35 protein-coding genes and 2 tRNA genes are annotated in these 44,802 nt (G+C 32.4%); 24 read left to right on the top strand and 13 right to left on the bottom strand.

The genetic code is table 11. The features are described 5' to 3' along the window. Together R2808_RS09620 and R2808_RS09615 are read left to right on the top strand one after the other, a co-directional pair. The coding region (locus R2808_RS09620; protein ID WP_371270768.1) for a M16 family metallopeptidase at positions 1–1,185 on the top strand (1,185 nt) is incomplete at its 5' end. 6 nt (positions 1,186–1,191) lie between these two features. After that, positions 1,192–3,243, top strand: a complete 2,052-nt coding sequence (locus R2808_RS09615; RefSeq protein WP_371270766.1) for a M16 family metallopeptidase — start codon at positions 1,192–1,194, stop codon at positions 3,241–3,243. A 145-nt stretch (positions 3,244–3,388) separates the two neighbouring features. Here R2808_RS09615 and R2808_RS09610 read toward each other — a convergent pair. Further along, positions 3,389–3,461: transfer RNA gene (locus R2808_RS09610), tRNA-Phe, on the bottom strand. A gap of 125 nt (positions 3,462–3,586) precedes the next feature. On the opposite strand from R2808_RS09610, the gene R2808_RS09605 reads away from it, so the two are divergent. The 7 genes from R2808_RS09605 to R2808_RS09575 all read left to right on the top strand — a co-directional run bounded on the left by R2808_RS09605 (position 3,587) and on the right by R2808_RS09575 (position 11,275). Continuing rightward, on the top strand, positions 3,587–4,318 hold the full coding sequence (locus R2808_RS09605) for a type III pantothenate kinase (protein WP_371270765.1): 732 nt from the start codon (positions 3,587–3,589) through the stop codon (positions 4,316–4,318). Then, positions 4,318–5,589, top strand: a complete 1,272-nt coding sequence (locus R2808_RS09600; protein WP_371270764.1) for a hypothetical protein — start codon at positions 4,318–4,320, stop codon at positions 5,587–5,589. The genes R2808_RS09605 and R2808_RS09600 overlap by 1 nt, the downstream gene beginning before the upstream one ends. A 13-nt stretch (positions 5,590–5,602) precedes the next feature. Then, positions 5,603–6,979 carry a tetratricopeptide repeat protein gene (locus tag R2808_RS09595; RefSeq protein WP_371270762.1) on the top strand — a complete coding sequence of 459 codons (1,377 nt, stop codon included), beginning with the start codon at positions 5,603–5,605 and terminating at the stop codon, positions 6,977–6,979. Then, positions 6,979–7,542, top strand: a complete 564-nt coding sequence (gene lptC, locus R2808_RS09590; protein WP_371270761.1) for an LPS export ABC transporter periplasmic protein LptC — start codon at positions 6,979–6,981, stop codon at positions 7,540–7,542. Before R2808_RS09595 ends, lptC begins: the two co-directional genes overlap by 1 nt. An 81-nt stretch (positions 7,543–7,623) precedes the next feature. Further along, positions 7,624–7,812 (top strand): hypothetical protein, encoded by a 189-nt coding sequence (locus R2808_RS09585; RefSeq protein WP_371270760.1) that lies wholly within the window; start codon positions 7,624–7,626, stop codon positions 7,810–7,812. Next, entirely contained in the window at positions 7,813–9,084 is a 1,272-nt protein-coding gene (locus R2808_RS09580) for a hemolysin family protein (protein WP_371270759.1), read from the top strand. It abuts the gene before it with no gap. 94 nt (positions 9,085–9,178) lie between these two features. Continuing rightward, a complete protein-coding gene (locus tag R2808_RS09575; protein WP_371270757.1) occupies positions 9,179–11,275 on the top strand; it encodes a peptidylprolyl isomerase in 2,097 nt (698 codons plus the stop codon). A 78-nt stretch (positions 11,276–11,353) separates the two neighbouring features. Here the strand turns inward: R2808_RS09575 and R2808_RS09570 are convergent, their stop codons facing one another. The 3 genes from R2808_RS09570 to R2808_RS09560 are packed head-to-tail and all read right to left on the bottom strand — an operon-like array spanning position 11,354 to position 13,170. Beyond that, positions 11,354–12,019: a tRNA1(Val) (adenine(37)-N6)-methyltransferase gene (locus R2808_RS09570; RefSeq protein WP_371270756.1), complete on the bottom strand. Its 666-nt coding sequence runs from the start codon at positions 12,017–12,019 to the stop codon at positions 11,354–11,356. A gap of 48 nt (positions 12,020–12,067) precedes the next feature. Further along, positions 12,068–12,595, bottom strand: a complete 528-nt coding sequence (rimM, locus tag R2808_RS09565) for a ribosome maturation factor RimM (RefSeq protein WP_371270755.1) — start codon at positions 12,593–12,595, stop codon at positions 12,068–12,070. 14 nt (positions 12,596–12,609) lie between these two features. Then, positions 12,610–13,170: a 30S ribosomal protein S16 gene (locus R2808_RS09560; protein WP_371270754.1), complete on the bottom strand. Its 561-nt coding sequence runs from the start codon at positions 13,168–13,170 to the stop codon at positions 12,610–12,612. 170 nt (positions 13,171–13,340) lie between these two features. Here R2808_RS09560 and R2808_RS09555 point away from each other — a divergent pair, with 170 nt between their 5' ends. Next, a complete protein-coding gene (locus R2808_RS09555; RefSeq protein WP_371270753.1) occupies positions 13,341–14,045 on the top strand; it encodes a DUF6252 family protein in 705 nt (234 codons plus the stop codon). Positions 14,046–14,084: 39 nt separating this feature from the next. On the opposite strand, the gene R2808_RS09550 is transcribed toward R2808_RS09555, so the two are convergent. Further along, on the bottom strand, positions 14,085–15,032 hold the full coding sequence (locus R2808_RS09550; RefSeq protein WP_371270752.1) for a DUF3078 domain-containing protein: 948 nt from the start codon (positions 15,030–15,032) through the stop codon (positions 14,085–14,087). Between the two features lie 34 nt (positions 15,033–15,066). After that, the gene (locus R2808_RS09545; protein ID WP_371270751.1) at positions 15,067–16,836 is read right to left on the bottom strand and encodes a 1-deoxy-D-xylulose-5-phosphate synthase; all 1,770 of its coding nucleotides are present in this window, start codon (positions 16,834–16,836) and stop codon (positions 15,067–15,069) included. Positions 16,837–16,873: 37 nt separating this feature from the next. Here R2808_RS09545 and R2808_RS09540 point away from each other — a divergent pair, with 37 nt between their 5' ends. The 3 genes from R2808_RS09540 (at position 16,874) to pbpC (ending at position 25,275) form a co-directional block, all read left to right on the top strand. After that, the gene (locus R2808_RS09540) at positions 16,874–17,314 is read left to right on the top strand and encodes a nucleoside deaminase (protein WP_371270750.1); all 441 of its coding nucleotides are present in this window, start codon (positions 16,874–16,876) and stop codon (positions 17,312–17,314) included. Between the two features lie 102 nt (positions 17,315–17,416). Next, positions 17,417–22,918 carry an alpha-2-macroglobulin gene (locus tag R2808_RS09535; protein WP_371270749.1) on the top strand — a complete coding sequence of 1,834 codons (5,502 nt, stop codon included), beginning with the start codon at positions 17,417–17,419 and terminating at the stop codon, positions 22,916–22,918. Continuing rightward, a complete protein-coding gene (pbpC, locus tag R2808_RS09530) occupies positions 22,918–25,275 on the top strand; it encodes a penicillin-binding protein 1C (RefSeq protein ID WP_371270748.1) in 2,358 nt (785 codons plus the stop codon). The genes R2808_RS09535 and pbpC overlap by 1 nt, the downstream gene beginning before the upstream one ends. A 216-nt stretch (positions 25,276–25,491) precedes the next feature. Here the strand turns inward: pbpC and R2808_RS09525 are convergent, their stop codons facing one another. Both R2808_RS09525 and R2808_RS09520 read right to left on the bottom strand, forming a co-directional pair. Then, positions 25,492–27,036, bottom strand: a complete 1,545-nt coding sequence (locus R2808_RS09525) for an Rne/Rng family ribonuclease (RefSeq protein ID WP_371270747.1) — start codon at positions 27,034–27,036, stop codon at positions 25,492–25,494. 321 nt (positions 27,037–27,357) lie between these two features. After that, on the bottom strand, positions 27,358–27,651 hold the full coding sequence (locus tag R2808_RS09520) for an HU family DNA-binding protein (RefSeq protein WP_371270746.1): 294 nt from the start codon (positions 27,649–27,651) through the stop codon (positions 27,358–27,360). A 135-nt stretch (positions 27,652–27,786) separates the two neighbouring features. Here R2808_RS09520 and mutY point away from each other — a divergent pair, with 135 nt between their 5' ends. The 8 genes from mutY (at position 27,787) to R2808_RS09480 (ending at position 37,431) form a co-directional block, all read left to right on the top strand. Next, positions 27,787–28,812, top strand: coding sequence for an A/G-specific adenine glycosylase (gene mutY, locus R2808_RS09515; RefSeq protein ID WP_371270745.1), 1,026 nt, complete (start codon positions 27,787–27,789; stop codon positions 28,810–28,812). 46 nt (positions 28,813–28,858) lie between these two features. Beyond that, a complete protein-coding gene (locus R2808_RS09510; RefSeq protein ID WP_371270744.1) occupies positions 28,859–29,305 on the top strand; it encodes a single-stranded DNA-binding protein in 447 nt (148 codons plus the stop codon). Positions 29,306–29,327: 22 nt separating this feature from the next. Next, positions 29,328–30,623, top strand: coding sequence for a gliding motility-associated protein GldE (locus R2808_RS09505; RefSeq protein WP_371270743.1), 1,296 nt, complete (start codon positions 29,328–29,330; stop codon positions 30,621–30,623). Then, positions 30,623–31,174, top strand: coding sequence for a gliding motility lipoprotein GldD (gene gldD, locus R2808_RS09500; protein WP_371270742.1), 552 nt, complete (start codon positions 30,623–30,625; stop codon positions 31,172–31,174). The genes R2808_RS09505 and gldD overlap by 1 nt, the downstream gene beginning before the upstream one ends. Positions 31,175–31,320: 146 nt before the next feature. After that, the gene (dnaE, locus tag R2808_RS09495; RefSeq protein ID WP_371270769.1) at positions 31,321–35,832 is read left to right on the top strand and encodes a DNA polymerase III subunit alpha; all 4,512 of its coding nucleotides are present in this window, start codon (positions 31,321–31,323) and stop codon (positions 35,830–35,832) included. A 110-nt stretch (positions 35,833–35,942) separates the two neighbouring features. Further along, positions 35,943–36,260, top strand: coding sequence for a thioredoxin (gene trxA, locus R2808_RS09490; protein WP_371270741.1), 318 nt, complete (start codon positions 35,943–35,945; stop codon positions 36,258–36,260). A gap of 85 nt (positions 36,261–36,345) precedes the next feature. After that, a complete protein-coding gene (locus tag R2808_RS09485; RefSeq protein ID WP_371270740.1) occupies positions 36,346–37,272 on the top strand; it encodes a DUF58 domain-containing protein in 927 nt (308 codons plus the stop codon). 85 nt (positions 37,273–37,357) lie between these two features. After that, positions 37,358–37,431: transfer RNA gene (locus R2808_RS09480), tRNA-Asp, on the top strand. Between the two features lie 471 nt (positions 37,432–37,902). On the opposite strand, the gene R2808_RS09475 is transcribed toward R2808_RS09480, so the two are convergent. The 4 genes from R2808_RS09475 to mvaD form a co-directional block, all read right to left on the bottom strand. Further along, positions 37,903–38,769: a pseudouridine synthase gene (locus R2808_RS09475; RefSeq protein WP_371270739.1), complete on the bottom strand. Its 867-nt coding sequence runs from the start codon at positions 38,767–38,769 to the stop codon at positions 37,903–37,905. Positions 38,770–38,804: 35 nt separating this feature from the next. Then, positions 38,805–39,725 carry a geranylgeranylglycerol-phosphate geranylgeranyltransferase gene (locus R2808_RS09470; RefSeq protein WP_371270738.1) on the bottom strand — a complete coding sequence of 307 codons (921 nt, stop codon included), beginning with the start codon at positions 39,723–39,725 and terminating at the stop codon, positions 38,805–38,807. Between the two features lie 78 nt (positions 39,726–39,803). Then, entirely contained in the window at positions 39,804–40,742 is a 939-nt protein-coding gene (locus tag R2808_RS09465; protein WP_371270737.1) for a mevalonate kinase, read from the bottom strand. A gap of 62 nt (positions 40,743–40,804) precedes the next feature. Continuing rightward, positions 40,805–41,893, bottom strand: coding sequence for a diphosphomevalonate decarboxylase (gene mvaD, locus R2808_RS09460; RefSeq protein WP_371270736.1), 1,089 nt, complete (start codon positions 41,891–41,893; stop codon positions 40,805–40,807). A 61-nt stretch (positions 41,894–41,954) separates the two neighbouring features. Here mvaD and R2808_RS09455 point away from each other — a divergent pair, with 61 nt between their 5' ends. The 3 genes from R2808_RS09455 to R2808_RS09445 all read left to right on the top strand — a co-directional run bounded on the left by R2808_RS09455 (position 41,955) and on the right by R2808_RS09445 (position 43,991). Next, positions 41,955–42,440, top strand: a complete 486-nt coding sequence (locus R2808_RS09455) for a TspO/MBR family protein (RefSeq protein WP_371270735.1) — start codon at positions 41,955–41,957, stop codon at positions 42,438–42,440. 68 nt (positions 42,441–42,508) lie between these two features. Then, entirely contained in the window at positions 42,509–43,441 is a 933-nt protein-coding gene (locus tag R2808_RS09450; protein ID WP_371270734.1) for an OmpA family protein, read from the top strand. A 22-nt stretch (positions 43,442–43,463) separates the two neighbouring features. Continuing rightward, positions 43,464–43,991 carry a hypothetical protein gene (locus tag R2808_RS09445; protein WP_371270733.1) on the top strand — a complete coding sequence of 176 codons (528 nt, stop codon included), beginning with the start codon at positions 43,464–43,466 and terminating at the stop codon, positions 43,989–43,991. Positions 43,992–44,032: 41 nt separating this feature from the next. On the opposite strand, the gene R2808_RS09440 is transcribed toward R2808_RS09445, so the two are convergent. Then, positions 44,033–44,802: aminoacetone oxidase family FAD-binding enzyme (locus R2808_RS09440; RefSeq protein WP_371270732.1), on the bottom strand; the 770-nt coding region annotated here is incomplete at its 5' end.

Genomic DNA, 44,802 nt, shown 5'->3' with positions numbered 1-44,802 from the left:
ATAACATCGGTAATGTACCATGTAGGTGCAAAAGATGAACAACCCGATAGAACTGGATTTGCACACTTTTTTGAACACTTATTATTTGAAGGTACTCAGAACATAAAACGTGGTGAATGGTTTAAAATTGTAACAGCAAATGGTGGTAAAAACAACGCTAATACAACCGACGATCGCACCTATTATTACGAAGTTTTTCCATCAAACAATTTAGAATTAGCCTTATGGATGGAATCGGAACGATTAATGCACCCTGTAATTAATCAAATTGGCGTTGATACACAAAACGAGGTAGTAAAAGAAGAAAAACGCCTTCGTATCGACAATCAACCTTATGGAAATTTATTTAAAGCGGTAAAGCAAAATATGTTTAAAGTGCATCCGTATCGCTGGACAACCATTGGCGAAATGGAGCATTTAGACGCAGCAACTTTAGAAGAATTTCAAGCTTTTAACAAAAAATTCTATATTCCTAACAATGCTGTATTGGTCGTAGCTGGTCAATTCGATACGGCTCAAGCAAAAGAGTGGATAAACAACTATTTTAGCGCTATTCCTAAAGGTACGCCCGTTTCTAGAAAAACCTATGTAGAAGAGCCTATAAAAGAAGAATTTACCGCATCTTGGGAAGACCCAAACGTTCAAATTCCAATGTACATTACGTGCTACAGAACACCATCAATGAAAACTCGCGATGCACGTGTATTAGACATGATTTCTTCGTATTTATCAGACGGAAAAAGTTCTAAACTTTACAAACGCTTAGTTGACGAGAAAAAAATGACATTGCAAGTTGGCGCTTTCAATTATAGCCAAGAAGATTACGGAACTTATTTTATTTACTGTATGCCTATGGGCAACACTTCTAAAGAAGCTATTTTAGCAGAAGTTGACGATGAAATTAAAAAACTTCAAACCGATTTAATTTCTGAAAAAGATTATCAAAAACTTCAAAATTCTTTTGAAAGCAACTATGTAAACAGTAATTCTAATGTTGAAGGAATTGCAAACAACTTAGCAACATACTATTTATTATATGGCGATATCAATTTAATTAACACAGAAATAGATATTTATCGTTCTATTACTAGAGAAGAAATTAGAGAAGTTGCTAAAAAATACCTAAACAAAAACCAACGTTTATTGTTAGATTATTTACCAGCAAAAGAAAAAACCCAAAATTAATATCCAATGAAAAAAATTTTATATATAGCTGCAAGTTTATTTTTTATGGGAACTACTCAAGCACAAGAAAGACCAATGCCTGTGGCTGGTCCAGCACCTAAAATAAACATTAACAAACCACAAACTTTTACACTTAAAAATGGTTTAAAAGTTTTAATAGTAGAAAACCACAAGCTACCTCGCGTTTCTTTTACCTTAACATTAGACAATACACCTTATGCCGAAGGAAATAAAAAAGGCGAATCGAGTTTGGTTAGCGCCATGCTAGGCAATGGAACTGAAAGTATGAGCAAAGAAAAATTTAATGAAGAGGTAGATTTCTTGGGTGCTTCTATAAATTTTTGGTCTGAAGGCGCATCTGCTAGCGGACTTTCTCGTTATTCGGATAGAATTTTAGAATTAATGGCCGATGGCGCATTACACCCTGTTTTTTCTCAAGAAGATTTCGATAAAGAAAAAGCAAAAATGATTGAAGGCCTTAAAACACAAGAAAAAAGCGCTTCAACAATTGCAAGAAGAGTAGAAAATGTATTAACCTATGGCAAAGACCATTACAATGGCGAGTTTGTTTCAGAAGAAACATTAAACAATGTAACGTTAGCCGATGTAAAAGCAAACTACACACGCTATTTTGTACCTGGAGATGCTTATTTAGTTATAATTGGCGATATTAATGCTGGCGAAATTGAAAAAAAGGTAAAAAAATTATTTGGAAAATGGAGCAAAGGATCAGCTCCTAGCCTTTCGTACACAGACCCTAAAGATGTTGGTTTTAGCCAAATTAATTTTGTTGATGTTCCTAATGCAGTACAATCGGAAGTTTCAGTTGTTAATTTATCGCATTTAAAAATGACCGACAAAGATTATTTTGCTACAATATTAGCCAATCAAATTTTAGGTGGCGGTGGCGAAGGTCGCTTATTTTTAAATTTACGCGAAGCACACGGGTGGACTTATGGTTCTTATTCTTCTATAGGCGCCGATAAATACATAGGAAAATTCCGTTCAAGCGCATCGGTTAGAAATGCTGTTACAGACAGTGCAATTGTTGAAATTTTTAACGAATTAAAAAGAATTAGAACCGAATTAGTATCGGACGAAGATTTAAAAAATGCTAAAGCAAAATACATCGGAAACTTTGTAATGCAAATTGAAAAACCCGAAACAATTGCCCGCTACGCTTTAAACATAGAAACACAAAATCTTTCAGACAACTTCTACGAAAACTTTATGAAAAATATTAATGCGGTTACCGCAGAAGATATTCGAAATGCCGCACAAAAATATTTTTCTGTAGATAATGCACGAGTAGTTGTAATTGGAAAAGCAAGCGATGTTTTACCTGGTTTACAAAAACTAAGTCAAGACAAAAACCTTCCCATATTTTATTATGACAAATATGGCAACTTAACCGATAAACCCGAAATTAAAAAAGTAATTCCTGCTGGTGTTACTTCTACATCGGTTTTAGAAAATTACTTAACAGCAATTGGTGGAAAAGAAAAAGCAGCGCAAGTAAAAACAATTTATTCTACAGCTTCGGCTACAGTTCAAGGAACACCTTTAGAGTTAGTACAAAAATTTTCAAAAGAAAATATGCTTGTAGAAATGAAAGCAATGGGAATGACCATGATGAAACAAGTAGTTACTTCTAAAGGTGCTTATATTGAAAGCCAAGGACAAAAAAACAATATTGAAGGTAACGACTTAAAACAAATGCAAAATATGGCTACAACTTTTGTAGAACTAAATCTTTTAAACAACTCTAATGTTAAGTTACAAGGCATAGAAACCATTAACGATAAAGACGCTTATGTTTTAGTTTTAGATGAGACCAAGTATTATTATGATGCTACATCAGGATTAAAAGTTGCAGAAGCAATTACAACCGAACAAATGGGTCAAAAAATGACGCGCACTACATATTACGATGTTTATACCGATGTAAATGGTTTACAATTTCCATATAAAACAACCATTAATATGGGAATGGAAATTGAACTAACCACTACCGATGTAAAAATTAATGAAGGTGTAACCGATGCCGATTTCGAATAAACAACAAATATTCTAAACAAAAACCGTTTCGTTTTTTAATCGAAACGGTTTTTTTTATGTCTTAAAAATCTTGATAAAAGTTAATTTTTAAAAAGAAAAAACCCTTGTAAAGTATTGATTTTACAAGGGTTTTAATTTTTAAAAGTGGTACCTCCAGGAATCGAACCAGGGACACACGGATTTTCAGTCCGTTGCTCTACCAACTGAGCTAAGGTACCTTACCTACAATCTTAAACAGATTTGCTTGTTGATTGCGGGTGCAAATATAGAACCATTTTTATATTTTCCAAAACAATTTTCAAAAAAAATCTATTTGTATATTTGCCATTCATAAAACAACAAAATGCTTTTAGCAATAGACATAGGAAATTCTAGAATTAAAGTAGCTGTATTTGAAAAAGATACCGAAATTAGCAACTATTCATTCCTAAAAGAAGAAGCTTTTAAAAATTTTAAAAAAATTTTTAAAAACCATCCTAAAATAAACCATGCTGTTTCTTCTTCCGTTGGAAACTTAGATACTATTTGCCACAACTACATTAAAACAAAAGCCAACTTAACCGAAATAGACGCGAATACTACATTTCCATTTCAAAACCTATATTCAACTCCAAAAACACTTGGTGTCGATAGAATGGTAGTAACGGCTGGCGCATCTTTACTATATCCTAATCAAAATGTTTTAATAATAGACTGTGGCACGTGTATTACTTACGATTTGTTAACCAATAAAAACACCTATTTAGGTGGCGCTATTTCACCAGGCTTAACCATGCGCTACAAAAGTTTACATACTTATACTGCAAAATTACCGTTATTAGAAAAAAGTTATCCTGATAGTTTTATTGGAAATTCAACAAATCAATCCATACATTCGGGAATAATAAACGGCATTAGCAATGAAATTGAAGGTTGTATTTCACAATATTCTCTTAAATTTTCAGATTTAACAATAATTTTAACAGGTGGCGATGCCATTTTTTTGGCTAAAAGTTTAAAAAGCACCATATTTGTCCGTTCAAATTTTTTACTCGAAAGTTTAAACAAACTTTTTAATTATTTAGAAAAGAATTAATGAATAAAAATGTAATTATAGTAATAGGTGTTCTAGTGCTTGGGTTAAAAGGATTTTCCCAACAAAACACATCGTCTCCTTACTCATACTTTGGGTTAGGACAAGTCCTTTTTAATGGCACTCAAGACATTAAAGCAATGGGCGGTTTATCAATAAAAGCCGATAGTATTGCGCTAAATTTATCTAATCCTGCCTCTTATTCGGAGTTAAAACTAACTAATTTTAGCGTTGGTGGAACATCTGTTTTTAATAAAATGAAAACCGAAACCGCAAGCGACAATGCAAAACGCACCTATTTAGATTATTTAGCCGTAGGAATTCCTATGGGAAAATTTGGTGCTTCATTCGGATTAATGCCCTACAGCTCTACAGGATACCGTCTTGCCAGCAACGATACCTGGACAGACCCTCAAGATGGGCAGTCGTTTACTGTTTCTCAAAATTTTAATGGCGAAGGTTCTATTAATAGAGTTTTTGGAGGATTTGCCTATAAATTCACTAAAAACATATCGTTTGGTATTAATTTAGAGTACAATTTTGGTCGTATAACCAATGAAATATACGAGAAAATTAACGGCATTCAATTAGGAACACGTGAAATAAACGAATCACAAGTAAAAGGATTTTCTAGCAATTTTGGACTTATTTATAAAGAAGCATTACAAAACGGACACGAAATATATTCGGGTTTTACCTATGCGCCAAAAGCCAATTTAACCGCGGTTAACTCTCGAAATATTGCAACTTATGCGCAAGCTTCTAACGGAACTGTGATTACTAGTGATGTTGTTCAGTTTGATTTGGCCGATACAAAACTTGTAATTCCTACAAAATTTTCGCTTGGCGTTGGCTACGGTAAAAGAAACAAATGGATGATAGGTAGCGAAGTTACTTTTTCTCAAAATAAAAATATGACCAATAGATTTGTCGATATTGCTCAAAATTACGATTATGAAAATGGTCAAAAATACAGCATTGGCGGTTTCTATATTCCTAAATACGATTCGTTTTCCGGCATATTAAATCGTGCCGTTTACCGTGCTGGTTTCCGGTATTCAAAAACAGGTTTAGTACTCAATAATAAAAGCATAGAAGATTATGGCATAAATTTTGGAGTAGGATTACCAGTTGGAATTTCGAAAATAGATTTAGGTTTCGAATTCGGACAACGAGGAACAGTTTATAACGGATTAATACAAGAAAATTATTTTAACATTAGTATAGGTTTATCGTTAGCCGATAAATGGTTCCAAAAAACATATATTGACTAAAAATTGATTAAAAATGAAAACTAAATTAACATTATTATTCGCTATTACTTTTAGCTTCTTTGCTCAAGCACAACAAGAATGTCTTGAAAAATTAAGTTTAATGGGAACTTCTTATAAAGCCAACGATATAGAGTCGGCTTACCAATATTTACAAGAATTACGAAAAGACTGTCCTACTGTACATAAAGGTTTGTATTCGTATGGCGAACGCATCTTAATGAAAAAAATTATTGATGCTAACGGCAACGCAGAACAAGTTAAAGCCTTTGCACAAGATTTGAATAAACTTTACGATGAAAACGCAGCCAACTTTCCAGAAACTGGAAAAGCAGGTTTAGACATGAAAAAAGGTTTAACATTATTCAATTACAATGTAGGAACGCAAGAGGAAACTTTTAACTATTTCGATACTGCTTTTAAAAATGACTTGGCAAATTTCGACAGCACAAGAGCTTTATATGCGTATTTTGAAATGATTGTAAACAATCATAACGCAGGAAAAAGCGGTTTCGAACTACAAGATGTTTTCGATAAGTACGACGATATTTCGGAAAAATTAGACGAAGTAGGAAAAGCCGATGCAGAAGCACTAGATGCGCTAATTAGCAAAACAGAAGCTGGCCAAGAACTTACTGGCAACGAAGAAAAATACAAAGCTAAATACGAAAGAAACATTGAAGATATTGCAAATGTAAAAACAAGTATGGACGCTATCATTGTAGAACTTTCTACTTGCGAAAAATTAATCCCTTTTTACAGAAAATCGTTTGAGGCAAACAAGTCTAACGAATTATGGTTAAAACGTGCATCAGATCGTTTAAATGCTAAAGGTTGCGATAGCGACCCGTTGTTCTCTGAAATTTCAATGGCTTTGTTTAAACTAAATCCAAGTGCAGATGCTGCTTACAAATTAGGGGTGGTAGAATACCAACGCGGTAATACAAGCAAAGCATTAGAATACTTTAACCAAGCAGCAGGTTTATACCAAGACGGCGCTATGAAAGCCAAAGTATATTTAGGTATTGCTACTATGTACCAAAAAAGCAACAAAAGCCAAGCTCGTTCTTATGCTGAAAAGGCATTACAAGCAAGACCATCATACGGTAAAGCGCGCTTATTTCTTGCCGGATTATACGGTAGCAACATAAACGATGCAGGTGGCGATAACTTCCAACGAAGAGCTATGTATTGGTTAGCGGCTCAAGAAGCAGAAAAAGCATCTGCTATAGACCCTTCAGTTAGAGCAAAGGCAAACAGCCTAGCAAGCAAATATAGAGCTGCTGCACCATCAAAAACAGAAATTTTCAATCACCCTGATGGAAATATGTCGGGCAAACAAGTTTGTTTCGGTAGTTGGATTAGCAGATGTGTTACAGTTCCTAAATTATAATGCAAAAAAGAAACACAAATATATTTATAAACATAGTCGTAATTTTTGTTGCGGCTATGTTTTTTTCATGTGAAGGCGGCAGTTTAAAAGATGTTCAAAAAACCGCACAATCCACTTTTTTACCAACTGGCGAAGCCGATACCATTAACTTAAAATATACCGATTCGGGCAAAATAGTATCGAACTTAATAAGCCCAAAAATGCTCGACTACTCAAATGCCAGTAGTCCGTTTGTAGAGTTTCCCACAGGCATAAAAGTTGTAATGTACAATGAAGAAGGTGCAATAACTACAACCATTACTTCTAATTACGCCATTTCGTACAGCAAAACCGATATTATAGATTTACAAGGAAATGTAAAAATAGTATCTAGCGATGGTAAAAAAATGGAAACCGAACAATTGTATTACGACCAAAAAAACGAATGGTTTTTTACCGAAAAGTTTTTTAAATTTACCGATGCCAATGGGCGTTATCTTCAAGGCCCAGGTGTAGATTTTAATAAAGACTTCACCATTTTTAATATGCAAAAAAGTACTGGCGAATTAAACACACTAGAATAATCTTACAGCTTATTACTACTTTTACCCATTGCTTTTTTACTATTCCTAAAAATTGATTACTTTTGAACAAATAATCAAACTATGAACTATTTAAAAATTTCGCAATTTATCTATTTGCTATTTGCGCTTTTTTTTGCCTACCAAGCCTTTGCACAATATAGAAACGGAGAAGATTTTTGGCTTAGTGTAGTAATTGCACTTGTGGCTTTTGGCATGTTTCTTTTTAGAAGAAATATGTTTCGCAAACATCAAAATAGAAACAACAAATAAATGGAAATTACCATTATTGTTATTTGTTTGCTACTATCGGCTTTTTTTTCAGGAATGGAAATAGCTTATGTTTCTTCAAACAAAGTGTATCTTTCTATAGAAAAAAAGCAAAATAATTTTAATGCTAAATTTTTAAGCAAACTAACCGATAATCCATCACAATTTATTACCGCTATGCTTGTGGGAAACAACGTAGTACTGGTAATTTATGGTATTTATTCTGGTCAATTAATAATGAACTGGATAGAAAGTTTACACTATTCTTTTTCATCTTTTACAGCATTATTATTACAAACCATCATTTCTACCTTAATTATTTTATTTACTGCTGAGTTTTTACCTAAAGTATTTTTTCAAATTTATGCCAATTATTTTGTAAAAATATTTGCCTTTCCTGCTTATTTATTTTACCAACTATTTTATTGGATTTCGAAATTCATTATTTGGATATCCGATTTTATTTTAATAAAATTTTTTAAAACCGAAGGCGACCAAATTCAAGATTATTTTAGCAAAGTAGAACTCGGAAACTTTATTTCAGAACAAATGAATAACATTTCAGAAGAAGATGAAATTGATTCTGAAATTCAAATTTTTCAAAACGCTTTAGAATTTTCCGATTTAAAAGCACGCGATATTATGACGCCAAGAACCGAATTAGCATGTATCGATATATTCGATTCGGTTCAAAACCTACGCCAACTATTTATAGAAACCGGTTATTCAAAAATAGTGGTGTATCAAAATTCTATAGACGATGTACTAGGCTATATTCATTCTTTCGAACTTTTTAAAAAACCAAAAACCATAAAATCGGTAATGATTCCTATGGAATTTGTACCCGAAACTATTTACATTAAAGATTTGCTCGATATTTTAACCAAAAAACGCAAAAGTATGGCAGTTGTTTTAGACGAATACGGCGGAACGTCGGGCATCATAACCGTAGAAGATATTATTGAAGAACTTTTTGGCGAAATTGAAGACGAACACGATTCTGATGAAGAACTAGTTGATGAAGTTTTAGAAGAAAACAATGCGTATTTATTCTCTGCTCGTTTAGATGTTGCTTATCTTAACGAAAAATACAATTTAGAAATACCCGAATCTGATTCTTACACTACATTAGGCGGATTTATAGTAAATCATACAAAAGAAATTCCGCAAAATGAAGAAAAACTACAAATCGACAACTTCGAAATAATTATTCACGCAGCTTCTTCCAAGAAAATTGAGTTGGTTAAATTATCTATTACCGAAGAAAAGCAATAAAATCTTTAAAAAATAAACTATTTTTTTTAAAATACTATTTTTTAATTGAACAGATAATTGTATTTTCGCCCTCTAAAAAATAAATTGATATAAAATGGCAATTTTAGGTAAAATTAGACAAAAATCAGGTTTACTAATCTTTATGATTGCTTTAGCTTTGGTAATATTCATAGTTCAAGCAGCCTTAGAAAATGGTTTTTTTGGTTCAAATGCGCAAACAGCAGGTTCTATAAATGGTACCGACATTCAAGCACAAGAATTTATGCGTAAGGTAGCACAAATGGAGCAGCAAAACCAAAACATTTCGAACACTCAAGCAATGAATAGCGTTTGGGAGCAAGAAGTGCGCAACATTATTATAGGAGAAGAAACCGAAAAATTAGGTTTAGGTTTAGGAAACGAGCAAATAATAAATGAAATTAAGAAAAATCAATATTTTTCTCAAAACCCACAGTTTTTAAACGAAGCTGGTAGTTTCGATGAAGGAAAATTTAAAGAATGGGTAAAGTCTATTCAAAACGATCCTAATCAAGAACGTTGGACACAGTGGAAACAGTTTGAAAATGAAACAGTAAATTCTACTGTTCAGCAACTTTTTTTCAATATGGTAAAAGGTGGTGTTTATACTACAAAAGCAGAAGGACAATTTAAATACGCTGCCGAAAATAGAAAAGTAGATTTTAATTACGTTACTGTTCCATATTCAACAATTAACGATGACGAAGTTAAAGTTTCTGACGATGAAATTTTATCGTACATGAAAAAACATCCTAAAAAATACAAATCGGAATCTACGCGTAGTTTAGAATATGTATTTTTTGCCAATACGCCTTCTGAAAAAGACAGCAAAGACAGAGAAGTCGAAATGAATAAAGTATTAAATGGTTCTGTAGAATTTAATAGCACTACAAACACTAACGATACAATTCCTGGCTTTAAAAATATAGCTTCAAATAACATAGCAGAATTTATTAATAAAAATTCTGATATTAAATTTGATTCTACATATTTAGCAAAAAAAGATTTACCTAAAGATTTCCAAGAGCAGTTATTTAACTTATCTATTGGAGAAATTTATGGTCCATACGAATTTAACGGTCATCAATGTGTATCTAAAATGCTAGATAAAAAAGCAAATGGTAGTGTAAAAGCAGCACATATTTTAATTTCGTATGCAGGCGCACCAAGTAGCCAAGCTACTAGAACAAAAGAAGAAGCACAAACCAAAGCAAACGAATTGTTAGCACAAGCAAAAGCTAATCCTGCAAACTTTGCTGCTTTAGCAGCCGCTAATTCTGAAGACCCAGGTTCTAAAAACAATGGTGGCGAGTATGATAATATTGCTCCAGGACAAATGGTTCCAGAATTTAACGACTTTATTTTCAATAACCCTATTGGTGCAATTGGATTAGTAGAAACTACTTATGGTTTTCATATTATTAAAGTAAACGATAAGTACAGTGCAGTTTTATTAGGTACTGTTGCACAAAGTATAGAAGCCTCTGAAGAAACTATAGATGCTAACTATACAAAATCGAGTAAGTTTTTAACCGATGCAAACAGTAAAGATTTTGCTGAAGTAGCAAAAACATACGAAGCTACTGTAATGCCTGCTAACGGCATACAAGCAACAGATGAACAAGTAGCTAGTTTAGGTGCTCAAAGAGAAATTGTACAATGGGCATTTAATAAAGATACCGAAAAAGGCAATGTAGCACGTTTTGATACACCAAAAGGTTATGTCGTTGCAAAATTAACCGATATTAATGAAACTGGTTTATTAGCTATTGATATGGCACGTGACGTGGTAGGTGCTACTTTAAAGAACGAGAAAAAAGCAGCAAAAATTAGAGAGAGAATGAAAGGTGCTACTTTAGAAGAAGTTGCTAAAGCAACTGGTGGTTCTGTAATGACTGCAAACGATGCTACATTAGTAAATGCAACTATTCCAAACGTAGGTAGAGAACTAAAAGTAGTAGGTACTGCTTTTGCAACGCCAGCAAATAAAGTTTCAGGTTTAATTGATGGTACTACAGGTGTTTTTATGATAAAAACAGTAGCTGTAAAACCAGAAACTAAATTAACCAGTTATGCTACACAAATAAATGCTGAAAACCAACAACAACAAAATTCAGCACAATCGAGAGTATATCAAGCGTTAAAAGACAATTCTAAAATTGAAAGACAATAAAAACTAAAATTAGTTTTTCTAACACAATAAAAATGCCTTGATAAATCAAGGCATTTTTATTATGACTAATTTTTATTTTTACATTTTTAAATAAAAATCTTGCGTTAAATTAATGTATTCTTTTGTATAATTATTTCGGCTTGTTTCTATTATTAATTCATCTATATCACAAGTCGATTTTATTTTTGAAAAAGCCAATAAACTTCTTTTATATTCTTTTTCTGGACAACCTTTTACTCTAGTAATTTTAAACGGAAACAAATTGAAATTATGCGCTAAGCGAATAAATGTTTCTTCTTCGGTAAAAGGAATTACAACCGAAAAAACACCTTTTTCGCTAAGCAATACTACAACACCCGAAATTAATTCTGAAAAGGGTAAAGCATCTGTAAAACGTGCTAAATTTCTATTTTCACTTTCCGATTTATAATTCGTTTCATAAAATGGAGGATTTGACACAATTACATCATACCTTTCTTCTTCTTGCATTTCGGTAACAAACTCGCTAAAAGAAGCATGATAACAAAACAAGCGGTCACCCCAAATAGAATTTTCAAAATTCTCCACACATTGCTCGTAAGCATTGCCTTCTATTTCTACAGCATCTATTTGATTAGCCAAACTTCTTTGTGCTAGCATAAGTGCTAGTAATCCAGAACCTGCACCAATATCTAAAATAGAATATGGATTATTTAACAAAGGCGTCCAAGCACCTAATAGAACACCATCTGTACCTACTTTCATAGCACATTTATCTTGCTCTATTTCAAATTTTTTAAACCTAAATGTCAATTATTGTAAGTATAAATCCACCAAACCTTCTGGTGTATCAAGATGAAGTGTTTGCGATTTTCTATCAATTTTCACTATAAAAGCATCGATTACAGGGACTAATATGGTAGCATTTTGGTATTCAATTTCAAACAAAGGTTGCACATTATTGTCGTTTACAGCTTTTAATGTACCAATTGCTCCTAATCGGCTATCAATAACAGAAAATCCTTCTATTTCGTGATAATAAAATTTATTGCCCTCTAGTTTTGGCAACATATTAAGCGGAAGATACGCTTCGCAACCTATAATTTCATCGGCATCTTGTTCGTTTTCAATATCTTCAAATTTAATTCGAAGAAACTGATTGCGATGAAGTTGAGATTTTTCAATAAAAAAAGGAACCAGTGTTTTGTTTAATTCAACAAAAACTGATTCCAAATTTTCGTAAACTTCGGGTTCATCTGTGTCTAAATACAACAAAATTTCACCCTTAAAACTAAACTTTTTTGCGATTTTGCCTAAATAAAAACAATCTGCTTTTTGCATAATCGCACTTTTTATTAAGCTTCAGTTTCTTTGTTTTCTTCTTCGTTAGCTGGTGCTTCTTCTGTTGCAGCTTCTGCAGAAACTTCAGCAGCTTCTGGTGCTTCGGCAACTTCTTCTTCTACAACAACTTCTTCTTTAGCAGCTAAACGTTTTTCGTTCACTTCTTTTTCTGCTTTTAATGCTTTCGCTTTAGCATCTTCTTTCGCTTTAGCTAAACCATCTTTTTTAGCATCAACTTTACCTTCTTTAGCATCTAACCAAGCGGCAAATTTAGCATCTGCTTGCTCTTGAGTTAATGCTCCTTTTCTTACACCGCCATCTAAGTGATGCTTCAATAAAGCGCCTTTGTAAGATAAAATTGCTCTTGCTGTATCGGTTGGTTGTGCACCATTGTGCAACCATTGTACAGCACCATCAACATTTAAATCGATTGTTGCTGGGTTAGTGTTTGGATTGTAAGTTCCTAATTTTTCTAAGAATTTACCATCTCTTTTAGCACGCGAATCTGCGGCTACAATCCAGTAAAAAGGTTTTCCTTTTTTACCGTGTCTTTGTAATCTAATTTTTACAGGCATAATCTTTTTGATTAAATTTTGAGGTACCCGACCTCTGTTAATTAAGGCGGCAAATATACAAAACATTGTTTTACAATAAAAACAAAACGGAACAAATATTTTAGCGATTTAATTTTTAATTTACCTAAAAAAAATTATTTTTGTTAAACCTTAAATTTAAAACGGTTCGTATGAAAAAAATATTTAGTTTTTTAGTCGTAATTCTTTTAATAAGCTCTTGTACACAAGACATAAAAGACAACACTCCTGCATTTCAAGCTACAAAAGATAATGCGCTGTGGAAAGCTGGCGACGCTAGCGTACATATAGAAGAAGACGGAAGTGTAACCATTACAGCTTACAGAGACTACGAAACAATTGTTTTAAGTTTAAGCGATGCTGAAGTGGGAACGTATTATTTTGGCTCTCAAAATCAATCGAGCTATGCGGAGTATTCTTATAACGATGAAACTACTAGCTTATTACTAGATACCGATATTTATCCTGGTCCTGTTTATCAATTAAAACAAATAGTTAATGCTGGAACAAATTATTTAGACAGTAACAATTCTTTAACACAATTTGCTGTTAGTTCGCCAAGTAATGGTTCTGGTTTACGTTTGGCTATTGAAGCGAACCCAGAAGGTGCAGTTACTAGTGCTAGTATTATTTCTAGAGGAGATGGATATTATCCTGGAGATGTAGTAACTATTGTTGGCGGCGATAATAATGCTACCGTTTCCATATTAAATACACAGTTAAGCCACGGGCAAGTCGTTATTGAAAAAATAGAGAACGGCATGTTTACAGGCTCTTTTACTTTTAGTGCTACCGATGGCAATGGAAATGTGGCATCGTTTTCTGACGGTTATTTTTACCGACTTCCTATTCGATAAAATATAAGCAAAAAACCACTCCATTTTAGAGTGGTTCTTTTAAAAAGTATAGCTCATACCTACACCTAATAGTTGCTTTAATTGAATTTTTGGTCCTACGGTAACTTGTTTTCCGTCAATTTCTTCTTTAGCTTTTATATCGTCATCGTAAACAATATGCGTGCCTAAATTGGCTTTTACGTACTCGTTTACAGTCATTTCTAATTGCAATTGCCAATCTACGTCTATATTACCAAAATTGTTAAGATAATCGGTATAAAAATTAACTCGGTTTTCGAGTGTCATATTTTTGTAAACTTCTTTTTCCCATTGGGCACTTATTAATATACCCAATTCGGTTCTCGATTTTTTTCCGCGCTTTAGTAAATTTCCTGTATTTGCATCGTAAACAGCACCATCAACACCAAATGCTCCTTGATTAGCTAATTCTTGACTTAAAACGAACGTTGTTTTTTGTGTTAGTGGCGATAAATACATGTTAAAATTTATATCTTTTCGTTCGTATTGTGCTCCAATTCCCCAAAAATAATAAGCCGGCGCCATAAATCGAGAAATGGCATTATCAATATCTGGATAGTTGTAACCACTATAAAATTGTGTGCTAAATGTCATTTTACTGCTATAAAACCAGTTCGAAACAGTATCGGCTCTATAGCCAAAAGTAGAATTAATTTGCAATTGATCGTCTGTTTTCCTTAATTCTTGACCTTCTTGTTTATTTAAACCGTATTTTGCAATTAACTCGTTTTTCCAATTGATGTTTTTTCGCGAATATTCTCTAAGAAATTTACCTTTTAATAATCCCGAAATTGAATTGTTTCCTCCAGCATTCCAATTTAAAAAAGCAATTTGAGAAATATCAAAACCCACTCTGTTTGACTTTTTCCAATAAGAAACCGTATCGGGAAATTTAGTAACTATATTTTGAGAATATATTGTTAGCGAAAAAAATAATACTAGAATAAGAAAGGGAAATTTACAATTCATTTTATTGTGATTTGGCTTGCAAACATCTGAAAAATTAAAAAGTTTTAAAAATATTTAATAAACTTTTCACATCTAAAGAACACATTTCTTGTTGTTCATGCAAACTCGCTTGTTCTACAAAAATATCTGGAATTCCTAAAATTTCAATGGGTAAATTAATGTTGTTTTTTAAATAAAAAGTAGCAATAGCACTTCCGAAACCGCCAATTTTAACACCATCTTCAACAGTAATAATTCGCGAATGGTTTTTGGCGATTTCTAACAATATATTTTCATCTAAAGGCTTAATAAATGGAAAATGAAAATGTGAAAACTCGTTTGAATTAGTTAACAATTGCAATGCTTTGGTTACATTATTTCCGATAGTACCTGTTGAAATAATGGCTGTTTTATTTCCTTTTTGCAAACAAATTGCTTTTCCAATTTCTACTTTTTCAAATGGTTTTCTCCATTCAGATAAAACTCCTCTTCCACGTGGATAACGCATTGCAATAGGATTTTCAAGACCTAATTGCGCAGTAAACATTAAATTGCGTAACTCAATCTCGTTTAATGGCGCTGCTAAAATCATATTTGGAATACAACTTAAAAAAGTAATATCAAAAATTCCTTGATGCGTTGCACCATCTTCACCAACTAATCCCGCACGATCCAAGCAAAAAATAACAGGTAAATTTTGTAATGCCACATCATGAATAACTTGATCATAAGCCCGTTGTAAAAATGTTGAATAAATCGTGCAAAACACAGTCATTCCTTGTGTTGCCATTCCAGCAGCAAGTGTTACCGCGTGTTGTTCAGCAATGCCTACATCAAAAGCTCTTTTTGGATAAGCTTCCATCATAAATTTCATTGAACTACCTGTAGGCATAGCGGGTGTTATTCCGATTATTTTTTCATTTTGAGAGGCTAATTCTACCAAAGTTAAACCAAAAACATCTTGATATTTTGCTGGTAAATTAGATTCATCATTTGGTAAAATTTTCCCTGTTTTGGCTTCAAATTTACCAGGTGCATGATACTTAACTTGGTCTTCTTCTGCCAGTTGTAACCCTTTTCCTTTAGTAGTAATTATATGAAGAAATTTTGGCCCTTTTATTTTTTTTAATCGTTCTAATTCAGCAATTAATTTTGGTAAATCGTGTCCGTCAATTGGACCAGAATAATCAAAATTTAATGACTTTATCATATTATTTTGCTTCGGGTTTTTCCCTTCTTTAACTGCAGTTAAATAGTTTTTCAACGCGCCAACACTCGGGTCAATACCAATGGCGTTATCGTTTAAAATTACTAAAATATTCGCATCGGTAACTCCAGCGTGATTTAACCCTTCAAATGCCATGCCGCTGGCTATTGAGGCATCGCCAATTACAGCAATGTGATGTTTTTCTACTTCGCCTTTTAATTGTGATGCAATTGCCATTCCTAACACCGCTGATATTGAAGTTGATGAATGACCAACGCCAAATGCATCATATTCGCTTTCATTACGTTTTGGAAATCCAGAAATTCCATCTTTTTCCCTATTTTTATGAAATATTTCCTTTCTTCCCGTTAAAATTTTATGACCATAAGCTTGATGGCCTACATCCCAAACCAATAAATCATCAGGAGTATTAAAAGTATAATGAAGCGCAACAGTAAGTTCAACCACACCTAAACTTGCACCTAAATGACCTCCTTTTTGAGAGACAATTTCTATAATAAAATCACGAAGTTCATTGGCAACTTGCGGTAGTTGCGAAATATCCAATTTACGTAAATCGGATGGTAAATTAATTTTTGAAAGAATATTGTTTTGCATAAAACAAAAATACTAATTGAATTTGTAAATTTGTAGTATGGAAAATATTTTCACTGACGAATATTTTATGAGAAAAGCACTTTTGGAAGCCGAAGCTGCTTTTGAAAAAGGTGAAATACCTGTTGGTGCAGTTATTGTTGCTAACAATAATGTAATTGCAAGAAGTCATAATCTTACAGAATTACTTAATGATGTTACCGCACATGCCGAAATGCAAGCCATTACGAGTGCCGCCAACTATTTGGGTGGAAAATATTTAAAAGATTGTACGTTATATGTTACTTTAGAACCTTGCCAAATGTGTGCTGGAGCGCTATATTGGAGTCAAATTTCAAAAATTGTTTATGGTGCTTCAGATGACGCTAGAGGATTTTCAAAATTAGGCACACAATTGCATCCGAAAACGCAAGTAGTTGCAGGTGTTTTAGAAAAAGAATGCGCCTTATTAATTCGCGCTTTTTTTAGAACGAAAAGATAAATTTTAATCATTTTTTTATAAAATTTTTCTTACCTTTAATACAATATTTTTCTCTTTAGAGTTGTAAAAGTATTTTTCTATAATAAATTATTCTACTTCAAAATGAAAAAACAACAAATTTATGCGGCTGTAATTGCTTTGCTTTTATTTATTGGATGTTCCAAAAAAAATTCAGAAAATTTTGATTCCGACTTTTCTCTTTTTAAAGATTATATTCTGAATTATAGTCCAGGAATTATTTCTTGTTCAGATGATATCCGTGTTGTACTCGCATTTGAAAATCAAGATTGGACGAAAGACAAAGAACTTGACGATGATTTATTTGATATAACTCCATCGGTAAAAGGTAAAGTTGTAGCGTTATCTTCTAATACAATTGCTTTTATACCATCAGAAAAGTTAAAACAAAATACCGAATATCAGGTAAGTTTCAAATTGGAAGAACTAAAAAAAGTCGATAAAAAATTAGAAGAATTTAATTTTACAGTAAAAACTATAAAGCAAGATTTTATGGTTTCAATTATCGATTTACAATCGTATAGCAAAGATTATCAATATATAAATGGTATTTTAAACGCAAGCGACAATTTAGATATTGAAACAGCAAAAAAATTAATTCAAGTTTATCAAAAAGATAAAAAAATAGCAGTAAAATTTGATAAAGAATTAAGTGCTAATCGTGAATATAAATTTGTTATTGACAGTATTCAACGTTTTGTAGATGATAGTAAAATAACCATTTCATGGAACGGTAATGATTTTGATATTGATCAAAAAGGAGAAATGGAATTTGAGATTCCTGGAAAAAACAATTTTAAAATAATTTCGGCTGAAGTACAACAAGACAATAATCAAGTACTATTAATAAATTTTTCTGATCCTTTAAAAAAAGGTCAAGATTTTAATGGATTGGTTGCTGTAGAAAATACTTCAAACTTAAAGTTTGCAACTGCTGGAAATGTGTTAAAAGTATTTTTTAATGAAACATTAAAAGGCGAATTATCATTAGATATTTTTCAAGGAATTCAAAGTGAAGATGGCTACAAAATGAAACAAAATTTTTCACAAAAAATTTCATTTGAACAAATAAAGCCTCAAGTTCGTTTTATTAAAAGTGGTACTTTTTTGCCTAGCTCAAATAACTTAAAAATTAATTTTGAAGCAGTAAACTTAAATGCCGTTGATGTAAAAGTTTATAAAATTTTTAAAAATAATATTTTACAATTTTTACAAGATAACGATATAAACGGCAATAGAAATCTTCGAAAAGTTAGTGCGCCAATTGCAAAACAAACACTTTATTTAAAAAAGAATAATCTAGCCAATTATAGCAAATGGAATGCTTATGCTATCGATTTAGCAAAAATTATTCAACCTGAACCAGGCGCAATTTATAGAGTAGAATTAACAATTAAAAGAAAATATTCACTATTTAAATGTTCATCGGGCGATACAATTGATGATAAAAATGAATCTGATGAAAATGAATCTGATGAAAATGAATCTGACGAAGTGCGTTCAAATCAAAATTATTACGACGATTATTATGATTATGATTGGTATGATCGTGACGATCCTTGTACTTCATCTTATTATTACAACAATACCATTGGCACAAATGTTATTGCTTCCGATTTGGGTGCTATTGTTAAAAGAGGAGAAAATGGAAGTTATTTTATTGCCGTAAACAATATTGTTGACACAAATCCAGTTTCAGGTGCTACTATTGATCTTTATGATTATCAGCAACAAAAATTAGCAACCACTTCAACTGATTCCGATGGTTTCGCAAAAGTTGATGTAAACCGTTATGCCTATTTTGCAATTATTACAAAAGATAACAACACTACTTATGTAAAACTAGACGAAGGGCAATCGTTGTCAGTAAGCGATTTTGAAGTTGGCGGAATTACTTTAGAAAAAGGATTAAAAGGATATATTTATGGCGAACGTGGCGTTTGGCGACCTGGCGATACGTTGCATATTGCTTTTATGTTAAACGATAACGAAAGTAAACTCGAAAAAACACATCCAATTAAATTTAAACTTTCGGATCCAAGAGGAAAACTTTCCTATCAAGCCGTTCAAAAATATAACGAATCCAATCATTATAAATTTACTGTTGCCACAAAACCAACCGATATAACTGGGAATTGGGAAGCAAAAATAAGTGTTGGTGGTGCAAACTTTTATAAAAGTATTAAAATTGAAACCATAAAACCAAATCGTTTAAAAATTAAAAACAGCTTCGCAAATGCAACAATATCAGGAAGTAATCCAAATTACGGAGCTATAGAAGTCGCTTGGTTGCATGGTGCAGTTGCCAAAAACTTAAAAGTAGAAATGCAAGCTAAATTTATAAAAGATGTTACTACTTTTAAAAATTATAGCAATTATGATTTTGATGATGAAGTTAGAAATTTTTATACCGAAGAAGTCAACGTTTTTTCAGGCAAAGTAGATGAAACAGGAAAAACTTCCGTTACATTAAAGCCAACCGTTTCTAGTCAAGCGCCTGGTAAATTAAAAATTGTAATGCAAACCAAAGCCTTTGAAACTGGAGGCGATTTCAGTACCGATGTGGTTTCGGCATCATTTTCGCCTTACAAAACGTATGTCGGTTTAAAAAGCCCAACTCCTAATAAATATGGCTTTTTAGAAACTGATAAAATCAACAAATTTGAGGTAGTAACTTTAACTGAAAATGGAAAACCAAAAGCAGTAAACAATTTAGAAGTTCGAGTATATAAAGTAGATTGGCGTTGGTGGTGGAATTCATCTGAAAATGATTTATCAAAATATAATGCTGACAATGTAACAACTGCTTATAAAAACTTCACTATATCAACTAATTCAAGCGGTAAAGCCAGTTTTCAATTTATGGTTCCAGAAGGCGATTGGGGTAGATATCTTATTCGCGTAGTTGATCCTAACGACGGCCATGCTACAAGTACAACAGAAGTGATTGATTGGCCATATTGGTCGGGAAAAACCAAAAACGGAGAGGCTTCAGCAGCCAATATGCTAGTATTTACTTCTGATAAAGAAAAATATGCGGTAGGCGAAAAAGCAATTGTTTCTTTCCCCTCAAGTTTAGGAAATCGTGCCTTACTTTCGTTTGAAAATGGAACTAAAGTAGTTAAAACCCTTTGGGCTGATACGCAAAAAGGCGAAACCAAAGTTGAAATTCCTGTTACAGCTGACATGGCGCCAAATGTGTATATAAATATTACCTTATTAAAACCACATGCTTCAACAATAAATGATGCTCCAATTCGAATGTATGGTATTTTACCTATTGAAGTAGTCGATAAAAACACCATTTTAGAACCTGTTTTAAGCATGCCAGAGGTGCTTCGCCCTGAACAAAAAGCATCAATAAAAGTAAGTGAAAAAAATGGAAAATCGATGAGTTATACCATTGCCATTGTTGATGAAGGATTGTTAGATTTAACGCGTTTTAAAACTCCAAATGCTTGGGATAAGTTCTATTCTAAACAAGCATTAGGCGTTAAAACATGGGATATTTATGACGATGTCATAGGAGCTTATGGCGGAAAAATAAACCAAATTTTTAGTGTTGGTGGCGATGAAGATTTAGGTGGAGGTAGCAATAAAAAAGCAAACCGATTTAAACCTGTAGTCATTTATCTTGGACCATTTAAATTAGGTAAAGGCGAAACAAAAACGCATTCCATTGAAATGCCTAATTACATTGGCTCGGTTAGAACAATGATTGTAGCTGGAAATGATGAGGAAAATGCGTATGGAAGTACTGAAAAAACATCTCCAGTAAGAAATCCATTAATGGTTTTAGCTTCAGTTCCTAGAAAAATATCTCCAAATGAAAAAATTACAGTTCCTGTTACCGTTTTTGCTATGGAACCAAAAATTAAAAATGTTACGGTTCAAGTAAAAACAAACAACGGAATTCGAGTAGTTCAACCTTCACAATCGGTAAGTTTTAGTGCACCAGATGAAAAAATGTTGTATTTCGATTTGAATGTTGGCGAATTAACGGGCTTAGGAAAAATTGAAGTATTTGCAACTTCTGGAAGTGAAAAAGCTTCGTATCCTGTTGAAATTGATATTGTAAATCCAAATCCAGAAACTACTGATTTTGTTGATGTTATTTTGGAACCCAATAGCACCAAACAAGTCAATTGGACAACATTTGGCGTTTCAGGCTCAAATAAAGCATCATTAGAAGTATCATCATTTCCAACAATTGATTTCAATAGAAGGTTAAAATATTTAATTCAATATCCTCATGGTTGCGTCGAACAAACTACTTCAAGTGTGTTTCCTCAACTATATCTAAACGATATTGTATCGATTGATGATGGTAAAAAACAGCAAATTCAACGCAATATTAATATTGGCATTCAACGATTAGGAACTTTTCAATTAGCAGGTGGCGGGTTGTCCTATTGGCAAGGTAATGCTTATCCTGACGATTGGGGAACATCGTATGCAGGTCATTTTATGATGGAAGCTGAGAAAAAAGGCTATGTGTTACCTATCGGATTCAAACAAAAATGGATTTCGTACCAACAACGTATGGCAAAACAATGGCGTTATGAAGCCCAATACAAAAATGATTTTGCCCAAGCTTATCGCTTGTATACTTTAGCTTTAGCAGGTAGTGCTGAATTAGGTTCAATGAACCGACTTCGTGAAACGATTGGCATTTCTAACGAATCGAAATTCCGTTTAGCGGCAGCGTATGCTATTATTGGTCAGAAAAAAACAGCCTTAAATTTAATTAACGGATTAACTTTTGAAAACAATAATTATTACTATTACTATGGTTCTGAAGAACGAAATAGAGCTATGTTATTGGAAACCTATTTATTAGTTGGTGAAAAAGCAAAAGCCTTTGATGTAGCAACAAAATTAGGCAAAAACTTATCTTCAAGTAATTGGATGAGTACGCAAACTACGGCTTACAGTTTGTATGCAATGTCTAAATTTGCAATAGCTAATGGTGGCAAAGGAATTTCTGTTTCATTAACTCAAAAAGGGAAATCGCAACCTTTAACAACTTCAAAATCAATTTTAGATAAAACGTTAGATGTGAAAACTGGGAACAATACTATTTCATTTAAAAACAATGGAAACAATACATTGTATGTGCGGGTTTTAAATAGTGGTGTGCTTCCTGTTGGCGAAGAAAAAGAAGTGTATAATAATTTAAGTACAAACATTTCTTATAAAGCTAAAAACGGAAACCCTTTAAACCTTTCTACAGTTATACAAGGAACTGAAATTGCTGCGCAAGTTATTGTACGAAACACATCTGGTGAAAAAGTTGAAAATGTAGCATTAACCCAAATTGTTCCTTCAGGATTTGAAATTTTAAATTCAAGATTTACTGATTTTGGAAACGCAACCGAAAATAAAGCTGATTTCATTGACATTCGCGATGATAGAACCAATTTCTATTTTGATTTAAATGCAGGAGAAACCAAAATATTTACGATGTATTGGAATGCTTCTTATCTTGGAAATTATTATTTGCCTGGCATTCAATGTGAAGCTATGTATGATAATAATTATTTAGCAAGAAACAAAGGACAATGGATTACAATTGTTAAAGAATAATGTTTTTAAATCGCTTTTGGCATTACATAAAAAGCAATAAAATTAAAACTACCATAGGAATTATTCTTATGGTAGTTTATTATTTTTCGTTGCCAAAAGTTTTGTTTAAAAACGATTATGCCACTGTAATTGAAAGTAAAGAAGGTCAACTTTTAGGGGCAAAAATTGCAGATGATGGGCAATGGCGATTTCCAGAAAGCGATAGTATTCCGCATAAATTTAAAAAATGTATTGTCGCTTTTGAAGACCAGTATTTTTACAAGCATTTTGGCTTTAATCCCATTTCGATGTATCATGCTTTTTTACAAAACAGAAAAGCGAATAAAGTTGTTCGTGGTGGAAGTACATTAACGCAACAAGTCATCCGATTACATCGAGAAAACCAAACAAGAAGTTATTTTGAAAAATTTATCGAAATAATACTAGCAACTCGTTTAGAATTTCGATGTAGTAAAGATGAAATTTTGAGTTTGTATGCCTCTCATGCACCATTTGGAAGTAATGTAGTAGGCTTAGAAATGGCATCTTGGCGCTATTTCGGATTACAGCCACATCAACTATCATGGGCTGAAGCAGCTACTTTAGCAGTTTTACCTAATGCACCTAGTTTAATTTATCCAGGTAAAAACCAACTAAAATTGCTAGAAAAACGAAACCGATTATTAAAAAAACTATGGCTAAATAAAACCATCGATAAAGAAACGTATGAATTGGCTTTGTTAGAAAGTTTGCCTCAAAAACCATTTGATGTTCCACAAATTGCGCCGCATCTTTTACAAAAAACCGCTAAAGAGCATAAAGGTAAGAAAGTAAAAACGACACTATCAGTATATCATCAAGAACGTGTGAATGATATTGTAAAACAATATTATAATTTGTATAAACAAAATGAAGTATACAATATTGCAGTACTGGTTGTCGATGTAAAAACTCGAAATATTGTTTCCTATATAGGGAATAGCCCAACCGATAAAATTCATCAAAAAGATGTTGATATAATTGAAGCACCACGAAGTACGGGAAGTATTTTAAAACCTTTTTTATATGCTTCTATGCTTGATGATGGCGATATTTTACCCAAATCATTACTACCCGATATTCCCACGCAAATTTCGGGTTATTCACCTCAAAATTACAACCTAACTTATGATGGAGCTGTTCCTGCAAATAGAGCTTTAGCGCGTTCTTTGAATATTCCAGCAGTATTAATGTTACAAGACTATTCGGTAAATAAATTTTATGAGCAATTACAAAATTTAAAACTGCGTAATGTAAATCGTCCACCGTCAAATTATGGCTTGTCACTTATTTTGGGTGGAGCCGAAACCAATTTATGGGATTTGTGCCGAGCGTATGCTTTTATGTCGGGAAGTGTAACTCATTTTACTGCTACCCAAGATGAATATAGAACCAACGAATTAGCCAATTTAAATTATAATTTAAATAAAAAAGTAGATTTTGGTAAATCGGTTCCAAATAAAAATAATTGGAGCGCTGGTGCTATTTGGCAAACATTTGAAGCTATGAAAGAAGTTAACCGTCCAGAAGGCGACGAAGCTTGGCAATTTTACGATTCTTCCATTGAAATTGCTTGGAAAACAGGAACTAGTTTTGGCGGTCGCGATGCTTGGGCGGTTGGCGTTAACAAAGATTATGTAGTCGGCGTTTGGGTAGGTAACGCAACCGGCGAAGGAAGACCACTATTGACAGGTGTTGAAAGTGCTGCACCTATCCTATTTGATGTTTTTAGGATTTTCCCAAAAAGTAAATGGTTTGAAACACCATTTAACGATTTAGAACAAGTAAATGTATGCAATAAATCGGGGTTTTTAGCAACTCCAAATTGTCCTAATGAACAACAATGGGTGCCAAAAACAGCTAAAAAATCAAAAAACTGTCCGTATCACAAATTAATTCATTTAGATCAAACCAAACAATATCGAGTTAATAGTAGTTGTGAAGCCATTGAAAATATTATTACTGATTCTTGGTTTGTTTTACCGCCCGTAATGGAATGGTATTATAAGAAAAAAAACATAGATTATCAACCACTTCCTCCTTTTAAAGAAGGCTGTGAAAATAATGATGCAAGCAAAAAAATGGATTTTATTTATCCTACTAGCTTTACAAAAATTATTTTAACCAAAAATTTTGAAGGCAATACCCAACCAGCAATAATTAAGGCTGCCCATTCCAATCCAGAAGCCGAATTATTTTGGTATTTAAATGAAAAATACTTGGGTAGCACTAAAACATTTCATGAAATACCATTAATTGCTACTTCTGGTAGTTATATAATTACTGTAATTGATGAAGAAGGATATGAAATAAAAAGAAAAATTGAAATTGAACAATAAAAAAACCACCAATCAGTTACGAAAAGCGGTTTAATTTTAAACTGAAAAATCAGTTATAAAGTAATCTCATTTCCTTTTTCATCAAAGAAATGGTATTCAAGATACGTGTAAGCGTCACGAGATTTGAGATTAAGAGGAGGAAGTCCTGTGGACTTCAGGTATAAAAAAACCGCCAATCAATTACGAAAAGCGGTTTAATTTTAAACTGAAAATCAGTTATAATTTAATCTCATTTCCTTTTTCATCAAAGAAATGGTATTCAAGATACGTGTAAGCGTCACGAGGTATAATTTTCACCCATTTTTTATGTTCGATGAACCACTTCATACGAACTGATGGAAAACCTTTTTCAAGGTATGCTGCCACAAAAGGATGCGTGTTTAGCACCACTTTTTTATGGTCTTTTATAATGCGTTCAAGGTCAGCCGTTATTTTATCAACAATTAAAATTGGAGCTTCTATTTCTCCGTTTCCGTTAGGATTTTCTTCTCTTGTTTTGATATTTACTTCTGGTCTAACTCTTTGTCTAGTAATTTGAATTAATCCAAATTTGCTAGGAGGCAAGATTTTGTGTTTTGCCTTATCGTCACTCATTTCTTCTCTTAAAAAGTCGTACAATTGCTTTCTGTTTTCAGCATCTTGCATATCAATAAAATCGACCACAATAATTCCGCCCATATCGCGCAATCGTAGTTGTCTTGCAATTTCTGCTGCTGCAATCATATTTACTTCTAAAGCTGTTTCTTCTTGGCTTTGTGCTTTGTTAGAACGGTTACCGCTATTTACATCGATAACGTGTAAAGCTTCGGTGTGTTCAATAATTAAATAAGCACCTTTTTGCATAGAAACGGTTTTACCAAAAGACGTTTTTATTTGTCTTTCGATATGATATTTTTCAAAAAGAGGCAAATCTTTAGAGTGATAGTGTTTTACGATAGACACTTTATCTGGAGCTATTTCTTGCAAATAGTCCTTCGTTTGTAGATACAATTCTTCGTCATCTACATAAATACCCGTAAAGGTATCGTTAAATACATCTCTTAAAATAGAAGAAGCTTTGTTAAGTTCTCCTAATACTTTTGAGGGATGATGTGCTGTTTTTAATCGTTTACACATAGCCGACCAACGGTCAACTAAGTTTTGTAAATCTTTATCTAATTCAGCTACTTTTTTGCCTTCGGCTACTGTGCGAACAATAACCCCAAATCCTTTTGGTTTAATAGATTTTACCAATCTTTTTAAGCGGTCTTTTTCTTCTTTAGATTCTATTTTTTGCGAAACCGAAACTCTATCGGAAAAAGGAACAAGCACAACATATCGTCCGGCTAATGAAATTTCGGAACTAATACGTGGGCCTTTTGTTGAAATTGGTTCTTTTACTATTTGTACTAAAACTGATTGATTAGCACTTAGCACATCGGCTATAGCACCATCTTTATTAATTTCAGGTTCAAAAGGAAAGTTTTTGAGTGAATAATCTTTTGTTTTACCTGCGCTTACAAGTTTAATAAATTTTAATAAAGAAGGAAGATTGGGCCCTAAATCGTGATAGTGTAAAAAGGCGTCTTTTTCGTAGCCTACGTTTACAAATGCCGCATTTAAGCCTGGAACGGGTTTTCTAATTTTAGCAATAAAAATATCGCCAACTTGAAAATTTGATTTTTTTTCTTCTTCTTTATGTAATTCTATTAGTTTTCCATCTTTTAATAAGGCAAAATCTACAGCATCAGAATCGGATCTAATAATTAATTCTTTATTCATTCCGTAAATTTTTATCCTAACTATTAGTTTACAGTTTGCAGTTTACAGTTTACAGTTTAACAACTCGTAACTCATAACTCATAATTCATAACTGAATTGTAAGGATGGATTAAACATTTTTTACAGGTATTTTTACCCGATAATCAGTAGTTTACTGATTCATTTCAAAGAACATTAAAAAAAGAAAAGTAGTATTACACTACTTTTTCTTTTTGTGTCGGTTAGCTCTTGCTCTCTTTTTACGTTTGTGAGTTGCTACCTTATGTCTTTTTCTTTTTTTACCACTTGGCATAACTTGTTGGTTTAGATTAATAAATAATTTTATACTGTAACTTCAGTTTTTGTTTTTACACCTTCTACAAATACTTTTGCTGGTTTAAATGCAGGTATATTGTGTGCAGGTATTTTAATTGTAGTGTTTTTAGAAATGTTTCTACCTGTTTTTTCTGCTCTAGTTTTAACTATAAAACTACCAAAACCTCTTAAGTAAACATTATCTCCTGTTTCTAATGAAGTTTTTACTTCCTCCATGAAAGATTCTACAGTTGCTTGAACATCAGCTTTTTCAAGACCTAATTTGTCAGAAATTTTCGTTACGATATCTGCTTTCGTCATTTTCTTTTCGTATTACTATATTTTATACACTTTTTTTGAGTGTGCAAATATACAAATTAAAAAAACAATTTATCAACCTTAATTCACTAAATTTTAACGATTAAAAATTAATACTTTTGTATTTTCTTAAAAGAAATGACTTTTTCTACAACTTTAATTAATTGGTACAAACAAAATAAACGCGATTTGCCTTGGCGAAAAACTAAAAATCCGTATAACATTTGGTTATCGGAAATTATGTTGCAACAAACTCGGGTTGCACAAGGGTTGCCTTATTATTTAGCCTTTACAGAAACTTTTCCTACGGTTGCTAACTTAGCTAATGCTTCAGAAGAGCAAGTTTTAAAATTGTGGCAAGGTTTAGGTTATTATTCTCGTGCTCGAAATTTACACGCCACAGCAAAATATATTACTAACGAATTAAACGGAATTTTTCCTAAAAACTACAACGAATTATTAAAATTAAAAGGTGTAGGCGAATACACAGCTGCTGCAATTGCTTCTATAAGTTACAATGAAGATATTGCTGTTGTAGATGGAAATGTTTTTAGGGTATTGGCTCGTTATTTTGGCATTGCGTTAGATATTTCTGAAAATAAAACCAAAAAAGAGTTTCAAGATTTAGCAAATTCGCTTTTACCAAAAGGTAAAGCAGCCTTATTTAACCAAGCCTTAATGGAGTTTGGCGCTATACAATGCACTCCTAAAAACCCAAATTGTAACAATTGTGTTTTTAACACCAGCTGTTTTGCCTTGCAAAAAAATAAAATTAACGAATTACCCGTTAAGTTAAAACGTACAAAAATTACCAATCGCTACTTTAATTATGCTGTTGTTTGCGATAATCGTGGTTATTTTGTAATTGAAAAGCGAACTGCTAACGGAATTTGGAAAAACTTGTTTCAATTTCCATTGCTAGAAACATCAAAAAGTGAAACAAATTTGGTTCGGTTACAACTCATCGAAAAATATAGGACTAAAAAAATTTCAGTCATCAATAAAAAAGCAATAATACACAAATTATCACATCAGCATTTGCATATTCATTTTTTTGAAGTTAAACTTACCAATACAATTCCAAATGCTATTTCGCTAGAAGAACTTAAAACAAAACCTTTTCCTATTGTAATTTTTAATTTTATAAATGCTAATTATTTTTGATTTTCGTAAAAAGTAGTATATTTGATTAAACAAAAACATACACGCCATGAATGGAACAGTGAATAAAGTAGTTTTAATAGGACACTTAGGAGACGAAATAAAAATGCACTATTTTGATGGAGGAAACTGCATAGGTCGATTTCCACTTGCCACTAACGAGGTTTATATAAACAAATCTACGGGCGAAAAAATAACCTCAACCGAGTGGCACAACATAGTTGTACGCAACAAAGCTGCCGAAATTTGCGAAAAATACCTTTCTAAAGGTGATAAAATTTATATTGAAGGTCGCATAAAATCGCGTCAATGGCAAGCCGAAGATGGCACAACTAAATACACAACCGAAATTCAAGTAACCGAATTTACATTTTTAACCACAAAAAAAGATTCAGAAGCCAATAGCAAACAAAATGACAGTAATGCTATTTCAAATTCGGATAAAAAAACTAATTTTGACCACGAAAATTCGGGTAACGACGATTTGCCTTTTTAATGTTTAACTAATTTCTTTTAATTTGGATCCAGATCCTTCCAGTTTATTCTCTTCTGTCGATTTTTCATTACTGCTAAGTAGTGTTATAGTAGTTTTTTTGCTTATTTGTTCTGCTTTTATTTCGGGTTCCGAAGTAGCATTATTTTCTCTTTCGCAAAAAGATTTAGACGATTTACAAGAAACCGACTATAATAAAGGTTTAAAAATTAACCAACTTTTAAATCATCCTAAAAAATTGTTAGCCACCATTTTGGTTGCTAATAATTTTATAAATATTGCTATTGTTATCATTTTTTCTTCCTTTAGCGAAAAACTTTTTGGTGGCATTAGTATTTATTGGCTTCGGTTTGTGTTAGAAGTAGTAGTAGTAACCTTTTTAATTTTGCTTTTTGGCGAAGTTTTACCAAAAATTTATGCCAACAGAAACAATGTTTCTTTTGCAAAAACGGTAGTTATTCCGCTAGTAATTTTAGATTATATTTTTACACCACTAACGGTTCCTATGCGCAACATAACGCAATTTATTGAAAAGAAATTTAGTGTTCAAAAAACCAATTTTTCGGTCGATCAATTATCGCAAGCATTAGAACTTACCAATCAAGAAGAGACCTCACAAGAAGAACAAAAAATATTAGAAGGCATCGTAACATTTGGCAACACAGAAGTGCGCCAAATTATGAGCCCGCGTATCGATTTATTTGCACTTAATATCGAAGAATCGTTTAGCGAAGTTTTACCAAAAATTATTGAAAAAGGCTATTCGCGAATTCCCGTTTACAGCGAAAGTATCGACCAAATAGAAGGTGTATTGTTTATAAAGGATTTAATTCCGTATATTGATGAAGCTGCAAATTTTAATTGGCAACAATTACTACGCGAACCTTTTTTTGTTCCAGAAAACAAAAAACTAGATAATCTTTTAAAAGAATTTCAAGGCATGAAAAACCATTTAGCCATAGTGGTTGATGAATATGGTGGAACTTCAGGTTTAATATCATTAGAAGATATTTTAGAAGAAATTGTAGGCGATATTAGCGATGAATTTGATGATGAAGATTTAATTTATTCGCAATTAGACGATAAAAATTACGTTTTTGAAGGAAAGATTAGTTTAAAAGATTTTTACAGAATTATAGATATAGATGCCGAAATTTTTGAAAACGCCAAAGGCGAAGCCGAAACTTTAGCCGGATTTATATTGGAAATTTCGGGTAATTTTCCTAAAAAAAATCAAAAAATTTCATTTGAAAATTATCTGTTTACCATAGAAAGTTTAGACAAACGAAGAATAAAACAAATAAAAGTAACGCTTACCTAATGATTCGATTTTTTTATTACTTTATGGGTTTACTTCTACTTAGCGCTTGCCAAGACAACACCTTGCCAAAACCTAAAGCACAGTTGCAATTAGAATACCCCTACCCTGTTTACGGAAAATTTAATTCGAATTGTAATTTTTCGTTCGATTATAATAGCATCGCTAAAATAAAAGCTGAAAAAAAATGCGAATTTGAGCTTCACTACCCAAAAATGAAAGCTACAATTTATCTTACTTACAAACCCGTAACTAATAATATAGATAGTCTATTACGCGATGCTCAAAAATTAACATACGATCACGTTATAAAAGCCGATGAAATTAGCTCGCAACCTTTTATAAACAATACTAATAAAGTATATGGAATGTTCTCAGAAGTTGGCGGTAATGCAGCAACAAATGCACAATTCTATGTTACCGATAGCACTAAAAATTTTCTATACGGTAGCATGTATTTTTATGCTAAACCTAATTACGATTCTATTTTACCCGCTGCAAATTACATAAAAAACGATATTAGAAAAATTATGGAAACCGTTGCGTGGCAATAATTATAAAGGTTTTAAAAGTAAAAAAGCAACCACAAAATGGTTGCTTTTTTGTTTATGTTAATAACTAAAATTGAATATAAATTTTATTAAACGTAATTTTGAAAGTTCCGTTTTTTAATGGAATTAACTATTTAGATTTTGCAATTATGTATTTAATTTTCGACACCGAAACTACTGGATTACCTAAAAGCTGGGCAGCTCCAATTACGGACACCGATAACTGGCCACGTTGCGTTCAAATTGCTTGGCAATTGCACGATGAAATGGGTAATTTAATTGAACACCAAGATTATTTAATACAGCCAGAAGGTTTTAATATTCCGTATGATTCTGAACGTATTCATGGAATTTCGACCGAATTAGCACAAGAAAAAGGTATTTCACTTACAGAAGTTTTAGAAAAATTTAATATTGCGCTATCTAAAACCAAATATGTAGTCGGACAAAATGTAGGTTTCGATGTAAATATTATGGGTTGCGAATTTCATCGTTTGAATATTGCAACTAACTTAACTAAACTTCCCGTTCTTGATACTTGTACCGAAACTACTGCCGAACTACTAAAACTTCCTGGTGGGCGTGGCGGAAAATTTAAATTACCAACATTAACCGAATTACATCAATATTTATTTGGTGTTTCTTTTGCAGAAGCACATAATGCAACTGCCGATGTGGAAGCAACAACGCGTTGTTTTTTAGAATTAATTAAACGCGAAGTTTTTACAAAAGAAGAACTCGATGTAACACCCGATTATTTTATTCGATTTAGAGAAAACAATCCGAAAGAAATTCAATTAATTGGTTTAAAACACATCAATTTAAAAGCAGCTTCTGATGAAATAAGACGCCGTCTTCAAAAATTTGAACAAGAAAACCAACAAACTTCGGTTACTGAATCGGATAAAAAAGATTTACAGCATGCCAAGTTTGCGCATCTCCATAATCATTCTCAATTTTCGGTTCTACAATCTACCATTTCCATTCCAGATTTGGTTGCAGCAACAGCAAAACAAAAAATGCCAGCAGTAGCCTTAACCGACACAGAAAATATGATGGGTGCATTTCACTTTGTAAGTGCGGTAATGAATCATAATAAAGCGGCAAAAGCTAAAAACGAAGCCGCAATTGAAGCCGGTAAAGAACCAACCGAAGTTGAAATAAAGCCTATCGTTGGTTGTGAATTGTATGTTTGCGATAATCATTTAGATCGAACTAAAAAAGATAATGGTTATCAAATTGTGTTTTTAGCGAAAAATAAAAAAGGGTATCACAACTTAGCCAAAATGACTTCCATTGCTTATACTGATGGTTTTTATTACGTACCAAGAATAGACAGAGCAATTGTTGAGCAATACAAAGAAGATGTAATAGTTTTATCTGGGAATTTGTATGGAGAGGTTTCTAGTAAGATTTTAAATATTGGCGAAAATCAAGCCGAAGAAGCTTTGCTTTGGTGGAAAGAAAAGTTTGGAGAAGATTTCTATTTGGAAATCATGCGACACAACCAAGAAGATGAAAATCGTGTTAACCAAACATTAATTTCATTTTCGCAAAAACATAATATCAAATTAGTTGCAACGAACAATACATATTACTTAGATAAAGAAGATGCGAATGCGCACGATATCTTATTGTGTGTAAAAGATGGCGAAAAACAAGCTACGCCAATTGGTCGCGGACGAGGTTATCGGTACGGATTGCCCAACCAAGAATACTATTACAAGTCGGAAGAAGAAATGAAAAAACTTTTTTCCGATTTACCTGATGCTATTATCAATATTCAAGAAATTATTGATAAAGTTGAAACCTATTCGTTATATCGCGATGTTTTGCTTCCAAAATACGATATTCCTGTGGAATTTGTAAACCCTGAAGATGCTATTGATGGTGGAGTACGTGGCGAAAATGCTTATTTACGTCATTTAACTATAGAAGGAGCTAAGAAACGATACGGCGAAATTACGCCAGAAATTCAAGAACGATTAGATTTTGAATTATTAACGATTTCAAACTCTGGTTACCCAGGTTATTTCTTAATTGTACAAGATTTTATTGCCGAAGCACGTAAAATGGACGTTTCGGTTGGTCCTGGTCGTGGTTCTGCAGCGGGTTCTGCGGTTGCTTATTGTTTAGGAATTACCAATATTGACCCAATTAAATACGATTTGCTTTTCGAACGTTTCTTAAATCCAGATCGCGTATCGATGCCCGATATTGATATCGACTTTGATGATGAAGGTCGAAGCCGCGTAATGGATTATGTAATTAATAAATATGGAGCCAATCAAGTGGCACAAATTATTACCTACGGTAAAATGGCAACCAAGTCGGCTATTCGAGATACGGCACGTGTACTCGATTTACCTTTATTTGAAGCCGATAGAATTGCGAAACTTATTCCAGGAATGATGCCTTCAAAATGGAATTTAGCACGTTTTTTAAGAGAAGATGAAACGGAAGTAAAAAAAGCGCTTCGTTCGGAAGAATTTGATAGAGTAAAAGAATTAATTGAAATTGCTAATACGGAAGATCTAGCAGGAGAAACCATTCAGCAAGCTAAGGTTTTAGAGGGCTCGCTTCGCAATACTGGAATTCACGCTTGTGGTGTAATTATTACGCCTTCAGATATTACCAATTATGTACCGGTAAGAACAGCAAAAGATTCTGATTTGTATGTAACCCAATTCGACAACTCAGTTGCCGAAAGTGCGGGATTATTAAAAATGGACTTCTTGGGTTTAAAAACCTTAACCTTAATAAAAGATACCGTAAAATTGGTTAAGTATCGCACAGGAATTGAACTGAATCCTGATGAGTTTCCAATTGATGATGTAAAAACCTATGAATTGTTCCAAAGAGGAGAAACAGTTGGTATATTCCAATACGAGTCGCCCGGAATGCAAAAATATATGAAGGAATTGAAGCCCACAGTTTTTGGCGACTTAATTGCAATGAATGCACTCTATCGTCCTGGTCCGTTAGAATACATTCCTTCGTTTATTCGTAGAAAAAATGGTGAAGAAGAAATTACTTACGATTTAGATGCTTGTGAAGAATATTTAGCCGAAACCTATGGCATTACCGTATATCAAGAGCAGGTAATGTTGCTTTCTCAAAAATTAGCCGGATTTACAAAAGGTGAAGCTGATGTTTTACGTAAAGCAATGGGTAAGAAGCAAAAAGACGTTTTGGACAAAATGAAACCAAAATTCGTCGAGCAAGCTTCTGCTAAAGGACACGATGCAACAGTTTTAGAAAAGATTTGGAAAGATTGGGAAGCATTCGCAAGTTACGCTTTCAATAAATCGCACTCTACGTGTTATGCTTGGATTGCGTATCAAACGGCTTATTTAAAAGCACATTATCCCGCGGAATATATGGCAGCGGTTCTATCCAATAACATGAACGATATTAAACAAGTTTCATTCTTTATGGAAGAGTGCAAACGAATGGGATTAAAAGTTTTGGGTCCTGATGTTAACGAATCGTATTATAAATTTACGGTAAATGAAGATTACGCAGTTCGCTTTGGAATGGGCGCTATAAAAGGCGTTGGTCAAGGCGCTGTAGATACTATTGTTGCAAACAGAAAAAACGGAAAATACAAATCTATTTTTGACGTTGCTAAACGAATAGATTTACGTGCTGCTAACAAAAAAGCTTTCGAAAACCTTGCATTAGCAGGTGGTTTCGATTGTTTTAACGACACACACAGAGCACAATATTTTTACGCAGAAGACGACACAACAACCTTTCTTGAAAAAGCTATGAAATACGGCGCAAAATATCAAGAAAACGAAAATTCGGCGCAAGTAAGCCTATTTGGCGACGCTTCTGAAGTTCAAATTCCAGAACCAACTGTTCCTCCGTGCGAAGAATGGAACACTATGGAAAAGTTAGCTAAAGAAAAAGAAGTAGTGGGCATATATATATCGGGTCATCCGCTTGACGATTATAAATATGAAATGTACTATTTCTGCAACACTACACTAGAACAATTGGCAGATTTAAATAAACAAGTTGGTAAAAACATTTCCGTTGGTGGCATTATTACCAAGGTAGAGCATCGTGTTTCTAAAAACAATAAAGGTTGGGCAACTTTCACATTAGAAGGTTACGATGATAGTTACGAATTTCGAATTTTTGGCGAAGAATACTTAAAATTTCGACATTTTTTAATTCCTAATAATTTTACGTATTTCCGTTTTATGGTAAAAGACGGTTGGACGAATGCCGATGGCAGAAAAAGCGATCCCAAAATTCAATTTTTAGCCGTTCAATATTTACAAGATGTATTAGCTTCATTTGCTAAAAAAATTGTACTTCACTTTAGCATACACGATTTAAACAAAGATATGATTTTGCTTTTGCACGATATTTTTGAAAAACAAAAAGGGAACAACCAAGTCGTTATAGAAGTTGCCGAACTAGAAAAAATAAAGAAACAAGTTATAACAGAAGTGCTTTCTGAAGCCATTGAAAATGAAGATGTACATGAAGAAAGTATAGACGACGCTACAATTCCATCAATAACAGAAGTAGAAGAATTTAAGGTAATAACCAAATTAAGTATGCAAAGCCGAAAATTAAAAGTTACTATTTCTACTGAGTTATTGCAAGAACTTGAAAATCATCAAATTAATTTTAAACTCAATTAATATTTTGTATAAGTTTAAGTTATATTAGCATAATGAAAACTAATGTTATTAGACCAATATTATTAAAATAAATAACTAAATTTGTATTCAATAACATAAATTAAAACAATATGGCATTAGCAATTACAGATGCTACTTTTGACGAAGTAGTATTACAATCAAATAAACCAGTAGTAGTAGATTTTTGGGCAGCTTGGTGTGGTCCTTGTAGAATGGTTGGTCCAGTTATAGACGAAATAGCAACAGAATATGAAGGAAAAGCAATAGTAGGTAAAGTTGATGTAGATGCAAACCAAGAATTTGCAGCAAAATATGGCGTTCGTAACATTCCTACCGTTTTAGTTTTTCAAAATGGAGAAGTAGTAGGTCGCCAAGTAGGTGTTGCGCCTAAAAAAACTTACACTGATGCTATTGATGCGTTATTATAACAAAACACAATAACAGCTTAAAATTTGAAGAGCAAACTTTCGTTTGCTCTTTTTTATTTTTAAGAAATCATTATCTTTGATTGGTATGAAAATAGAATCGCAATTAGAAAAAATAGCTTCCGTTCAGCATTTAGAACTTTTAGCCAATCAAGTGGTAGAAGGTTTTATTTCGGGCATGCACAAATCGCCATTTCATGGTTTTTCGGCAGAATTTGCAGAACATAAAATTTACAATTCGGGCGAAAGTACAAAAAACATCGATTGGAAATTATTTGCAAAAACTGATAGATTATATACCAAAACTTTTGAAGAAGAAACCAATTTGCGTTGCCATCTTATTGTAGATAATTCTACGTCTATGCACTACCCAAAGCTGCAATTAAACCAAGAGTTTTATGAAAACAAAATAGGTTTTTCGGTGTTAGCTGCTGCAAGTTTAATGAACTTGCTTAAAAAGCAACGCGATGCCGTAGGATTAAGCTTATATGCCGACACCTATGAATATTATTCACCAGAAAAAGGAAGCGACCGCCACCATAGAATGTTGTTAAACAAACTCGAAGAAACATTAGCTACTAATAAAAACAGTAAAAAAACCAATACCGTTTCCTATTTACATCAAATTGCCGAAAAAATTCATAAACGATCAATGGTAATTTTGTTTACCGATATGTTTCAACAACAAAACGAAGATGCTATTTTTAAAGCATTACAGCATTTAAAACACAACAAACACAAAGTAATTGTTTTTCATGTATATGATAAAAAAACAGAATTTCAGTTTGATTTTGACAATTCGCCAAAAAAGTTTATCGACCTAGAAACAGGAGAAACTATAAATGTATTTGCCGAAAATATAAAAAACGATTACGAAAAAAGCATTAGCCATTATTTTACAAGAATAAAAGAAAGTTGTTTACAATATAAAATTCAGTATGTACCTGTTGAAGTAGGTAAAAATTTTGAAAAAACACTTGTTACCTATTTAATTGAAAAACAGAAGTTTGGCTAATTAATGAAAAAAAAATTAATTTTTATTTAAAAAATATTTGGAGATTTAAAATTGCGTTGTATATTTGCAACCGCATTACAGCAACGGTTTGGTAGTTCAGTTGGTTAGAATACATGCCTGTCACGCATGGGGTCGCGGGTTCGAGTCCCGTCCAGACCGCAAGGTTGCAAAATAAATAAGCATTCTGAGGAATCGGAATGCTTTTTTGCCCAAAAAAGTTACCTATTTGTCTAAAATATATTTAAAAGACAAATCAAAATAGTTGTGTTGTTTATATCTGGGTAAAACCAGATAGGTTTAGTAGTTAGACCAATGAAAAGCTGTTCCATTAATTTGGAAGGGCTTTTTTGTTTTTAAAGACTATTTTTATTCTATATATTACTTGTTGGGTGGAATTAAAATTAGGTAATTATTTCCGTTAGTTCGATTTTTGATAGAAAATCGTATCGAAACTAGGAAAAATTACTTTCAAATTGATTCTCAATATAAAATTCTAAAAGAATTTCACTCGAATTGACAATTTGGAGTAGTTATACCCAAAGGGTTAATAAATTCGTTTAAATTTTGGTTACGATACTAAAAAACGATTACTTTATTGTTTGCAAATAAAAAATATACAAAATACTAATGTTATATATTTCGCAAATTAATAATTTCTTGTTCGGTTAAAAAACGCCAATTTCCTCGTGGTAAATTCTTTTTGGTTAATCCTGCAAAAGTAACACGGTCTAGCTTTAAAACATTATAGTTTAAATGTTCAAAAATTCTACGAACAACTTTTACATTGGCTGTTTTCATTTTTACACCTATTTCGCTTTTGGGTTCATTTTCTATATACGAAATTTCTTCAACCATAATTTTATGGTCGTCAATAAACAAGCCTTTTTCTATTTTTTCAAAATCTTCAAACTTCAAGTTTTTATCTAAACTTATTTGATATAGTTTAGACGAACGCTGCTTGGGTTGCGAAAACTTCGTTAGCATATCGTTATCATTAGTAAACAACAACAAACCCGTAGTGGTTTTGTCCATTCTACCCACTGGTTTTATAGGTGCTTTGGTAGCATTTCTTACTAAATTTAATACGTTGGCTTGTCCGTCATCATCAGAAGTTGAAAAATTTTTAGGCTTATTTAATAATAGATACACTTTTTTTTCAGGAGTTAATCGTGTTCCATCAAACAAAACTTCATCGTTTGGTTTTACTTTATAACCCATTTCGGTTATTACTTCTCCGTTCACTTTTACGTTACCGCTTTGAATATAGATATCGGCTTCTCTTCGGCTACAAACACCCGAATTTGAAATGTATTTATTTAACCTAATACCATCGGTTTCAGGTTTTGTTTTAGTTTGAGTTGGCTTATTTTCACTTCTTGAAAAATTAGAAGTGTTGTTTTTTACAGGAGCATTTCCTCTAGAATAGCTCGATTTTTTGTAGCCGCCTTGTCTTCCAGAACCAGCATTTCGTTTATCGTTACCTTGATGACGTGACATAGTATTTAATTTTATGCAAAGATAGTGTATTATGATTATACTTGCGATAATAATGCTCTTCCGTGTTGTAAAACATTTAAATCGATTAGCATAATACTAAAAACGCCACTTACAATTACAAATTTTAAAAGAAAATGAAGCTTTATATAGTCCGATTTTTGTTCGGATTTCCAAAGTTTAATTAAGAAAAAAACTAGCATAATTAAACTTACATAAAAGTATATTTCCATATAACCCACATTGTAAACATCGGTTAAAAAATAAACAGGAAAAATGGTTAAACAGATTAAAAAAGTGATACTGATTTTTGCTATTTTTTCTCCAAAACGTACCGGAATGGTTTGGTAATTAGTTACTAAATCACCCTCAATATTTTCTAAATCTTTTACAAACTCGCGAATTAAAAGCAACAAAAACAAAAAGGTGGCGTGCGCAAAAATTACATGATAAAAATTTTTAAAATACATTAACACACCAAAAAAAGGAATAACGACCAATAATGCTGCCGTGAGGTTACCTATTATTGGAAATTTTTTAAGCTTGTGAGAATAAAACCAAAGTAAAAAAATATAGCTTGAAAAAAAGAAAGCTGCGCGCCACGAAATTAATAAAGCCAAAGCAACAACTACAAAATTTATGGTAAAATAAACTTTTAACTTAGTAGATTGTCTTACGAGTCTATCAATCATCACTTTTTTAGGGCGATTAATTAAATCTTTTTTAGCATCGTAAAAATTATTAATAATATAACCCGAAGCGATACTTAAAGAGGAACATAATACTATTATAAACAAACGCCAATCGGAAATAATAGTTAAAGCAGGTTCGTTAGGCGCTAAAATAAATATTGCGGAAAGATATTGTGCAAGTGCTACAACCCAAATATTGTAGCCTCTAATAACCGAAAAAAAGCTGAAAATTTTTAATACTAATAATTTAGACTTTCGTGTTAGCATATCTTTTTAGGCACATATTTAAGGGTAATAAGAAATGTAAATAGATTAACTAATCTATAGCCTTTTACCTTTTACCTCTTAAAAGTTATACACCACTTCCAGTTTATAGTCGTTTAGAACTTCTTTTGCTTTGTCTAAATCTTCTGTGAATCCTAAAATATAGCCACCTCCGCCAGAACCACAAAGTTTTAAATAATAGGCATTGGTATCAATTCCTTTTTGCCAAATTTGATGAAACTGTTCTGGAATCATCGGTTTGAAATTGTTTAAGACTACTTTAGAAAGCTTTTTGGTGTTAGCAAACAATGCCTTTACATCGCCTTTTAAAAAATTTTCTACACAAGCATCGGTATATTTTATAAACTGCGATTTTAACATCGTACGAAAACCTTTGTCTTTAAGGTTTTCCATAAAAATATTAACCATTGGCGCGGTTTCGCCAACAATTCCAGAGTCTAATAAAAAAACAGCTCCTTTTCCAGTGGTACTTTGACTAGGAATTCCTGCGGGTTCAATATTATCTTTAGAATTAATTAAAATGGGTAAACTTAAATAACTATTTAATGGATCTAAACCCGAACTTTTTCCGTGAAAAAACGATTCCATTTGACCAAAAACAGCTTTTAATTGTAGTAATTTATCACGTGTAAGGTTTTCTAAAACGGTAATTTTATTTAGCGCATACTTATCGTAAATTGCAGCAACCAAAGCACCGCTACTTCCTACTCCATAACCTTGTGGAATACTCGAGTCAAAATACATTCCTTCAGAAATATCTCGGTTCAATGTTTCGAAATCAAACGTTACTAAATTCGTTTGATTATCTTGTAATTGCTGTAAATATTGAGAAAAACGAAATAAACTATTGTTCGATTTTTGTGCTTCTTCCGAAAGGTTTTCACTCTTTTTAAGTGCTCCTTTATAAAAATTATAAGGTATAGACAATCCTTTTGAATCTTGGATAATTCCGTATTCGCCAAATAATAAAATTTTCGAATAAAAAAGTGGTCCTTTCATTTTATAGTTTTCGATTTACAGTATAAAGTTAATAATAAAATTAATTAAAAACTAATTATTAATTATACCTTATTAATTACAAATTGACTTCCGCTACCAATTTGGTCGCAAATATACTGCTTGTTTTGACAATAGCCAACTAATTCATTTTTAATAAATTGTAAAACTTCTACTCTTACATTTTCAGGATACAAAACGTGTACGTTTGCACCCGCATCGAGTGTAAAACAAACAGGTGTTTGCGTTTTGTTTCTAAACTTCCAAATTTTATTTATAATTTCGAGTGTGTTTGGCTTCATTAAAATAAAATAAGGCATCGAAGTCATCATCATAGCGTGTAATGTAAGTGCTTCGCTTTCTACTATTTTTATAAATTCGTTTCTATTTCCGTTTTGTAAAATAGCTTTCATTTTAGAAAGATTATCATGCGCTTGTTCAAAACGTTTTTTGGCAAACGGATGGTTGTTCATTAAATCGTGCCCAACAGTACTCGATACTTGTTTTTCGCCTTTATCGACTAATAAAATAGTGTCTTGATAATTGCTAAAGTTTTTATGAATAGGAGTAAACTCAACGCCATACAAATTAGAACTACTTTCTATTGCAGTATGATTGCCCCATACTACCACTTCACCCTTTATACTTCTACAAGCGCTTCCACTGCCTAATCGAGCTAAAAAAGAGGCTTTTTTATAAAAATAATCATCTGAAATTTCTGGTTTTAGCATTTTCTCTAAACTCATAACATTCATGGCTAAAGCTGCCATACCCGATGCTGATGAAGCAATTCCTGAACTGTGTGGAAATGTATTTTCGGTATAAATTTCTAAATGATATTTTTTTAAATACGGACAATAGTTTTCTATCCGTTCTAAAAATTTTTGAATTTTAGGTTTAAAATCGTCTTTTGGTTTTCCTTCAAAAAATAAATCAAATGAAAAATGAGCTGAATTTTCTTTTTGGCTTACTTGTAAAGTGGTAATGGTTTTGCAATTTTGTAACGTAAAACTTATTGAAGGATTTGCAGGAATTTGATTTTCTTTTTTTCCCCAATATTTAACTAACGCAATATTACTAGGGGAAGACCAAGTAAATTTTCCGTTTTCTATTAATTTATATTGTGTAATTACAAAATCTTTTTCAGAATACATAGTTGAAAATTTAGGCAAAAATACCAAATATTCGTTACTTTGCTTAACTAAATTAAAAACTATGAACAAACCCGCTAAAATAGCACTAATGGTTTTTTGCTGTTTAGTTGTTGGTTTTCTTTCCGGATTGCTTACAAAAACAGCAATAGATACTTGGTATGTAACTCTAGAAAAACCTTTTTTTACGCCACCAGGTTGGGTTTTTGCTCCTGTTTGGACGGTTCTATATTTATTAATGGGAACCGCTGCAGGAATAATTTGGGACGAAATAAACACAAATAAACAAGCCACTAAAAAAGCACTTCTTTTTTTCTTTGTGCAATTATTTTTTAACGTATTATGGGTTTATTTGTTTTTTTACTTAAATAATTTGCTTTTAGCTTCCATTGAAATTTTCTTACTTTTATTGTTAATTTACGAAACGTACTATCTGTTTAAAACGCAAAATAAAACAGCCGGAAAATTATTATTACCTTATCTTTTTTGGGTTGGTTTTGCAAGTATTCTTACCGTGTCTATCTACATTTTATCTTTAAAAAATCTTTAAGAATTCTGTAAATCATTAAAAATCAATATTTAATTAATATATTTGACTATAATTTTTAAATAAAATTTATGTCGAAAAAAACTATTTATCTAATAGGAATGCTTCTTGTTATTCTTGTAGGTATGTGGGCGCAATATTATTTTTGTTGTGCTACTTCATGCAAAGAAAAGTGCAACAGTAACGCAACAGTAAATAAAGCCGCTAATTCATTAAATAACGATTTGCATTTTTTGTCTGGTTTTAATTTTAGCAGCGATACCGATTCGTTTCGTTGCAAAGATAATTTTGCATTTTTAAATGCTGATTATAAATTAATTACTCCTATTTCAGACTCCATTAATTTAGGAATTGAAAAATTAAAAAACTATTTAAACAATTCCGACGCCAAATTTGCAATTGTAGGCAATTACAACCCTAAAGAAGAAAACAATTCTATTTTTCCCGATTTGGGTTTAGCAAGAGCAACAGCTGTTAAAAATTATTTAGTATCCAAAGGAATTGACGAAAACAAGCTGGTAGTTACAAGTGTACAAAATAAAAAGCTAAGTATTGCTGATACTATTTTTTCTTCAACTGAATTTGCCAATTGGATTGAAACTCCAGAAGAGGCAAGTACTGAAACGCCTGCATTAAATTGGAATACGATAAGAAACGAAATTAATGCTAATCCTATTCGGGTATATTTCGAAACAGGGCAATCTACTATTAGCTTAACACAAGACCAAAAAGTACAAATACAAAAAATAATAAATTATGTAACAAACGTTCCTAATTCTAAAATTGTAGTAGAAGGCCATACCGACGCTACAGCTGGTGTAAAAATGAGCAATTTAGAATATTCTAAAAATAGAGCCAATTTTTTAAAATCGTACTTAGTTTCAAACGGTTTACCTGAAAACAAAATAATTGCTGTTGGTAAAGGAGAAAGTATGCCAATTGCAGACAACACTACCGATGAAGGAAAATCCAAAAACAGACGTGCTGAAATAAAAATAGAATAACCCAACCTCAAAAATTATAGTTATGACTTTATGTATTTTAATACCATTATTAGTAGGAATTCTTTGTGGAATTCTTGGTTATTTGTTAGGAAAACTTTCTAAAAATGCAAACGCTAACAACGATAGTCTTAAAGCAGATTTAGATAACTGTAACCGAATGAATTCGCAATTGCGAAGCGATATAGAAAAACTTCGCAACTTAAAAGATGCTACAAACATACAATCATTTACATCGGCTGCCACTATTGCATTTAATGCTGCGGCTGCCAAAAGTGTTTTTGGTAAAAAAATAAATGAGAACGATTTAAAAATAGTGGAAGGAATTGGCCCTAAAATTGAAGAATTATTTAAAACATCTGGAATATTAAGTTGGAAACTACTTTCTGAAACTTCGGTAGATCGATGCCAAGAAATATTAAACAAAGCAGGCGAACGGTTTCAAATGCACAACCCTGGCACTTGGCCACGTCAAGCAAAATTAGCTTATGAAGGAAAATGGCAAGAACTAAAAGATTGGCAAGATGTTTTAGATGGCGGTAAAGAACGTTAAAACTAATTAAAAAAAATCGGTAATAAAATACCGATTTTTTTTTAGATATTTTGCGATACAATATAGGCTGTTGTCCAAGCATTTTGAAAATTAAAACCGCCTGTAATAGCGTCTATATTTAGCACTTCGCCTGCAAAATATAAATTAGGCAAATGTTTGCTTTGCATAGTTTTAAAATTTACTTCTTTTAAATCTACACCACCAGCAGTTACAAACTCTTCTTTAAACGTACTTTTTCCGTTTACTTGAAATTGCGAATTTGTGAGTATTTCAGCTAATTGAACACGTTGTTTTTTGGTTAACTCTGCCCATTTTACATCTGGTTTAATAGTTGCTTCTGCCAGTATGTTTTCCCATAATCGTTTAGGAAAATCAAAAGGCGAAAATTTTCCTATTTGTTTTTTAGCGTGTTCCATTTGTAAATTGTTTATAAATGCAGCGGCCTCTTCAAAATTTGTTTCGCCTAGCCAATTTACTTGTAATACAAACTGATATTTTTTATCGAATAAAACACGAGCACCCCAAGCCGATAATCTTAAAATAGCAGGACCGCTAAGTCCCCAATGAGTAATTAATAAAGCTCCGTTCGATTTTAATTTTGTACCCAGCACTTTTAAAGAAACATTTGTGCTTAATCCCATTAAATTTTGAATTAGGCTATTTTTTATATTAAAAGTAAAAAGCGATGGAACTGGCGGAATTATAGTGTGTTTTAAACCCGAAAGTAATTCCCAAATTTTAGGATTACTTCCTGTTGTAATAACTATTTTTTCGCATTTAAAGGTTTCGATATTCGTTTCTATTTTCCAAA

This window comes from Flavobacterium sp. (assembly GCF_041392005.1).
Taxonomy (GTDB): Bacteria; Bacteroidota; Bacteroidia; order Flavobacteriales; family Flavobacteriaceae; genus Flavobacterium.
The sequence above is the reverse complement of the archived record's forward strand: the minus strand, read 5'-3'. Positions and strand labels throughout refer to the sequence as shown.

Bases quoted from the DNA above. Each gene is read 5' to 3' on its own strand.
- R2808_RS09475 (WP_371270739.1), bottom strand. From the start codon at position 38,769: ATGTCACGTCATCAAGGTAACGATAAACGAAATGCTGGTTCTGGAAGA.
- R2808_RS09485 (WP_371270740.1), top strand. From the start codon at position 36,346: ATGAAAATAGAATCGCAATTAGAAAAAATAGCTTCCGTTCAGCATTTA.
- R2808_RS09595 (WP_371270762.1), top strand. From the start codon at position 5,603: ATGAAAACTAAATTAACATTATTATTCGCTATTACTTTTAGCTTCTTT.
- R2808_RS09445 (WP_371270733.1), top strand. From the start codon at position 43,464: ATGACTTTATGTATTTTAATACCATTATTAGTAGGAATTCTTTGTGGA.
- R2808_RS09600 (WP_371270764.1), top strand. From the start codon at position 4,318: ATGAATAAAAATGTAATTATAGTAATAGGTGTTCTAGTGCTTGGGTTA.
- pbpC (WP_371270748.1), top strand. From the start codon at position 22,918: ATGTTTTTAAATCGCTTTTGGCATTACATAAAAAGCAATAAAATTAAA.
- rimM (WP_371270755.1), bottom strand. From the start codon at position 12,595: ATGCAAAAAGCAGATTGTTTTTATTTAGGCAAAATCGCAAAAAAGTTT.
- R2808_RS09535 (WP_371270749.1), top strand. From the start codon at position 17,417: ATGAAAAAACAACAAATTTATGCGGCTGTAATTGCTTTGCTTTTATTT.
- R2808_RS09470 (WP_371270738.1), bottom strand. From the start codon at position 39,725: ATGCTAACACGAAAGTCTAAATTATTAGTATTAAAAATTTTCAGCTTT.
- R2808_RS09575 (WP_371270757.1), top strand. From the start codon at position 9,179: ATGGCAATTTTAGGTAAAATTAGACAAAAATCAGGTTTACTAATCTTT.
- R2808_RS09555 (WP_371270753.1), top strand. From the start codon at position 13,341: ATGAAAAAAATATTTAGTTTTTTAGTCGTAATTCTTTTAATAAGCTCT.
- trxA (WP_371270741.1), top strand. From the start codon at position 35,943: ATGGCATTAGCAATTACAGATGCTACTTTTGACGAAGTAGTATTACAA.
- mvaD (WP_371270736.1), bottom strand. From the start codon at position 41,893: ATGTATTCTGAAAAAGATTTTGTAATTACACAATATAAATTAATAGAA.
- R2808_RS09455 (WP_371270735.1), top strand. From the start codon at position 41,955: ATGAACAAACCCGCTAAAATAGCACTAATGGTTTTTTGCTGTTTAGTT.
- R2808_RS09550 (WP_371270752.1), bottom strand. From the start codon at position 15,032: ATGAATTGTAAATTTCCCTTTCTTATTCTAGTATTATTTTTTTCGCTA.
- R2808_RS09615 (WP_371270766.1), top strand. From the start codon at position 1,192: ATGAAAAAAATTTTATATATAGCTGCAAGTTTATTTTTTATGGGAACT.
- R2808_RS09570 (WP_371270756.1), bottom strand. From the start codon at position 12,019: ATGAAAGTAGGTACAGATGGTGTTCTATTAGGTGCTTGGACGCCTTTG.
- R2808_RS09560 (WP_371270754.1), bottom strand. From the start codon at position 13,170: ATGCCTGTAAAAATTAGATTACAAAGACACGGTAAAAAAGGAAAACCT.
- lptC (WP_371270761.1), top strand. From the start codon at position 6,979: ATGCAAAAAAGAAACACAAATATATTTATAAACATAGTCGTAATTTTT.
- R2808_RS09580 (WP_371270759.1), top strand. From the start codon at position 7,813: ATGGAAATTACCATTATTGTTATTTGTTTGCTACTATCGGCTTTTTTT.
- R2808_RS09525 (WP_371270747.1), bottom strand. From the start codon at position 27,036: ATGAATAAAGAATTAATTATTAGATCCGATTCTGATGCTGTAGATTTT.
- R2808_RS09540 (WP_371270750.1), top strand. From the start codon at position 16,874: ATGGAAAATATTTTCACTGACGAATATTTTATGAGAAAAGCACTTTTG.
- R2808_RS09450 (WP_371270734.1), top strand. From the start codon at position 42,509: ATGTCGAAAAAAACTATTTATCTAATAGGAATGCTTCTTGTTATTCTT.
- R2808_RS09520 (WP_371270746.1), bottom strand. From the start codon at position 27,651: ATGACGAAAGCAGATATCGTAACGAAAATTTCTGACAAATTAGGTCTT.
- R2808_RS09465 (WP_371270737.1), bottom strand. From the start codon at position 40,742: ATGAAAGGACCACTTTTTTATTCGAAAATTTTATTATTTGGCGAATAC.
- R2808_RS09585 (WP_371270760.1), top strand. From the start codon at position 7,624: ATGAACTATTTAAAAATTTCGCAATTTATCTATTTGCTATTTGCGCTT.
- dnaE (WP_371270769.1), top strand. From the start codon at position 31,321: ATGTATTTAATTTTCGACACCGAAACTACTGGATTACCTAAAAGCTGG.
- gldD (WP_371270742.1), top strand. From the start codon at position 30,623: ATGATTCGATTTTTTTATTACTTTATGGGTTTACTTCTACTTAGCGCT.
- R2808_RS09605 (WP_371270765.1), top strand. From the start codon at position 3,587: ATGCTTTTAGCAATAGACATAGGAAATTCTAGAATTAAAGTAGCTGTA.
- R2808_RS09510 (WP_371270744.1), top strand. From the start codon at position 28,859: ATGAATGGAACAGTGAATAAAGTAGTTTTAATAGGACACTTAGGAGAC.
- mutY (WP_371270745.1), top strand. From the start codon at position 27,787: ATGACTTTTTCTACAACTTTAATTAATTGGTACAAACAAAATAAACGC.
- R2808_RS09545 (WP_371270751.1), bottom strand. From the start codon at position 16,836: ATGCAAAACAATATTCTTTCAAAAATTAATTTACCATCCGATTTACGT.